51 protein-coding genes and 2 tRNA genes are annotated in these 56,998 nt (G+C 59.5%); 29 read left to right on the forward strand and 24 right to left on the reverse strand.

The annotated features are described in order from the left end of the window. Positions 1-7 precede the first annotated feature (7 nt). Genes FP2506_RS03490 through FP2506_RS03500 form a run of 3 tightly spaced genes read left to right on the forward strand, consistent with a single transcriptional unit; the run spans position 8 to position 2,482 of the window. Positions 8-640 carry a copper resistance D family protein gene (locus FP2506_RS03490; protein WP_007066006.1) on the forward strand — a complete coding sequence of 211 codons (633 nt, stop codon included), beginning with the start codon at positions 8-10 and terminating at the stop codon, positions 638-640. A gap of 13 nt (positions 641-653) precedes the next feature. After that, positions 654-2,057 (forward strand): multicopper oxidase family protein, encoded by a 1,404-nt coding sequence (locus tag FP2506_RS03495; protein ID WP_007066007.1) that lies wholly within the window; start codon positions 654-656, stop codon positions 2,055-2,057. A gap of 11 nt (positions 2,058-2,068) precedes the next feature. Beyond that, positions 2,069-2,482, forward strand: a complete 414-nt coding sequence (locus tag FP2506_RS03500; protein WP_007066008.1) for a c-type cytochrome — start codon at positions 2,069-2,071, stop codon at positions 2,480-2,482. A gap of 17 nt (positions 2,483-2,499) precedes the next feature. On the opposite strand, the gene FP2506_RS19340 is transcribed toward FP2506_RS03500, so the two are convergent. Genes FP2506_RS19340 through FP2506_RS03510 form a run of 3 tightly spaced genes read right to left on the reverse strand, consistent with a single transcriptional unit; the run spans position 2,500 to position 3,925 of the window. Continuing rightward, complete coding sequence (locus tag FP2506_RS19340; RefSeq protein ID WP_007066009.1) at positions 2,500-2,622, reverse strand: SHOCT domain-containing protein; 123 nt, start codon at positions 2,620-2,622, stop codon at positions 2,500-2,502. Continuing rightward, a complete protein-coding gene (locus FP2506_RS03505) occupies positions 2,622-3,008 on the reverse strand; it encodes a rhodanese-like domain-containing protein (protein ID WP_040489359.1) in 387 nt (128 codons plus the stop codon). Before FP2506_RS03505 ends, FP2506_RS19340 begins: the two co-directional genes overlap by 1 nt. A gap of 11 nt (positions 3,009-3,019) precedes the next feature. Next, complete coding sequence (locus FP2506_RS03510; protein WP_007066011.1) at positions 3,020-3,925, reverse strand: MBL fold metallo-hydrolase; 906 nt, start codon at positions 3,923-3,925, stop codon at positions 3,020-3,022. A gap of 42 nt (positions 3,926-3,967) precedes the next feature. Between FP2506_RS03510 and FP2506_RS03515 the strand changes: the two genes are divergently transcribed. Further along, positions 3,968-4,318, forward strand: a complete 351-nt coding sequence (locus tag FP2506_RS03515; protein ID WP_148227455.1) for an ArsR/SmtB family transcription factor — start codon at positions 3,968-3,970, stop codon at positions 4,316-4,318. A gap of 69 nt (positions 4,319-4,387) precedes the next feature. Here the strand turns inward: FP2506_RS03515 and FP2506_RS03520 are convergent, their stop codons facing one another. Further along, positions 4,388-5,164, reverse strand: coding sequence for a glutaredoxin family protein (locus FP2506_RS03520; protein WP_007066013.1), 777 nt, complete (start codon positions 5,162-5,164; stop codon positions 4,388-4,390). Positions 5,165-6,089: 925 nt separating this feature from the next. On the opposite strand from FP2506_RS03520, the gene FP2506_RS17865 reads away from it, so the two are divergent. Continuing rightward, complete coding sequence (locus FP2506_RS17865) at positions 6,090-6,683, forward strand: MerR family transcriptional regulator (RefSeq protein ID WP_148227640.1); 594 nt, start codon at positions 6,090-6,092, stop codon at positions 6,681-6,683. Between the two features lie 46 nt (positions 6,684-6,729). Here FP2506_RS17865 and FP2506_RS03530 read toward each other — a convergent pair whose 3' ends face one another. Together FP2506_RS03530 and dgcA are read right to left on the reverse strand one after the other, a co-directional pair. Then, the gene (locus FP2506_RS03530) at positions 6,730-7,365 is read right to left on the reverse strand and encodes a DedA family protein (protein WP_007066015.1); all 636 of its coding nucleotides are present in this window, start codon (positions 7,363-7,365) and stop codon (positions 6,730-6,732) included. 164 nt (positions 7,366-7,529) lie between these two features. Next, entirely contained in the window at positions 7,530-8,510 is a 981-nt protein-coding gene (gene dgcA, locus FP2506_RS03535) for an N-acetyl-D-Glu racemase DgcA (protein WP_040488883.1), read from the reverse strand. A gap of 233 nt (positions 8,511-8,743) precedes the next feature. Between dgcA and FP2506_RS03540 the strand changes: the two genes are divergently transcribed. From FP2506_RS03540 to cobO, 7 genes are all read left to right on the forward strand, one after another. Beyond that, on the forward strand, positions 8,744-9,928 hold the full coding sequence (locus tag FP2506_RS03540) for an ABC transporter permease (RefSeq protein ID WP_007066017.1): 1,185 nt from the start codon (positions 8,744-8,746) through the stop codon (positions 9,926-9,928). A gap of 3 nt (positions 9,929-9,931) precedes the next feature. Beyond that, positions 9,932-10,801 (forward strand): ABC transporter ATP-binding protein, encoded by an 870-nt coding sequence (locus FP2506_RS03545; protein WP_007066018.1) that lies wholly within the window; start codon positions 9,932-9,934, stop codon positions 10,799-10,801. Further along, positions 10,801-13,617, forward strand: a complete 2,817-nt coding sequence (locus FP2506_RS03550; RefSeq protein ID WP_007066019.1) for an MCE family protein — start codon at positions 10,801-10,803, stop codon at positions 13,615-13,617. Before FP2506_RS03545 ends, FP2506_RS03550 begins: the two co-directional genes overlap by 1 nt. A gap of 173 nt (positions 13,618-13,790) precedes the next feature. Then, on the forward strand, positions 13,791-14,372 hold the full coding sequence (locus FP2506_RS03555; RefSeq protein WP_007066020.1) for an ABC-type transport auxiliary lipoprotein family protein: 582 nt from the start codon (positions 13,791-13,793) through the stop codon (positions 14,370-14,372). 11 nt (positions 14,373-14,383) lie between these two features. After that, positions 14,384-14,920 carry a bifunctional adenosylcobinamide kinase/adenosylcobinamide-phosphate guanylyltransferase gene (gene cobU / locus FP2506_RS03560; RefSeq protein WP_007066021.1) on the forward strand — a complete coding sequence of 179 codons (537 nt, stop codon included), beginning with the start codon at positions 14,384-14,386 and terminating at the stop codon, positions 14,918-14,920. Positions 14,921-15,095: 175 nt separating this feature from the next. Further along, on the forward strand, positions 15,096-15,515 hold the full coding sequence (locus FP2506_RS03565) for a GNAT family N-acetyltransferase (RefSeq protein WP_244404120.1): 420 nt from the start codon (positions 15,096-15,098) through the stop codon (positions 15,513-15,515). A 31-nt stretch (positions 15,516-15,546) separates the two neighbouring features. Then, the gene (cobO, locus tag FP2506_RS03570) at positions 15,547-16,185 is read left to right on the forward strand and encodes a cob(I)yrinic acid a,c-diamide adenosyltransferase (RefSeq protein WP_007066023.1); all 639 of its coding nucleotides are present in this window, start codon (positions 15,547-15,549) and stop codon (positions 16,183-16,185) included. Positions 16,186-16,224: 39 nt separating this feature from the next. On the opposite strand, the gene FP2506_RS03575 is transcribed toward cobO, so the two are convergent. Further along, positions 16,225-17,193, reverse strand: a complete 969-nt coding sequence (locus tag FP2506_RS03575; RefSeq protein WP_007066024.1) for a cation transporter — start codon at positions 17,191-17,193, stop codon at positions 16,225-16,227. Between the two features lie 131 nt (positions 17,194-17,324). Here FP2506_RS03575 and FP2506_RS03580 point away from each other — a divergent pair, with 131 nt between their 5' ends. Beyond that, the gene (locus FP2506_RS03580) at positions 17,325-18,272 is read left to right on the forward strand and encodes a ring-cleaving dioxygenase (protein WP_007066025.1); all 948 of its coding nucleotides are present in this window, start codon (positions 17,325-17,327) and stop codon (positions 18,270-18,272) included. A gap of 25 nt (positions 18,273-18,297) precedes the next feature. On the opposite strand, the gene FP2506_RS03585 is transcribed toward FP2506_RS03580, so the two are convergent. Beyond that, positions 18,298-19,659, reverse strand: coding sequence for a DUF2252 family protein (locus tag FP2506_RS03585; RefSeq protein WP_007066026.1), 1,362 nt, complete (start codon positions 19,657-19,659; stop codon positions 18,298-18,300). Positions 19,660-19,935: 276 nt separating this feature from the next. Here FP2506_RS03585 and phbB point away from each other — a divergent pair, with 276 nt between their 5' ends. Further along, positions 19,936-20,661, forward strand: coding sequence for an acetoacetyl-CoA reductase (gene phbB / locus FP2506_RS03590; protein ID WP_007066027.1), 726 nt, complete (start codon positions 19,936-19,938; stop codon positions 20,659-20,661). An 81-nt stretch (positions 20,662-20,742) separates the two neighbouring features. Here phbB and ndk read toward each other — a convergent pair whose 3' ends face one another. Continuing rightward, a complete protein-coding gene (gene ndk / locus FP2506_RS03595) occupies positions 20,743-21,165 on the reverse strand; it encodes a nucleoside-diphosphate kinase (RefSeq protein ID WP_007066028.1) in 423 nt (140 codons plus the stop codon). A gap of 148 nt (positions 21,166-21,313) precedes the next feature. On the opposite strand from ndk, the gene FP2506_RS03600 reads away from it, so the two are divergent. Then, positions 21,314-22,456: an HWE histidine kinase domain-containing protein gene (locus FP2506_RS03600; RefSeq protein ID WP_040489361.1), complete on the forward strand. Its 1,143-nt coding sequence runs from the start codon at positions 21,314-21,316 to the stop codon at positions 22,454-22,456. A gap of 13 nt (positions 22,457-22,469) precedes the next feature. Here the strand turns inward: FP2506_RS03600 and FP2506_RS03605 are convergent, their stop codons facing one another. Both FP2506_RS03605 and FP2506_RS03610 read right to left on the reverse strand, forming a co-directional pair. Then, the gene (locus tag FP2506_RS03605) at positions 22,470-23,039 is read right to left on the reverse strand and encodes a DUF421 domain-containing protein (protein ID WP_007066030.1); all 570 of its coding nucleotides are present in this window, start codon (positions 23,037-23,039) and stop codon (positions 22,470-22,472) included. 111 nt (positions 23,040-23,150) lie between these two features. Further along, entirely contained in the window at positions 23,151-24,488 is a 1,338-nt protein-coding gene (locus FP2506_RS03610) for a dihydroorotase (protein ID WP_007066031.1), read from the reverse strand. Between the two features lie 110 nt (positions 24,489-24,598). On the opposite strand from FP2506_RS03610, the gene ygfZ reads away from it, so the two are divergent. The 3 genes from ygfZ to FP2506_RS03625 are packed head-to-tail and all read left to right on the forward strand — an operon-like array spanning position 24,599 to position 26,631. Then, positions 24,599-25,453 (forward strand): CAF17-like 4Fe-4S cluster assembly/insertion protein YgfZ, encoded by an 855-nt coding sequence (ygfZ, locus tag FP2506_RS03615; RefSeq protein WP_007066032.1) that lies wholly within the window; start codon positions 24,599-24,601, stop codon positions 25,451-25,453. A gap of 48 nt (positions 25,454-25,501) precedes the next feature. Next, entirely contained in the window at positions 25,502-26,119 is a 618-nt protein-coding gene (locus FP2506_RS03620) for a YfbR-like 5'-deoxynucleotidase (RefSeq protein ID WP_007066033.1), read from the forward strand. After that, the gene (locus tag FP2506_RS03625) at positions 26,116-26,631 is read left to right on the forward strand and encodes a tyrosine phosphatase family protein (RefSeq protein ID WP_007066034.1); all 516 of its coding nucleotides are present in this window, start codon (positions 26,116-26,118) and stop codon (positions 26,629-26,631) included. The genes FP2506_RS03620 and FP2506_RS03625 overlap by 4 nt, the downstream gene beginning before the upstream one ends. 20 nt (positions 26,632-26,651) lie before the next feature. Here the strand turns inward: FP2506_RS03625 and panB are convergent, their stop codons facing one another. Further along, on the reverse strand, positions 26,652-27,470 hold the full coding sequence (panB, locus tag FP2506_RS03630) for a 3-methyl-2-oxobutanoate hydroxymethyltransferase (protein ID WP_007066035.1): 819 nt from the start codon (positions 27,468-27,470) through the stop codon (positions 26,652-26,654). 2 nt (positions 27,471-27,472) lie between these two features. Further along, positions 27,473-28,345 (reverse strand): pantoate--beta-alanine ligase, encoded by an 873-nt coding sequence (gene panC / locus FP2506_RS03635; RefSeq protein ID WP_040488885.1) that lies wholly within the window; start codon positions 28,343-28,345, stop codon positions 27,473-27,475. 968 nt (positions 28,346-29,313) lie between these two features. On the opposite strand from panC, the gene FP2506_RS03640 reads away from it, so the two are divergent. Further along, positions 29,314-29,613: a hypothetical protein gene (locus FP2506_RS03640; RefSeq protein ID WP_156414004.1), complete on the forward strand. Its 300-nt coding sequence runs from the start codon at positions 29,314-29,316 to the stop codon at positions 29,611-29,613. A gap of 225 nt (positions 29,614-29,838) precedes the next feature. Here FP2506_RS03640 and infC read toward each other — a convergent pair whose 3' ends face one another. Further along, complete coding sequence (gene infC, locus FP2506_RS03645; RefSeq protein WP_040489363.1) at positions 29,839-30,378, reverse strand: translation initiation factor IF-3; 540 nt, start codon at positions 30,376-30,378, stop codon at positions 29,839-29,841. A gap of 395 nt (positions 30,379-30,773) precedes the next feature. On the opposite strand from infC, the gene FP2506_RS03650 reads away from it, so the two are divergent. Further along, positions 30,774-30,848: transfer RNA gene (locus FP2506_RS03650), tRNA-Thr, on the forward strand. 195 nt (positions 30,849-31,043) lie between these two features. On the opposite strand, the gene FP2506_RS17870 is transcribed toward FP2506_RS03650, so the two are convergent. From FP2506_RS17870 to FP2506_RS18285, 5 genes are all read right to left on the reverse strand, one after another. Then, positions 31,044-31,817, reverse strand: a complete 774-nt coding sequence (locus FP2506_RS17870; RefSeq protein ID WP_148227457.1) for a hypothetical protein — start codon at positions 31,815-31,817, stop codon at positions 31,044-31,046. Positions 31,818-32,067: 250 nt separating this feature from the next. Continuing rightward, entirely contained in the window at positions 32,068-33,354 is a 1,287-nt protein-coding gene (locus tag FP2506_RS03660) for a porin (RefSeq protein WP_007066042.1), read from the reverse strand. Between the two features lie 469 nt (positions 33,355-33,823). Continuing rightward, positions 33,824-34,318 carry a DUF3429 domain-containing protein gene (locus FP2506_RS03665; RefSeq protein WP_007066043.1) on the reverse strand — a complete coding sequence of 165 codons (495 nt, stop codon included), beginning with the start codon at positions 34,316-34,318 and terminating at the stop codon, positions 33,824-33,826. A 138-nt stretch (positions 34,319-34,456) separates the two neighbouring features. Next, on the reverse strand, positions 34,457-35,209 hold the full coding sequence (locus tag FP2506_RS03670) for an alpha/beta fold hydrolase (protein ID WP_007066044.1): 753 nt from the start codon (positions 35,207-35,209) through the stop codon (positions 34,457-34,459). Between the two features lie 87 nt (positions 35,210-35,296). Beyond that, complete coding sequence (locus FP2506_RS18285) at positions 35,297-35,455, reverse strand: YqaE/Pmp3 family membrane protein (protein ID WP_007066045.1); 159 nt, start codon at positions 35,453-35,455, stop codon at positions 35,297-35,299. A 50-nt stretch (positions 35,456-35,505) separates the two neighbouring features. Here FP2506_RS18285 and FP2506_RS17875 point away from each other — a divergent pair, with 50 nt between their 5' ends. Next, positions 35,506-36,144 carry a hypothetical protein gene (locus FP2506_RS17875; protein WP_148227459.1) on the forward strand — a complete coding sequence of 213 codons (639 nt, stop codon included), beginning with the start codon at positions 35,506-35,508 and terminating at the stop codon, positions 36,142-36,144. An 86-nt stretch (positions 36,145-36,230) separates the two neighbouring features. Here the strand turns inward: FP2506_RS17875 and FP2506_RS03685 are convergent, their stop codons facing one another. After that, complete coding sequence (locus tag FP2506_RS03685; protein ID WP_007066047.1) at positions 36,231-36,911, reverse strand: invasion associated locus B family protein; 681 nt, start codon at positions 36,909-36,911, stop codon at positions 36,231-36,233. A 200-nt stretch (positions 36,912-37,111) separates the two neighbouring features. Here FP2506_RS03685 and FP2506_RS03690 point away from each other — a divergent pair, with 200 nt between their 5' ends. The 8 genes from FP2506_RS03690 (at position 37,112) to FP2506_RS03730 (ending at position 50,266) form a co-directional block, all read left to right on the forward strand. Continuing rightward, complete coding sequence (locus FP2506_RS03690) at positions 37,112-38,938, forward strand: extracellular solute-binding protein (RefSeq protein WP_007066048.1); 1,827 nt, start codon at positions 37,112-37,114, stop codon at positions 38,936-38,938. Positions 38,939-39,226: 288 nt separating this feature from the next. After that, a tRNA-Met gene (locus FP2506_RS03695) sits at positions 39,227-39,303 on the forward strand. 891 nt (positions 39,304-40,194) lie between these two features. After that, positions 40,195-42,420, forward strand: coding sequence for a UDP-forming cellulose synthase catalytic subunit (bcsA, locus tag FP2506_RS03700; protein WP_007066049.1), 2,226 nt, complete (start codon positions 40,195-40,197; stop codon positions 42,418-42,420). 64 nt (positions 42,421-42,484) lie between these two features. Then, on the forward strand, positions 42,485-44,758 hold the full coding sequence (locus FP2506_RS03705; RefSeq protein WP_244404247.1) for a cellulose biosynthesis cyclic di-GMP-binding regulatory protein BcsB: 2,274 nt from the start codon (positions 42,485-42,487) through the stop codon (positions 44,756-44,758). Positions 44,759-44,796: 38 nt separating this feature from the next. Further along, positions 44,797-45,852, forward strand: a complete 1,056-nt coding sequence (locus FP2506_RS03710; RefSeq protein ID WP_148227460.1) for a family 8 glycosyl hydrolase — start codon at positions 44,797-44,799, stop codon at positions 45,850-45,852. Then, complete coding sequence (locus FP2506_RS03715) at positions 45,843-47,912, forward strand: tetratricopeptide repeat protein (RefSeq protein WP_007066052.1); 2,070 nt, start codon at positions 45,843-45,845, stop codon at positions 47,910-47,912. Before FP2506_RS03710 ends, FP2506_RS03715 begins: the two co-directional genes overlap by 10 nt. Before the next feature lie 54 nt (positions 47,913-47,966). Further along, entirely contained in the window at positions 47,967-48,869 is a 903-nt protein-coding gene (galU, locus tag FP2506_RS03720; RefSeq protein WP_007066053.1) for a UTP--glucose-1-phosphate uridylyltransferase GalU, read from the forward strand. A 572-nt stretch (positions 48,870-49,441) separates the two neighbouring features. Then, positions 49,442-50,266, forward strand: coding sequence for a cyclase family protein (locus FP2506_RS03730; protein WP_040489370.1), 825 nt, complete (start codon positions 49,442-49,444; stop codon positions 50,264-50,266). A 152-nt stretch (positions 50,267-50,418) separates the two neighbouring features. Here the strand turns inward: FP2506_RS03730 and ligD are convergent, their stop codons facing one another. From ligD to FP2506_RS03755, 4 genes are all read right to left on the reverse strand, one after another. Beyond that, positions 50,419-53,112 carry a DNA ligase D gene (gene ligD, locus FP2506_RS03735; RefSeq protein WP_007066056.1) on the reverse strand — a complete coding sequence of 898 codons (2,694 nt, stop codon included), beginning with the start codon at positions 53,110-53,112 and terminating at the stop codon, positions 50,419-50,421. A 7-nt stretch (positions 53,113-53,119) separates the two neighbouring features. After that, a complete protein-coding gene (gene ku, locus FP2506_RS03740) occupies positions 53,120-54,022 on the reverse strand; it encodes a non-homologous end joining protein Ku (RefSeq protein WP_040489372.1) in 903 nt (300 codons plus the stop codon). A gap of 687 nt (positions 54,023-54,709) precedes the next feature. Next, entirely contained in the window at positions 54,710-55,462 is a 753-nt protein-coding gene (locus FP2506_RS03750; RefSeq protein ID WP_040489373.1) for an ATP-binding cassette domain-containing protein, read from the reverse strand. An 83-nt stretch (positions 55,463-55,545) separates the two neighbouring features. Beyond that, positions 55,546-56,859, reverse strand: coding sequence for a sugar ABC transporter permease (locus FP2506_RS03755; protein WP_007066060.1), 1,314 nt, complete (start codon positions 56,857-56,859; stop codon positions 55,546-55,548). Positions 56,860-56,998: the final 139 nt, after the last annotated feature.

Consider the following 56,998-nt stretch of genomic DNA (forward strand, 5'->3'; position numbering starts at 1 on the left):
CTGAAGTATGATCGATCTGAGAATGGTGCAGATCGTCTGGGAAAGCCCGCTCGGCACGGCTGCTTCGTCGAGGCCCTGGTCTGATCCTCGTGCTCCTGTCCTCGTGCGCGGTACGGTGGCTGGTGCTGCGACACTTGTCGGCGCGACGCTGGTGGCCGTCGCCTTTACGGAGGTCGGCCACAGCCTTGGCGACAATCGTGCTTTTCTGGCCGCGCTTCTCACCCTGCACATCCTGACTGGAGCCTTTTGGGTTGGCAGCTTCTATCCTCTGTTCGAGGTCGCTGGCGAACCGGAAGGCCATCGCATTCTGTATCGGTTCGGGCAGGTCGCGATGGGAACGGTTGCGATCCTTGCGCTGGCGGGCCTCGGTTTCGCGTGGATTGCAGTCGGAACGATCACTGGTCTGACGCAGACCGCCTATGGCGTCACCCTTCTGGCGAAGATCGTCTTTGTCGCGATGCTTCTCGGTCTTGCAGCTCTCAACAAGCTTTTCTTCGTTCCGGCGCTCAGGACCGGCGAGCCAGGCGCGGCCAGACTCTTGAAGCGTTCGATCGCCTTCGAGGCCGCGCTGGTGCTTGTCATTTTCGTCGCAACGGCAACGCTTACAAGCGTCACCACACCCCCAATGAACCTTGATTAGGGAGGCCGAGCCCGTGTTCGATCGCCGCCATTTCCTGAAGGCCGGAGCCGCTCTGCCGCTTCTCGCCATGCTGCCTCATAGTGCCCGGGCGGACCCCAAGACTGAAGAAGGTATCGTCCTCAGGGCGCAACAGGGCTCGCAGCAGATGATGGCGACGGACCTCGCCGGCCCGACCCCGATCTGGGGTTTCGGCGGTAGCGCGCCAGGTCCAGTCCTGCGTGTCAAGGCAGGCGAGCGCTTGCGCGCCGTCGTCGAGAACGCCCTCGATCAGCCAACCAGCGTCCACTGGCACGGCATCCGCATCGACAACGCGATGGACGGCGTGCCTGGCCTCACCCAGGAAGCGATCGAACCCGGCAGTCGCTTCGTCTACGATTTCGTGGCGCCCGATCCCGGCACCTACTGGTATCATTCCCATGACCGCTCCTGGGAGCAGAACGCCCGCGGCCTCTACGGCGCGCTGATCGTCGAGGAGGCTGAACCCTGGGAGGGGGCGGACCGCGACCTCGTTCTTCTCGTCGACGACTGGCGTCTCGCGGAGGACGGCTCGATCGACGACAGCTTCGGCCAGATGATGGACTGGAGCCATGGCGGGCGTCTCGGCAACTTCGTCACCGTTAACGGCCGCTCCAAGCCGCGAATCGAGGTGCGACCGAACGAGCGCATCCGCGTGCGGTTGATCAATGTCGCCAATGCGCGCGTCATGGAGCTGGGATTGGCGGGAATGCGCGCCTTTCGCCTCGCCCTCGACGGCATGCCTGTCCCGCTCGTCGAAGAGAAGGAGCCGATCCTGCTCGCGCCTGCCCAGCGAACCGACCTCCTCGTCGACATCCCTGACGACGAAACGCCGAAATCGCTGGTTCTCCATACCAATGGCGGCCCGCTCGAGATCGCAGAATTCGCGGTCGCGGGCGAACCGGTGCGCACCTCGTTCCCCGCAGCCGTCGGCCTGCCGCATTCAGGCCCGTCCCTCCCGGACGACCTTTCCAATGCCATCCGCGCTGAACTCCTGATGGAAGGCGGTGCGATGGGCACGATGAAAGGCGCCATGCACCAGGGCCGCGCGATGGATATCCGCGAACTGGTCAGTATGGGCCGCGTCTGGGCGTTCAATGGCGTTGCTGGCGACATGGACGAGCCGATCGGACGGTTCGAGCGGGGTCGCGCGGTTGTCCTGTCGATCAAGAACGTAACGTCATGGCCTCACGCGATGCATTTGCACGGCCATCACTTCCGAGTGCTCTCGCGCAACGGAAAGCCGACGGATGAAGTGGCCATGCGCGACACCGCATTGACCGTGCCCGATGAAACGATCGAAATCGCCTTCGTCGCCGACAATCCGGGTAGATGGATGCTCCACTGTCACATGCTGGAGCATTCCGCGGGCGGCATGATGACCTGGTTCGAAGTGGCCTGAGGAAACCGTCGATGAAACTCGGCAAGACCGCATTGGCCTTCATCCTCGGCACTGTCGCAATCGGCGCGTTCCTGATCTGGCGAGGGATTTCTCCTGGCGGTTTCTCCACCGACCATATCGTCGATGTTACCGTGCCCGAACTCACCGCGCAGGCAGCCCATGGTGAGGCCCTCTTCGCCGAGAACTGCGCCGCCTGCCATGGCGAGAATGCCGGGGGAAGCAAGCAGGGCCCGCCGCTGATCCACCGGATCTACAAGCCGAACCACCATGGCGACCAGGCCTTTCTGATCGCCGCTTCGCAGGGCGTGCGCGCCCATCATTGGGCGTTCGGTAACATGCCACCGGTGGACGGCGTCAGCAGCCGCGAGATCGCAAACATCACCGCCTATGTGCGCGAGGTTCAGAAGGCAAACGGTATCTTTTAGGCCTCTCTCGGCGCCGATCAGCGGCGCAGGAACTTCACGAGCGCCGCGATCACGAGGATGAAAACCATGAGCCAGAGAAGGCCCCAAAGGCCCATGCCGAGGGGCATCCAGGACATCATGCCCGAACCGTCATGCATCATCACGCGCCATCCTTTCCGCCTACCAGGGCCCGGCCGGCTTCGCGCCAGCTCTTGAGGCCGCCTTCGATCGGCTTTGCCGCATAGCCCATTTCGACGAGGGTCGCGGCGGCAAGGCTTGCCCGCGCGCCGGAGGCGCAGAGGACGTGGACAGCGCGGCCCTCGGCGCGTGCGGCATGCAGGGCCTTATCACCACCCTCATTGGTGACATCTGCCTTGGCCTCCAGAAAACCGCGCGGCACGTGGACCGCACCCGGCACCCTGCCATCGGCGTCGAGTTCATGAGCCTCCCGGACGTCGAGAACGAGGCCGTCGGCCTTCGCGGCTTCGACGGAACCCTGGGTCTTCTGGCGTGACTCCGCTACGAAGTCCTTCATAGTCTTGTGCATCGAAGCCTCCTTCAAAGCCGGTTCACAGGGATCTTCATGTAGACATGGCCATCGGCTTCGGCCGGTGGAAGATGACCGGCCCGCAGATTGACCTGCAGGGCATGGAGCATCCGGTCGGGCAGGGTGAGTGATCGGTCGCGCTCGGTGCGCGTCTTGACGAACTGCTCCTGCGACGTACCGGCGCCTACATGCTTGTTGACGCGCTTGTGCTCAGCGACCGTCGCTTCCCATTGAATATCCTTGCGTTCGTCGGTTCCGTAGTCGTGGCCGACGAAGCATCGGGTCTCTGAGGGGAGGGCTAAAAGCGCCTGGATCGAATTCCAAAGCATCACGGCATCGCCGCCCGGGAAATCGGCGCGGCTCGACCCCAGGTCAGGATACATCAGCGTGTCGTGCACGAAGGCCGCATCGCCGATGACAAAGGTGATCGAGCCAAGCGTGTGACCGGGCGAGAGCATAACCTCCACGATAAGATTGCCGACCGCGAAGCAGTCGCCGTCCTTCAGTAAATGGTCGAAATCGCTCGCGGGATCGAAGGCGTTGGGTAGGTGGTAGAGTTCGCGCCACAGATCTGCGATTTCCAGAACCTTTTCGCCGATCGCATTCTCCACCCCGAGGTTGTCCTTCAGATAGGCGGAGGCCATAAGGTGATCGGCATGGGGATGGGTGTCGAGGATACGGACGATCTCGAACTCATGCTCGTTCACGAATTCGAGGATCTCGTCGGCGCTACCGAAGCTGGTTCGGGCTTCAGCGGGATCGAAATCCTGCACCACGTCAATCAGGACAGCCTTTTGCGTGGCCGGATCGGCGGCAAGGTACTGGATCGAGCCGGTATCCTCCTCGTAGAACCCCCAAACATCCGGAGAACCTGACCCTCTGGAAGGGCTATGGCGGGTGAGCATGGAGATCTCCATCGTCACGTTGTTTTCCGACAGGTCGTGCGCAAGATATGAGTTATGTCTAAATTAGCAACATCTGATATAGAAATGCTGGAAGACCGCTCTGAGGAGGTGGCCGCGATCCTCTCGCTGATCGCTAATCCGGCGCGGCTGCGCATCCTTTGCCTCCTAGCTGAGGGGGAAATGCAGGTCGGCGCGCTCGCCGAGCGGGTGGGTCTAAGCCAGTCGGCGCTCTCCCAGCATCTCGCCAAACTGCGGGCGGGCGGTGCTGTGGAGACGCGTCGCGACCGGCAGACGATCTATTACCGTCTCGCGCCTGGCGACGTCCGCTCCGTAATGGAGAGCCTCTACGAGATATTCTGCGAACCCGAGCGCGAACGCGCAGGGAAGGGAATGGCTCAGACATGAAACAGGCGGGCACGGAAATCGACGCCCAGCCTTTGACCTGGCTCTTTCTGAGTTCCTCCGCCTTGCCGATCAGGCGCTCCAAAAAAGCATCCGAATAGGCATCCACAGACCCATGCCGATCATTACGAGGTTTTCTGTCAGGGACACAAAACCTAGCGGCACATTCGAGCCGCCACCGACGCAGGCGCATTTCAGTTCGCGCTTTTGAACGTAGACAGCATAGAAGACCGAGATCGCGCCCACCGTGCCGATGAAGAGAGCGATCGGCGCAGAAATCCATGTCAGCGTGCCCGCGATCATCAGGACGCCTGAGAGGGTTTCACCGAACGGATAAATCTTGCCGTAAGGCACCCAGCGCTTTGCCAGAAGATCGTAGTTCAGGAACATGGTCGAGAAGCTCTCGACGTTCTGGAGCTTCTGGATGCCAAGCAGACACATCGAAACGGCAAAGAACCATTCGATCGCTCGCAGGGTGAAGATCGTATCGTAGGTCGCCCAAGAGATGGCGAGCGCCATCAGGAACGCCACCGAGAAAATCGCGATCACAGGCTGGTAGCTGGTCTCGTCCGCCTTCGTGACCGATTTACCGAAGTGTTCCCGAAGCTCGGTATACCCACCGATGCGCTCACCGCCGATGAACGTTTGAGGCGTCGTCTTGACCCCGTGCTTTTCTTTGAAGGCGTCCGTCTCAGCCCGTGTGGTCAGATGATGGTCTTCGACCTCGAAGCCCCGCCGCTCCAGTAGATCCTTCGATTTCAGGCCAAAGGGACAAATGTGCTCTTCCATAACCATTCGATAGAGGAGTGCCGTCTTCGTTTCTCCGCGGCCCTGCGTGATGCTGCTCATCGTTCGAGATCCTCTTCGCTACCTGATGACTTTTCATGCGATCTCACGCACTTGGTGTTTCCAGTCGCTGGAAGGTCAAGTGGATCGCGTCAAGTTCGGAAAAACCATAGCGATGCTGCGGTCGGCTTCGAGCTTTGGTGAAGCGTCGTCAGCTACAGTGTCGAGAAACCTCGACCCTCAGTGAACGCGTGGGCAGCCTCTTCCCATCAGCGCTCATGCGTATCAGGGGACCTCGGTGGTCCCTTGATAGTCTGCGCTGACTGGAAGGTGCCGCACCGAACTGAGGCCGCGAGTTGGTCGAGTGAACTCTCAGGCAGCACACAGGTGCGAACTTGAGCTGGCTGTCGCCTTCTCGCTCAGGAAACGCCAATTGCTTTACCGCACCGGACTCAAGGCGAGCCATATCTCGCTTGCTCAATGGCGAAGAAACAGGACAATCGCTCCCCTCCCGAAATCTCGTCCTGTTGCGTTGGAGACTCCGACATATGGTCCGCGAAGACGCAGGAAGGGTTTCCTTCGATGGCATTGCTTCGGAACTAAGCGACAAGCTTTTAGCCGCGCGATACGGCTTGGGATTGCGATTGTTGCACTCAAAACGGGCAATGACGACACGCAAGCGGTTCGGAACTGTGGGACTGCAGACTTCGCGGACGCGAAGCGCGATCGCCCGACCTAGAAAGCGTAGGTAGACGCCGAATTTTCACGCCAACGTGATGTCAGAACGCGATTAAACTTTGGTCCCATCTTCGCACTCAGATCTATCGGCGTAGGTGCGACAACCACTCCCTAAGCGGGGCTTTGCGGGGATTAGTCTGGCGTCCGTTTTCTCGTCCGATCGTGAAATTCTCTGACTTCGCGTCAACTTGATGTGAACAGTGTGGGCATCTACGGAGGTCAGGGGACTTAACGGTTTATAGTCATGACGATGGACGTAAGGCTCGCTCGCAAAAGCGGACTGCGGAAGATTGGCGAAGTCGCTGCGATGTTCCAGACGACGCCGCGCACTTTGCTCTACTACGAAGAACAGGGGATCCTGAACCCAATCAAGACTGCCAAGGGGACGCGTATGTATGGCGAAGCCGATTTGCAGCGGTTTGCCACGGCACACGAACTGGCGGCATTGGGCGTTTCTCTCCGAACGATACGCGACCTTGCCACCGTCGCGCGGGAGAACACTGACCCAGACATGGTGCTGAGAAAGCAGTCGGCGCTTCTCGCACGTCTGGCCGAAAAACTGCGCAGTCGCATCGATCGCATCGAACGGATCACCACTGATATCGACGTTGTTCGACGCCTGATTAGCGACACCTGTTTGGAACCCGCTGAAGTTGAGACTGAGGATGCCGAGTTCCAGACCGAATACCCTCCGAGTGTAGAAGAACTCTCAGGGGTTTCACCTCAGATCCTGTCTCTCTTGCGCGAGCGGGATCACGAAGGCTCAGCGTTGCCTCAAGCTGATCAGCTTTCGGAATATGAGGCCGGTCCGGACTACGTGCGTTCGTTCATGCGCATGCGTTGAAGATCGGACGACACTTAAGCTCAGTCGGCCCTTTCGCTTCCGAATGTCAGCCTTTTCGGTTTTGTGCCGACGGGTTTGCCTGTCGTGCCTTCTCCCGCCGGCGCGCAAGGCGAGCGCGAACGATCGGACCCCACTGCCGGTAGCCGAAGTAGACCGCAATCGTCACCGCGACGACACCTAGAACGACCGCTACCCCGGCTTCGACGATCTCCATGCGTGCGAAGAGCGTCTGGATGGAATAGCCGAAGACGTAGCCGAGCGTCGTAAAGAGGCTCGCCCATATGGCCGCTCCGATAAAGTTGAGAATCGTAAAGCGCACGAGGCCGATGCGCGACATGCCGAGTGCAATAAGCCCCGGCATACGAAGGCCGTATACGTAACGGTTCACGATGACGAAATAAGCCTGATAGCGCTCCACCAGTCGCAGCGCTTTCGCGAACCGCTCGTGATCGCGCCATGGCCGAACCCAGCGATGGTTTGATGCGTACCGCCCGAACAGGAAGACCGCCAGATCCCCGAAGAAGGATCCGATAAAGGCAAGCGTGATCATCAATTGGAACGGATAGGTTCCACGATAGGCGAGAAAGCCCCCGATGATCGCGAAGACTTCACCCTCGAAGAACGTGCCGGCCAGAACGATGAGCGGGCCGAACTGACTGATGAGGCTGAGGATTTCGTACAAGATGGATCCGGATGCTCACTCGCGGCAGAAGAGGGCAGTCTATCTGTGAAATGTTCAGTTTTGACGGCAGCGAGCCGCCGATCTGTTGGCGCACATAGGCCGTCCCGCGCTTCGTTGGAAGATGCCCTTGCGGCTCGGCGCAGGTTTCAGGCGCCGCCGTCGCCTCATCCCCAGAGTTCGGGCGAGGGCGGCGACATCATGGAATGGGTGTAGTGGATGCCGTGTTGCCGATCCTTGGCGAGAAGAAGCGGACCGTCGAGATCGACGATGTCAGCTTCCTGCGCTAGCAGCGAAGCTGGCGCCATCGACAGCGAGGTTCCAACCATGCAGCCGATCATGATGCCGAACCCGAGTTCGCGCGCCCGCCGCATCATCTTCACCGCTTCGGTAAGCCCGCCGGTCTTATCAAGCTTGAGGTTTACGAAGTCGTATCTACCGAGAAGACCTTCGAGATCGGCCGTCGTATGGACCGATTCGTCGGCGCAGAGCGGGACCGGATGCGGCATTTTCGCCAGGATGTCGTCTTTGCCCGCCGGCAGCGGCTGCTCGATGAGAACCGCCCCGCCACGGGAAGCCTCGAGTATGTGCGGGCTGAGACAGTCCGCATCCCAACCCTCGTTGGCGTCCAGAATCAGACGGGCGCCACGCGCTGCCGCGTGGACGGCTCGGATCCGCTCGACATCGTCCTTGGTGCCCATCTTGACCTTCAGGATGTGCCGATCCGCGGCGCGGGCGGCTGCGGCCATGATGCCGGGCTGATCGAGGCTGATGGTGAAGGCGGTCTCAATCGGACGCGGGAAATGACTGCAGACGTGCGCGCTCACCGGCGTTCCCGAAAGCTTGGCTTCGAGATCCCACAAGGCACAGTCGAGGGCATTGCGGGCGGCACCAGCCGGAAGTCTTTGCTGGAGTGCATGGCGGTCGAGCCCATTCTCGAGCTCAGTAGACAGCGACTCGATCGTCGCGCAGACGCTTTCGATAGTCTCGCCATATCGCCCATAGGGGACGCATTCGCCGCGCCCTTTATGGCCTTGGCTTTGAAGCTCGGCGACGACGACCACCGCCTCGCGCTTCGAGCCGCGCGCGATCCTGAACTCGTTCGCGAGTGGGAAGCGTTCGACTGTGACTGAAACACGACTTTCCATGCGAATTCGCTCCATATCTCGCGTGGGCTCCTGATTTTGCCTTAACAGCCGGTAAACAAAGGAGACTGCGTCCTATAACCTAGGCGTCCGGATCGAGAGCGCGAGCCTCGGTTGCCGATCGCGGCTCGAACGGCAAGCTTCCTTCAAAGCTCGCGAGTTAAACCGGGCCGAAGCGTCCTATCGAAAGGATCGCGAGAAGGGATAGGCGGGCCGAGGGGTTCGCTCGAAGGGGAATGGCGACAGCAACGAGTTCTGAGACAGCTGGCAGGCGGTCATCGGGCGTAACGGCGCCGAGCCTGCGCGGCGAGCGCCGGGGTGGAACCCTTGTCCTCGAGGCCGCCGGCGATTGGCTCGCCCGCACTATCGGATCGATCGAATCTGATTTGGAGCGCACGGCCCGCGCCGATCTTGGCGCCGACGTCGCGATGGATCTGTCGCGCGTCGGCCAGATCGATACGGCCGGAGCCTTCGTCCTCGAACGGCTGAAGCGCGATCTACGTGCAAAGCGCGAACATGTCGAAGTCGAGGGCTTGGCCGAGCGGAACACTGCGCTCTTCGCCGCAGTGGGAAGCGCGATGGATCGAGAGCGCCCGGTCCGCCAACGCGAGCGCTCAAAGATTTTGACCAATGCCGTCATTGCTGTCGGGTCATTCGTGATCGGTATCAAGGACGAACTCGTCAACGGTCTGAACCTGATCGGCGGCGCCATGTACGGGGCTGGAAGCCGAATTTCCGGTCGCACTCAGAGCCGGCCAGCCGCCATCTTCAACCAGATCGATCAGATGGGCGTGAAGGCGATCCCTATCATCGTCCTCATCACCTTCCTGGTCGGCGGGATCATCGCGCAACAGGGCGCGTTTCAGCTACGGCGCTATGGCGGCGAGGTCTATGCGGTCAATCTGATCAGCATTCTCGTCCTGCGCGAGATAGGAGTTCTGCTCGCCGCGATCATGATCGCTGGTCGCTCTGGCAGTGCGATCTGCGCCGAAATCGGCTCAATGAAGATGCGCGAGGAGGTGGATGCCCTCCATGTGATTGGCCTCAACCCGATCGGCGTGCTTGTCTTTCCGCGCTTGGTCGCGCTGTCGATCGCGCTGCCGCTTCTCACCGTCATCGCCAATCTTGCCGCGCTCGTAGGCGGTGCGATCACGCTGCGCATCTATTCCGATATCTCGTTTCTGAACTTCCTTCAGGGGCTGCAGCAGTCGATCGATTTGTTTACAGTGTTTTCGGGGCTTTTGAAGGCGCCGTTCATGGCGATCCTCATCGGTCTGGTGGCCGCGAACGAAGGCATGAAGGTCGGAGGGAGCGCGGAGAGTCTGGGCCTGCGCGTAACCGCTGCAGTGGTCAAATCGATCTTTCTGGTGATCGTAATGGACGGCCTGTTCGCAATTTTTTACGCCTCGATCGGACTTTAAGCGATGCATGCGGAGGGAACCATTCCGGTGGAAAATGCCCGCCTTTCCAGCGCCGCAACGCGCGACGAGAGCGGCAAGGAAGTGTTCATCCGAGCCCGCGGCGTCACGGTCCGCTTCGGCGCAAAGACGATCCTCGAAAATCTCGATCTCGACGTCAGGCGCGGCGAAATCATGGGGTTTGTCGGCCCGTCCGGCACCGGTAAGTCCGTGCTGCTGCGCACCATCCTCGGCCTTAATCAGAAGCAGGCCGGCACGATCGAGGTGTTCGGCGTCGACTACGAGAATGCAAACGACCGCGACCGTCTCGCCGTCGAGCGGCGGTGGGGTGTGCTCTTCCAGCACGGCGCGCTGTTTTCGTCTCTGACGGTGCTCGAGAACATCCAGGTACCGATGCGCGAATATCTTCGGCTTTCGCCCAAGCTGATGGACGAACTCGCACGCCTGAAGATCGACCTCGTGGGGCTCGCACAGGATGCGGCCGACAAGTATCCGTCCGAACTCTCCGGCGGCATGATCAAGCGCGCGGCCCTCGCGCGCGCCCTATCGCTCGATCCAGACATCGTTTTTCTCGACGAGCCGACCTCCGGCCTCGACCCCATCGGTGCGGCCGACTTCGACGAACTCATCATGACCCTGCGGGATACTCTGGGTCTCAGCGTCTATATGGTCACGCACGACCTCGACAGCCTTTTCCAGGCCTGCGACCGCATTGCTGTGTTAGGTGACAGGAAGGTTCTGGTCGAAGGTCCGCTCTCGACCATGCTCGAATACGACCATCCTTGGGTCAAATCCTACTTTCACGGCAAGCGCGCCCGGACTGTCGTACACAACGGCAAGAGCGTCGTGCAATCCAAGCCGAACGGAGCCGGTTGATGGAAACGAAAGCCAACTATGTCCGCGTCGGGATCTTCACGATCACCGTTCTCGCCCTCGCATTCGGCTTCGTCTACTGGTCGGTGCTTGCAACGCAGAGCACGACGCGCGTGCCGCTTCTGGTGCGTATTACCGGTTCGGTGACGGGTCTCCAGCAGGGAAGTCAGGTCCAGTTCAACGGTCTTCCCGTCGGCTCGGTCCAGAGTCTCGAGCTCGATCCCAACAATCCGAGGGTGGTGATCGCGTCGACTACGGTCGAGCCGGGCCTGCCTATTTCGGAGTCTACCGATGCGAACCTCGTCGCGAACCCGCTGACCGGCTACAGCTATATCGAGCTTCGCGGTGGTCAGATCGATCAGGAGAGCTTGCTCGAGCAGGCCCAGGAACAGGGAACGATCGCGGTCATCACAGCATCGCCTTCTGAGGTGACCGACATCCTGCAGACAGCACGCGACATTGCCGAGCGCGCCAACAACATCATGACTCAATTCGAGAACGTGGTCGGTACGGTCGGGCCCTCAGTCGAAGCCAGCGCCCAGAATATCACCGATATCACCGGCAACGTCTCGGCCTTTACCGACTCTTTGGCCGATAACACCGACGACATCGACCTCTTCATCGCCCGCCTGACCGATCTCGCCGAAAGTGCGAACACGGTTGCTCAGCGTCTTCCCGACGCGATCGGAAACGTTCAAGCGATTTTGGACGCGGTGGATCCGGCACAGATCAGCACGATCATCGACAATGTCAGCGCTACTTCGGTGTCCATCCGGGATGGCGCGGAGAACCTCACCGCAGTGACCGAAGCGGTCCAGTCCGCGGCGGCCGGGGTCAGCCAGATTGGCGAGACGATCCAGCGCAATGCCGACGGCATCGACGCCTTCATCGGCAATCTCGGCCCGCTCTCACAGACCGCGACTTCCGTTGCGCGACAGCTGGATACGACCGTTTCCTCCGCAAACGAGATTTTCGCGGCCGTCGATCCGCAGCAGGTCTCCGACACCCTGTCAGGCGTATCCGCTACCGCCAGCAATCTTGCCGCAGTTTCCGAAACGGTCAGCAATCAGCGCGAATCCATCGAGTCGGCCATTACCAGCGCTTCGAACACGATGCAGAATATCGATACCGTGACCGGAACCATCGCCAACCGCACCGAACAGATAGACGCTCTCCTGTCCCGCCTCGACCCGATCTCGGAAAGCATCGGCACGCTGTCGACGCAGCTCACCGACACGGCCTCGCGCATTGGCGAAGTCGTCTCTTCCGTCGAACCGGACACCGTCTCTGATACGCTCGTTGGCCTTTCTTCTACCGCGTCGAATCTCTCAGCGATCACCGACACTATCTCGAATGCACGGGACGCTATCACCGAATTCCTTTCACGCGCTTCGAACGCGGCGGCGGACGTAAATCGGGTGACGACGACGATCGCGTCCCGCTCCGAGGCGCTCGGAAAAGCTCTCGATCGAATCGATCCCATTACCGCCTCGGCGGTGACGGCCGCGGACAATCTCAGCCAGACTGGCGAGCGGGCAAACCAGCTTCTCGCGGGTATCGACCCTCAGCAGGTTTCCGAAACGGTCGACGGCCTCTCGTCGACGGCCCAGAACCTGTCGGCGGTTAGCGAAACGGTTGTCGCCGAGCGCGAGGCTATTCAGAGCGCGATCACCGGCGCATCGAACACGCTCCAAAACGTCAGCGCGGTCAGCGACACGATCGCCGCCCGGCGCGATCAGATCGATACGCTACTGTCCCGCCTCGATCCAATCTCGCAATCGGTCCAGAATGCCAGCGGCGCCATCGAAACGACGGCGAACCAAGCCCGCGAGGTCATCGCTGCAGTCGATCCAGAGGCGGTTTCGAACACGGTCGACAGCCTCTCCTCGACGGCCGAGAACCTTTCGGCGGTGAGCGATACGGTCGCCCAACAGCGGGAGCAGATATCGACGGCGATTTCGGGCGCGTCGAACCTCATCCAGAACGTCAACCGGATCTCGACTACGATCGCCAATCGTGGTGAGGAGATCGACGCAGCGCTCGCCAATATCCGGCCGATAACCGACTCGCTTCGCGACGCAAGCGCACGTCTTTCGGGCACGGTGGATAAGGCGGGCAATTTCATCGATCGGATCGATACCGACCAACTGAACCGTTCGATCGATCAGGTCGGTAATCTCGCCGAAACGATCGGGTCCAAATCGGATACGATCGATTCCATCATTGATGGCGTCGATACGGCCGTTGGCTCCCTGACCACGGCCCTCAACGGTTTCGACCAGACCCGGCGGCAGATCGACAGCATCCTGAACGAGGTCGAGCCGCAACTCGTCAACAATGCGGTTAGCAATGTCTCCAGCGCAACGAACAACATCGCGAGGGCAGCCGACAGCATCGGTCGGGTGGGCGACATCATCAACAAACGCCAGGACGAGATCGACGAGATCCTGACCAATGCCAACATCACCAGCAGGCAGGTGGCGGCCGCTTCCGGCAAGCTCGACACGGTGATCACGTCCGTCAACGGGCTGCTCAGCGGCAGCGATGCTGGTCGGCCGCTCGGCGTCGAGGTGACGGAGGCGTTGCGAGCTATCCGCGATACCGCGCAATCGGTTCAGGGTCAGGTCGGGCCGCTTTCGGCAAATCTTCAGAATTTCTCCGATTCGACGCGGCGCGAGGTTCAGTCGCTTGCCCGGCAGCTGAATCAGACAGTCGAGCGCATCGGCCGTGCGGTGGACGACATCGCCGACGATCCGAGCCAGGTCATCTTTGGAGGCGAGTCGAACGTTCGAACTTACGACGGTCGCAGGCGTCGCTGATCGGCAACACTGTGGCATAGCTCTCGCGGTAGGGCGTGAAAGCCGATCGCGACTGCCTTAAGACTGTGTGTGCGTGGACCGGCTTAGCGAAGAGGTGAGGCCCATGTACCGTTCAGGTCGCACGGATTGAAGCCGACCCGGAATTTCAATCGGGTTGTTTCGAGGGAAACGGCATGATGCGCGTTTCGCGACTGATCGTTCTGGCGGCGACGCTTCTTGGGATTGGGGCATGCACGCCGCCTCTCGAAACTTTCGAGATCTCGGCTCCGCCGCTGGGACGTCCTGCGCCAGGAGCGACCCGTGCACAGCTGCTGATACCTGAGCCTACGGCGATCAAGACGATCGATTCGGAACGGATCGTCGTGAAGCCGACGCCCTATTCGGTCGAATATCTCGCCGACAGCCAGTGGAGCGACCGTCTTCCACGGATGGTGCAACTGCGGCTCCTACAAGCCTTTGAGAACACCGGACAGGTCGGTGCAGTAGGTGTGCCGGGCCAGGGCCTCGCGATCGACTACCAGATCATCCTCGAGATCCGCCGTTTCGAGGTGGATGTGGTCAACGAACGACAAGCCGTCATCGAGATTTCGGTGAAGGCGCTCGACGACCGGAACGGGACGGTCCGTCGCACGCAGATATTCACTGGACGTGCACCCGTTGCCGGAAGCGGGAATTCCGCTTTCGTCGCAGCGATTGATCGTGCCTTCGACCAGGTCTCCTCCGAAATCGTCGCCTGGACGCTCGCATTGGTCTGAGGCCGTTCTTAATGGCCTCCGACAGGTTCGACATTCTCTTCGTTCTGGGTGGTGCCCGCTCCGGCAAGAGCGCCTATGCCGAAATGCGCGCCCGGCAGACTGGTCTCGACCCCATCTATCTCGCAACCGCGCAGGCCCTCGACGAAGAAATGCGCGATCGGGTGGCGCGGCATCGGGAGGATCGCGCCTCGGACGGGTGGAAGACGATCGAAGAACCGCTGGCGCTCACCGAAGCGATCGGCGCCGAGACTGATCGGAGCCGCGTTCTCCTCGTCGACTGCCTGACCCTCTGGGTGAGCAACCTGATGTTGGCGGAACGCGACATTCCGAACGAGATCGAACGCCTTATCAGCCGCCTACGCAAAGGGCCACCCGGGCCGATCGTGTTCGTCTCCAACGAGACCGGCCTCGGCATCGTGCCGGACAATGCGATGGCGCGCGCTTTTCGCGATCATGCCGGCCGGCTCAACCAACGCATCGCGGCGATGGCCGACGAAGTGGTTTTCGTCGCCGCGGGTCTGCCGCTCGTGCTCAAGACAGCGCGCTAGGACAGTTCCTTCGCTTCCAATACGCCCGCGGATGCTGCACCGCAGCGCCGTTTTACACTTACCTTCAAGCCGACCCGCGAAATATAAACGGGAATCATACCGTCCCGTTGCTTGGTTCTACGGGGTCGTCGGTGGGCCGGCTCCGCCTGCTGCAAACTGCAACGTAAAGGCCCCGATGCCGATCAGGATCGAACCCGTAGACATGAATGATCTGGAGACGCGTACCAATCTGGTACGTCCCTTCACCGAGCCATCGGTCGCGAAGCGGTTCGCCTATTCGCCGGTTTATTTCGGTTTCGCGCTGATCGACGCCGACGGCGCGGATGGCGGGATCGCCGGCCAGCTCTACTGGGACTGGATGGTCATCGAGAACATAAGCGTGCCCGCGCGCTGGCGTGGCCTCGGACTTGGGAAAGCGTTGATCGAGACGGCGGAAACTCAAGCCCGCGAAGCTGAATGCGTCGGGGCCTGGGTGTCCACCTATTCGTTCCAGTCGCCCGGTTTCTATCTCTCAATGGGCTATTCGATCTTCGGTCGCCTGCCGTCTTATCCCGGCAATCAGGAGCGGTTATTCCTCTCCAAGCTTTTCGGTTAGTCTCGAGCGCCAAGAAGGAAGGGGCGAATCGATGGCCGAAAAATCCAAGATTACCGATGGTATGAGCGATGACGAGCTCAACGCCCGGCATGCCGAGAAAATGAAGAAAAAGAAGGCGGCCCGCGACAAGATCGTTGCGACGAAGACCGTCGAAAAAGGCCTCGTCATCGTTCACACCGGCAAGGGCAAGGGAAAGTCGACGGCCGGCTTCGGCCTCGTCTTCCGCGCCCTCGGCAACGGCATGAAGGTCGGTATCGTCCAGTTCGTGAAGGGTAAGTGGGAAACCGGCGAGCGCGTCGCCCTGGAGAAGTTCTCCGACCAGATCACCATCACCGCCATGGGCGACGGCTTCACCTGGGAGACCCAGGATCGCCAGCGCGACATCGAGGCCGCGCGCCAGGCTTGGGAGCGGGCGAAAGAGATGATCATGGACGAGGAGCACGATCTCGTCCTTCTCGACGAACTCAACATCGTCCTCCGATACGACTATCTCGACCTGAATGAGATCATCGAGGTTTTGAAGGCCAAGCCCGAGATGAAGCACGTCGTCGTCACTGGCCGGAACGCGAAGGACGAACTCGTCGATTTCGCCGACCTCGTCACCGAAATGACCATGATCAAGCACCCCTTCCGCTCTGGCGTGAAGGCGCAGAAGGGCATCGAGTTCTGAGGCTTCGCTACTTGGCCTTCGATCGTGCGGAGTCCTCGATCATGCGTTCGCGCCATGGGGGTTGATATGCTCCGGCCACCGGCGCGGGTAACGCGAAACGCAGACCAGGACCTCTGCATGAGCGAGCTCGGCCGAGACGTCGCGGATCATGCGCAGGTTGAGGCTGTCGACCGTTTCGGCGGCGATCGGGCGGAGCGGATCGTAATAGACTGTCACGAAGTGATCGCGGCCGATCTTCATCACCGACATGTCGATGATCCGGCCGCCATCCTCGCGAACGGCGCCGCGTAGAGAGCGGCGGACCTTCGCGACGATCGCCGGTCGAGCCGTCACGCCGGCGAGCTCGCCGACCGAGGCGAAGAGATCGCGCCCGTACTGTCCGACGATGACCAGGCAGAGGACGAGCACGACGAGCGAGTCGCCGATCGCCGCGATAGGCGCAAGTACCCCGTCGCGAAGGAAATAGACTGCCGCCATGCCGATGCCGGCCGCAATCGTCAGAATGCCGTCGGACAGTGCGGCTCGTGCTTCCAGCCGCAAAATCTGGCTCGTCCGTCCGGTCGCCCGATAAGTCAGCCAGTGGACGAGCCAAAGGCTGAAACAGATCAGCGAGATGACGACGAAATAGACGAGAACCGGCCCGAAATCGACGGTCGGGACCGGCTTGCCAAGAGCAAAATCGACGATCCGCAGCCCGGCTGAGACGGCTGCGAAGAGGATGAGGCCGAGGAGTGACAGGGCCCGAAACGTCGAGAAGATCGCCTCGTCGGCAGCATAGCCGTAGGGCCTGATCCGATCGGGGCCGGCATCGACGCGCCGGATGATCCGCCTTGCAAGCAGTGCCGAGGCGAAGCCGATCAGCGAGAAAAGCCCATCGAGGAGAACCGCCGACGAGTTCGACAGAATGGCCGCAGCCACGCCGAGCACGCCCATGACGAGATTGCCCCACATCGCCGCGAGAAGGGCTCTGCCTTCGAGCGTCTTCGTTCGCGAATGCTTATGGGTCATGACGCTCCTTCGTGCGAATCGGCGCCCGTTCGTGCAGGCATGAGATAGTATCCTTGACAGCCCGTCACCGTCAGGGGCGATGACCGGCCGCTTCGATCGGTGCATCTTGAAGGCGAAAAGGAGGTACTCTCATGGATCTCAAGCTGCTCGGCTTCCACCATTTGACGGCGATTACCGCGGATGCGGCCGGAAATCTGCGGTTCTACCGCGACGTTATGGGTCTGCGGCTGGTGAAGAAGACGGTGAATCAGGACGATACAAGCGCTTATCACCTCTTTTATGCCGACGAGAAAGGCTCAGCCGGAACCGACATCACCTTTTTCGACTGGCCGGCCGCGCCGGAAAAGCGCGGCAGCGGGTCAGTCTCGCGAACCGGTTTCAGGATCTTGAACGCGGAATCGATCCCGTTCTGGCAGGAGCGGCTGTCGGGTGCCGGCGTCCTGGTGGCCGAGCCGCGTGAGGTCGACGGCCGCACGGTTATGGATTTCGAGGATCCCGAAGGTCAGCGTCTTCGTCTCGTTGTGGACAGCGAGGGCCCGAATGGAGCTGCGCGCCCGACAAGCGACATTCCCGTCGAACACCAGATCCATGGCCTTGGTTCAATCTCGCTTTCCGTCGCCGAGCTCGCTCCCACCGAAGCGGTTCTGACGCGCGTGATGAACATGGGGAAAGTGCGCAACTACGAGGATGACGGGCGAACCATCCATGTTTTCGTGATGAGCAGCGGCGGTTCGGAGACCGAGCTCCACGTTGCAGTGGAGCCAGAACTGCCAACGGTGCGGCCGGGGCGCGGCGGAGTCCATCACGTCGCCTTCCGCACGTCCGATCAAGCCAATCTTACGGCCTGGACCGAGCGGCTTCGCGAGTATCGCGTGCCCTCGAGCGGGGAGGTCGAACGCTTTTATTTCCGATCGCTCTATTTCCGTATTCCTGCGGGCATACTCTTCGAGATCGCGACTGATGGGCCCGGTTTCGAGGCCGATGAACCGCTGGAAACCATGGGCGAGAGCCTCGCCCTGCCGCCGTTCCTGGAGCCTCGTCGCGCAGAGATCGAAGCCGGGCTCAAGCCGCTGGAGTGATGAAGCTTAAAGAGACGCGCTTGTCTCAATGCTTCGGGCTCGGATCGATCCCCGTCATCTCTTTCATAATGGCCCAGTCCTCGATCACCTGCCGCGAATAGGCTTCGGCGGTCTCCACCAGGGCATCGCCCGCTTCCTCGATTGCAGAAGCGAGCATGGTCTCGAACCGGATGGAGCGATGGTCGGTGCGTGAATGGGCATGGGCGAGCGCCTTGGCACAGGCCTTGGCATACTGTTTTAGCCGCTTACCCGGATCGTCCTCGTCGAGACAAACCTCCTCGGGATCAAGGCTCACAGAGGCGTGGTGGCGTGAGCGGATCAGCCAGTGTTCGGTGAACCATTCGGCGTCGTCCAGTAGAAGATCGGGCTCGCGCTGCATGAGCCGCTGGACAGCCACGGTCAGATGGGCGGGATCGAGTTCATTGCGCGGATCGATGTCCGGGAAGAAGTGCAGCGGCGCTGCATGGCGCTGCTGCTTGATCTCGACCAGATGACAAAGCGGCAGTTCCGATGTCGTCGAGGCGCCTTGCGGACCAATGAGCAGGTAGTAGCGTTTGACGTTGAGAGAGCCGGTGCCTTGGCCGATTCGTTCGACCACGTCCAGTATCTCGTCACCCACAAATTTGCGAAAATGGCTTCGTACTTCCGCTTCTTCGGTCTCACTGAGCCTTTGGAGCCGCCCGGGTTTGTCTCGAAACTTCAGTTCGGCGCCGTCCGCGACAACCGCCTTCCCAAGCTTCGACTTCGTTTCGAACTTCTTGCCCCCGATCGAGCGCTTTTCGGCTTTCTTGAGCGCTTTGCGCAGGACGTGTCCCTTCTTGAAATGGCTCAGGACCTTCCGCCGATGTAACGGATCGTCGATGATCTTCGTCAGCTTTTTGCGATAAGCTTTGAGGAAGGCTTTGACTGCTACACGGGTCTCTTCCTCGTCGGGCGCCTTGAGGCCTTCCAGATCGTCATAGTCGCCAGTCTTGTAACGTCGATCGAGAATGCCTTGGGCTAGATCGACGGATAGATAGAGGCTGACGAGAAAGCGGCAGATGTCCCAGCCCGCATGGCCCATGCAGGCGTCGTCGAAATCGTCCGGCGCGAAGATGATCAATCCGCCGCCTGAACCCTTTTCCGTCACGAACCCGAAATTCGATGCATGGCAGTCGCCCATGACGCCGGTAAGCTTGACGGTCTCGGTAAAAGGAGCCGGGAGCGTGAGGAGGCCGGTCGAGAGATCGTTGTAGAAAAGCTGAACCGAGCCTCTCAGGAAACGATAGGGGTTGGCCGACATCTTGGCGTGCTTGCTCGACGGATCTTCCGACGAGGGCGGATGACCGTCAATCCGGTTGATCTCGTTTGCTATCAGTTGTTTGCGATCGGACGTGTCACCATCCATAGCTTTCCTCTCCAGCTTTGAGGACCGTTCGGTTATTTCAAACCTAGACCTCCTTGCGCTGACAGCTACCGGAGGCGGCTAAACGATTGGGATCTGTCCATTCGCCAAGAAGGTCTACACAATTTTAGCAGCAGTAGCTGGCCAGCTCGGCGGATGTCGATTGGCCCTTGCTGAGGGGTAGCCAGCAAACGAAGCCTCGCTAGGTTGATAATCGGGGTCGGAGACTGCGCTCACGGTGCGTCCGGCGGCAAACGAAGACTATCGGGAGGAAATGACATGGGTCGAGTTGCTATCGTGACCGGTGGAACGCGGGGCATTGGGGCCGCGATCGCCAAGGCGTTGAAGGAAGCCGGTAACAAGGTCGCGGCGACCTATGGGGGAGACGACGAAAAGGCCAAGGCTTTCAAGGACGAGACCGGCATCGAGGTCTACAAATGGAACGTCGGCTCGTATGAAGAATGCGCCGAAGGCATTAAGAAGGTCGAGTCCGATCTCGGCCCGATCGAAATCCTCGTCAACAATGCCGGCATCACGCGCGACGCGCCGTTCCACAAAATGAAGCCTGAGCAGTGGCAGCAGGTGATCGAAACCAATCTTTCCGGCGTCTTCAACATGACCCATCCGGTCTGGCCGGGCATGCGTGACCGCGGCTTCGGCCGCATCATCACGATCTCTTCGGTGAATGGTCAGAAAGGTCAGTTCGCCCAGGCAAACTATTCGGCCGCCAAGGCCGGCGATATCGGCTTCACCAAGGCACTGGCGCAGGAAGGCGCCAAGAAGGGCATCACCGTCAACGTCGTAGCGCCGGGCTACATCAATACGCAGATGATGGCGACGATTCCGGAAAAGGTCATGAACGAGCAGATTCTGCCGCAGATTCCGGTCGGCCGTCTCGGCGAACCGGACGAGATCGCGCGCTGCGTTGCCTTCCTCGCCTCCGACGACGCCGGCTTCATCACCGGTTCGACGATCACCGCGAACGGCGGGCAGTATCTCGACTGATCGACGAAGTTTCGCGCGACACGAAAAAGGCAGTGCGGTCGTCGCACTGCCTTTTTTCGTTTTCTGCCGAAGTCCTCGATATCAGCCGACGATTTCGGTCTCGGAGAACCAGTAGGCGATTTCTTCCGACGCGGTGTCGGGCGCATCCGAGCCGTGAACCGAGTTCTCGCCGATCGACTGGGCGAATTCCTTGCGGATCGTGCCCTCGGCCGCGTCGGCCGGATTTGTCGCGCCCATGATCTCGCGGTTGCGTGCGATCGCGTTCTCGCCCTGGAGCACCTGAACGACTGTCGGACCTGACGACATGAACTCAACGAGTTCGCCGAAGAACGGACGCTCCTTGTGGACCGCATAGAAGCCTTCGGCCTCGCGACGGCTCATCCAGACGCGTTTAGAGGCGATTACGGTAAGCCCGCCATCCTCAAGCATCTTGACGATCGCCCCGGTCAGGTTCCGGCGGGTTGCATCTGGTTTGATCATCGAAAAGGTGCGTTCGATCGCCATCGTTCATTCCTTGCTGATTAAGGGAGGGAGGTGGCCGGTCCTATATCGGGCAGGAAACCGTCCGGCAAGGCGTTTGGAAGCTGTTGCAACCTCTAACGAGCTGTTATTGAGCGAGGGTTTCTTCCCTGTGACGATGTGAGTGTCGCTCGTGATCTATAGAACCGCGTTCGAATCGGCCCGAGCCGCCGCGCTCGCGCGCTATCACATCCTAGACACCCCCAGGGAGGACGAGTTCGACGATCTCGCGCAGATTGCCTCGGAGGTGTGCGAGGCGCCCATTGCGCTTGTCAGTTTTCTCGACGAGCATCGCGATTTCTTCAAGGCCGAGGTAGGCGCTGGCCGCCGGGAAGCGCCGCGCGAGACTTCGTTTTGCCGCCACGCGGTCCTGCAGGAGCACCTGACGATCATTCCGGACGCCAGCAAGGACCCTCGCTTCCAACACAATCCGCTCGTCGTCGACGATCCGAAACTGCGCTTCTACGCCGGTGCGGCGATCGAGACGCCGGACGGCATTCCCATCGGCACCGTGTGCGTCTTCGACTTGAAGCCAAGGACCCTTAATGAGAATCAGGGCCGGACGCTTAAGCTGCTGGCGAGGCAGGCGCGAACGCAACTTGAACTGCGCCGGTCGCTCGCCGAACGCGAGGAGGCGCTTTCGGATGCATTGAAGCTTGAGGAGAAGCACCGGCTCGCCGTGGAGCGGCAGAGCGAGATCGCGCGCGAGATGGCCCATCGCATGAAGAATTCGCTCGCAATGGTGCAGGCGATCGTCTCGCAGACGATTCGTCAGTCGCGCGATGTCGAGACGTTGCAGGAAGCGATAACGACTCGGGTTTCTGCGCTCGCCCGGGCACAGGAAGTGCTTCTTTCGCAGGGCACGGAATGCGTCGATATCCGCGATGCCGTCGAGATAGCCCTCGGGCCGCATAGGCCAGGAGAGGGACGGTTCGACATCTCGGGCCCCCCGATCATGCTGGACTCGCAGGAGACCCTCGGCTTGTCGCTGGGTCTGCACGAACTGGCGACGAATGCCGCGAAATATGGTGCGCTTTCGACTACGGAAGGTCATGTAGTCGTTGCGTGGACGCAGGAAGCCGGGCGCTTCGCGTTAGATTGGCGAGAAAGCGGTGGTCCCGCGGTCGAATCGCCGACAAGGGTTGGCTTTGGTTCGAAGTTGATGAAGCGGGTGGTCGCATCCTATTTCGGCGGGAAGGCGCAACTCGATTTCGCGCCCTCGGGCGTCGTCTTTCGCCTCGAAAGTGAAAGGAAGTCGCGCGACCCGGTCGCATGACGTTCGCCCACTCTTACGACACGGGGGTTCGCTCTGAGCGATCCCCGTCAAAGGTCTCGAAATGCCTGCGTCCAACAACGTCATCGAGGAGGCGCGGGTCGACTTTCGAAGCGCCGTGGAGGACGCTGATATCGCCGGTCGTTTCCATGATGACCGCCTTCACGGAGTCGAAATCGGTCACGTTTGCCTGACGCAGCTTGCCGAGAACGTCGTCCCGCGACACGCGCCGACTGTTCATCACGTCGTCGAAGAATTCGCCGTCTTTCATCAGCAGAACCGGATCGTTCATCAGATAGCGACTGATCCGATTGCTGCGATCTCGTGTCGCCGCGATCAGCACCTGAAGCGCCATCAGCACGATGATGGCGAAGCATCCCTGCAGGAAGCTTCCCCAGGACGAGACGGTCGCGACGGTCGCGAGAAGCGAGCCTAGGGCGAGGGTTATGACGAAATCGAAGGACGTCATTTTGGAGAAGGACCGGAGCCCAACGAACCGCACGATGACGATGACGAGGGCGAGACCGAGAGCGGCGAGGACGGTGCCTTTCAGGACGCCGTCCAGCAGATCGGGCGAGACGAACATGGATCTTTCTCCGCTTCGAGTTTTGGGTGAGCCTGTCGCGCGTTCCGCTTCGTCGTGGCGGCGCAAGTCAGGGTAGGATGCCACCGGCCGCGTTCCGGATCGAAAGCATCTTTAAGAAAGCGGTCTTAGTGTTTCGACGAACTCGGCCGGCTCGCCGGTCGACGGAATGGTGATCTCGCCTTCCCACATGACGCGCTTGCCGCGAACGACTGTGCCCACGGGCCAGCCTGTGACCCGGCGTTGATCATAGGGCGTCCACTGCGACTTCGAGCCGATCCAGCCATCGGTGATCGTCTGACGCCGATTAAGGTCGACGACTGTGAAGTCGGCATCGTAGCCAAGTGCGATCCGACCCTTCCGAGCGAGGCCGAAAATGCGCTGCGGGCCGGCCGAGGTCAGGTCGACGAAGCGTTGGATGGAAAGGCGCCCATTGGCGACGTGGTCGAGCATGATCGGCACCAGCGTCTGGACTCCTGTCATTCCCGAGGGTGATCCCGGATAAGCCATCGCCTTTTCATCGAGGGTGTGGGGGGCGTGGTCCGAGCCGAGTACGTCGATAACTCCGGACTGGATACCGCCCCAAATCGCCTCGCGGTGGCGGGTTTCGCGCACCGGCGGGTTCATCTGTATCTTGGTGCCGAGAGTTGCGTAGTCGTCCGCCGTCAGGGTGAGATGGTGCGGGGTCGCCTCGCAGGTGACGTTGCGCTTGCGGTTCGAGAGATAGGCAATCTCCTCGCCAGTCGAAATATGCAGGACGTGAATGCGCGCCCCGGTCTCCTCGGCGATGCCGACCAGACGGTCCGTGCACTGGACTGCTGCGTGGACGTCGCGCCAGATCGGATGGGAGGAGGGGTCGTTGTCGACCCTCATGCTCATCCGTTCGCGCAGACGATACTCGTCTTCGGAATGGAACGCGGCGCGGCGCCGGGTGTTCTTCAGGATCCGGCGCACACCCTCATCGTCCTCGACAAGTAGCTTTCCAGTGGAGGAGCCCATGAAGACCTTGATGCCAGCCGCGCCAGGAAGCCGTTCGAGTTCGGCGACGTCGGCCGCATTCTCGTGCGTGCCGCCCACCCAGAACGCGAAATCGCAATGCATGCGATGGCGGCCACGGCGGACCTTGTCCGCGAGCGCCTCCTCGCTGGTGGTCAGCGGATTGGTGTTCGGCATCTCGAAGACGCAGGTGACGCCGCCGAGGACAGCCGCCCGCGACCCGCTTTCGAGATCTTCCTTGTGCTCGTTGCCGGGCTCGCGGAAATGAACCTGGCTGTCGATGACGCCGGGAAGGACCGTCAGCCCAGTGCAGTCGATCACCTCGTCCGCCGTCGTCTCGTCAACGCTGCCGATAGCGGCGATCGTCCCGTCGAGAATACCGATGTCGCGTACGCCGATGCCGTCCTGATTTACGACAGTGCCGCTCTTCAGGATCATGTCGTAGATCGCGGTCATCGGCGTGCCCTCGCTTGTTTCCAGCCATTGTCGGGGATACCTAGGTGCCAGTTCGCAAACAAGAACCGGCATCGAAGCCCGGTCGCGACTTAGAAGATTTGAGACACAAAATGCCCTATGCTCAGCTCGAAGACAGAGCTGTCCTCCGCCTGAGCGGCAGCGATGCGGGGACGTTTCTCCAAAACCTCGTGACCGCCGAAACCGCCACGCTGCCGAAGGGCGTCGCCAGGCCCTCAGCACTCCTCACGCCTCAAGGCAAGATCCTGTTCGATTTTCTCGTCTCGAAGACCGAGGATGGATACCGCATCGAATGTGCTGCGGCGATTCGCGATGCGCTCGCCAAGCGCCTGACGCTCTACAAGCTTCGTGCTAAAGTCTTGGTCGAGCCCGCTGACGAGCCGGTCTTCGCGCTCTGGGAGGCGGGCGAGACGCCGAGCGGGGCCGTTCGCGACGAGCGCTTTGGCGGAGGCCCAGTCTACCGACTGTATGGCGAACCGACGGACGCGGGCGAGGCGGCAGATGCCGCGACGTTCCGAACCCTGCGCCTCCGATCGGGCGTCGCGGAAGCCGAGACTGATTTCCCGCAGGCCGACATGTTCCCGCATGACGTGCTGCTCGACCAAAACGGCGGCGTTTCTTTCAAAAAAGGCTGCTATGTCGGCCAGGAGGTCGTCTCGCGCATGCAGCATCGCGGGACCGCGCGCCGGCGACTGATGCTGGCAAGTGGCGAGCGCCACCTGACGGAGGGCGCGAACGTGACCAGCGGCGAAGCCAAGATCGGCACTCTGCTCGCTGCGAGCGAGCGCTTCGGCATCGCCGTCGTTAGGACTGACAAGCTGGCATCCATCCTCAAAAGCGGCGCAGCGCTTGCTATCGACGGGGTGCCGATCGAACTGACGATCCCCTCATGGGCGGGATATTCGCTGCCCACCTCGACGGCGGATGACGTTGCAGGCGAGGCTTAGGGCGTGGCGACACCTAAATCTCACCGTCCGACGCGTGTCTGGCAGCGCATGCTGTCGGGGCGCCGGCTCGATCTTCTCGATCCTTCGCCGCTCGATGTCGAGATCGCCGATATCGCCCATGGCCTTGCGCGTGTCGCACGCTGGAACGGCCAGACACTCGGCGATCATGCATTTTCCGTTGCTCAGCATTCCCTCATAGTCGAGGAAATCGTTGCGGCGAGCATCTCCGACCCGCGCTGGCGGCTTGCCGCGCTTCTGCACGATGCGCCCGAATACGTAATCGGCGACATGATTTCACCCTTCAAGGCGGTGCTCGGAATCGACTACAAAGCGGTGGAGCATCGGCTGCAGGCTGCGATTCATATTCGGTTCGGGTTGCCCCCCGAATTGCCATCGGCGATCGAGAAGCAAATCAAGGCGGCGGATAAAGTTTCGGCACGTGAGGAGGCTGTACGCCTCGCCGGCTTTTCCGTCGCCGAGGCGAACATGTTTTTCGGAGGCGTGACGGTCGACGCGGAGTTTGGGGAACGGTTCGAACCCAGCCCCGCGAAGGAGATGGAACTGGCATTTCTCGGTCGCTTCGAAACCCTCGATCTAGAACTGCGTGCCGGTAATTCCGAGCGTTTCTCAAATCATCGCCGCAGGTCAGGAGCTACTCCATCTTGAGTTATCTCGTCGTCTCCTCACTCGCCGAAATGGGTACGACCGTTGACACACACAGCGCGAGCGATCTCGTCACGCTGATCAACGCCGATACGCCAGTCTCGCGGCCCATGACGATCCCTGTCGAACGCCATCTCTTTCTTGGTTTCAATGACATCGTCGAGCCGGTCGAAGGCATGCTGCCACCGCAGGAAAGCCACGTGCGCGATCTCATTGGCTTCGGCAGTCGTTGGAGCCGGGAAAAACCGCTGGTCGTACATTGCTTTGCAGGGATCAGCCGCTCGACCGCCGCTGCCTACATCCTCGCTATGTCGATCAATCCAGATCTCGACGAACTCGCGCTCGCTAATGAGTTGCGGGCTCGCGCGCCGACCGCCACGCCTAATGCGCGCCTCGTGGGTTTCGCCGACACGATTCTCGAGCGAGAGGGCCGCATGGTGGAAGCGATCAAGTCAATCGGACGAGGTGCCGACGCGTTTTCCGGCACCCCGTTCATCTTGCCGCTCAAGCTCTGAAAAGAGCCGACCATTTCACTTCAGTCTCGTGGCTTGTAGACGTTGGCAGGGCCTGGGAATGCACGGCTGCGCACCTCCCGCGCATAGCTCGCGACGGCTTCGTCTACCGCCGCCCCGACCTCGCCGAAGCGCTTGACGAAGCGCGGCACCCGCGGCGTCAATCCGAGCATGTCCTCAAGGACGAGAATCTGGCCGTCGCAGGCATTGGACGCCCCGATACCGATGGTAGGGATCGCCAGCGCATCGGTAATTTCGACGGCTAGCGGTTCGATCACGCCTTCGACGACGACTGCGAAGGCGCCGGCTTCCTCGACCGCCTTCGCATCGCTCAAGATTTTTTTTCGGCTCTCCTCGTCGTGGCCTTGGCTTCGGAATCCGCCGAGGATGTTTACCGCCTGCGGCGTGAGTCCGATATGGGCGCAGACGGGAATGCCGCGCTCAGTCAGATGCCGGATGGTCGGGGCCATCGCGACTCCGCCTTCCAGCTTCACTGCCCCGCATCCGGTCTCGCCCAAAATGCGCGCCGCGCTTTCAAAGGCCATCTCTTCGCTGGCTTCGTAAGAGCCGAACGGCATGTCGACAATGACCAGTGCCTCCTTCGTGCCGCGAACGACAGAGGCGCCATGCATGATCATCATATCTAGGGAGACGGAGAGGGTCGATGCCATACCGTGCTCGACCATCCCTAGACTGTCCCCCACAAGCACGAAATCGGCATGGGGTTCGACGAGACGGGCGGTTACTGCGCTGTAGGCGGTGAGGCTCACGATAGGCTCGCCGCCCTTCATTGCACGGATGTCCGGTGCGGTCCGGCGTTTCGTTCTCGTTTCGGCGCTCATCCTCAAGTCTCCGACCGTGTCTTCCCCGAAGGAGGTTGCGCCTCGAACTGGTCGATCAAGAGCACCGGACCGAATTGCGCCGTGACGAGCATGACGACGCTCTCTTCACCGAATCGTTCGACGGGATGGAGAAGGCGGGCCGTGCGGATGTCCAGCGATCGAAGCGAAGCAAGTGGTTCACCCTCGATGATGGATCGCATAGCCGAGAGCACCGTCTCGGGTTCTCTTTCTCCCGCTTCGATCATCTTGCCGCCGTGCTTCAGGGCGCGATGGAGGACGAGCGAGGCTCGGCGGTTATCCGGATCGAGCCGGCTGTTTCGGGAGGAGAGGGCAAGTCCGTCCGCCTCTCGCACCGTAGGTACGCCGACGATCGTGATCGGGAAGGACAGATCGGCCACCATTCGGCGGATCAGGGCGAGCTGCTGAAAATCCTTCCGGCCGAAATAGGCACGATCGGGCTGAACGATGTTGAAGAGCTTGCAGACGACTGTCGCGACGCCCCGGAAATGGCCCGGGCGAACCGCGCCGATCAAATCGTCTCCGAGGGGTTCGACTGCGACATGGGTCTGAAGCGGCTCGGGATACATCTCGTCAGCGCTCGGCATGAAGACAACGTCGACGCCGCCTATTCTGCAAAGCTCCAGGTCTGCGTCTAACGTGCGCGGATAGCGTTCGAAGTCTTCGCCCTCACCAAACTGGGTCGGATTGACGAAGATTGAGACGACGAGGGTGTGGTCGGTAGCCCTAGCGTGGCGAATAAGCGCTTCGTGGCCAGCATGAAGAGCTCCCATCGTCGGCACAAGCCCAATCGATCGGCCAGAGCGCCTGCTGGTGAGAATGGACCTGAGGTCGTTGATACGTTCGCATATCTGCACGGCTTACCTGATCGTCAGTGCTCGCCGAGCTACGCCCCAACCGTTGAGATGGAAAGACCACTCTCATCCGACGCTGGCGTCGCTCGCTCGGCTTCTCTGCTCCTATAGCCTAATCGCACGGAGATACCACGGGGCCCTGGAAACTGCGTTCCAGCAGCAGGCGTTCAACTTCGCCTTGACCGACAATTGTCAGACTATCAAACTGAAATCCGGCTGTCCGGAATGTGAGTTTGTTGCCGATCGACTGACCAGTTTGCCACATTGTTTCGGCAGATCGTTCAGCGAGATATAAATAAACAACTAAAAATTGCGTAGAGTCGTTATTTAAGGTTGCATAATCATTATTTTTTGGAGTTCACTGGTCAGAAGCGCCTTGTCGGTTTTGGTGGATTATGGTTCTATGCCGATGGGGCGGATAGTGGTGAATTCTCATGCGAGTACCATTTCCGGGGTCCCCCGATCTTTACAGGCGTTTATTAGCATATTCTTCGATAGACCGATCGGGGTGGCAAACATTAATAGATAACCTGGAGTCCCGCTTCGACGGGCTCTCGGTAACGATCGACTCCGTACCGATGCCGACTGTCTACCGGTCGACATCGAAGTTCGCCGCTATGGGTGTTGTAGTACCCGGCGCTGGTCCCACTGTAGAACGGTCGGAAGAGGGGCTAACGCTTTTCTATTTCCGCGACAATGATCCTGCCGGCTGCATGTTCGAGCTCGCATGCGAGGGCGCTAGTGGACGGCTCCACCGTCTCCATCTCAGGTTCGAACATCGGAGCCGGGAAGCGTACCGGCCAGTTTTAGCCGCTTTTCTAGTCCGCATTCGAGTTGATGCGGAGAATGCTCTGCGTGCGGAAGATGATCAGGCAGCAATGCCTGTTGGCGCAAGAAAGCGTTTGGAGGGCCTCTGGAATCATCTGCCCTGCGGCGTCGCCCTCGTAGATGATCGCGCGAAGGTCCTCGTGATGAACACTGCGATGGAGCAGGTGCTCAGCCAACGGGACACGTTTTTTCCTCTCTGCTACGGCGACCTGGCGTCAGCTTTTGGTCGCCGCTCGCGCCGAAAGATCGACGATGTGATCGAACGCTTGTCAGGCAACGGGCATAACGCACTCTTCGGTCCCTACACCTTCAAGATCGGTTCTGTTGGCTTCGAAGCCAGGCGTGTCAGAGCCCAATCCGACTTCGACCCTGCTGTGTCACGACCGCATTTTATCGTAACGACACAGGGCAGCATTCAAGACAGCTGGAGTGCGATGCGCTAGTTCACCGACGGAATTTCGTATCTGACGTTTCTCATCAAGTCTTCCCTTTGAGGTGCATCAAGGTGCTACCGAACTTTCGTTCGCAGTCGGTCGTAGAAAAAGCGCATGGTGAACGGCCACCATGCGCTTTTCCGTGGAATTCGATTGGCCTTCGCTTTGTAACAGCCTCGACAACTCGTTCGAGGGCGAAGACAGTGGAGCCAGTCGCAGATTCCGAGCATCTCCTCAACTACGAGGCGCGAGTACCATCATCATTTGCCGCCCCTCGAGTTTAGGCTCGGCTTCCACTTTCGAAATCTCGTTGGTTTCCTCGCGAACACGATTGAGCAGCCGCATACCAAGTTCTTGGTGCGCCATTTCCCGTCCACGAAAACGAAGCGTGACCTTGACTTTGTCGCCGTCGTCGAAGAACCGCCGGACGGCCTTCATCTTCGTCTCGTAGTCGTGGTCGTCGATGTTGGGCCGCATCTTCACTTCCTTGACCTCGATGGTCTTCTGGCGCTTGCGCGCCTCTGCGGCCTTCTTCTGGTTCTCGTATTTCAGCTTGCCCAGATCGAGGATCTTACATACCGGAGGATTTGCGTTGGGCACGATCTCGACAAGATCGAGGCCAGCGTCTTCGGCAAGTGTTAGAGCCTCGCTCGTCGCAACTTGTCCGCGGTTCTCTCCCTCGGAATCGATGAGCTGTACCGTCGGAACGCGAATTTCGCGATTCGAGCGTGGCCCCTCCTTCTGGGCCGGCGGTGCACGGAATGGTCTGCGAATGGTCGTTGTCTCCGTATAATGGTCGAAAAAGGCGGTCTGGATGCCAAGGCATAGGTTAACGCGAAGGTTCCCGTCAAACACAGCAATGCATCCGGCATGATCGATACCGATCACACAGCTACGCTCATCTACTTAGCATGAAAACACGTCGTTTACACCCATAACCAGCCTGCAAACTCCCGCAGGTGTGGCCATTCCTGTCGCCAAAACGGCCTGAACGGCCGCTTGCTGTATGGCTATCCCTGTTTGAGAAATTTAGCTCTTGACTGCGAAGCCCAAAATGCCGAGACACACGCCAGCGGTCTCCTGCCAGATATTCGGTAATTGTAGACTCGGAAATGGCCTGTCTGAAACCTCTTCCGGATAGGCTTCATCGTATCGCCCACGAGGCCCATGCTGCCGTAGCTCAGGGGTAGAGCACTCCCTTGGTAAGGGAGAGGCCGAGAGTTCAAATCTCTCCGGCAGCACCATTTTCAAGGCTTTTGGAACTGATCGGCAGTTGCTTCGCCTAGACGCTCCTCTATAACGCGTCGCCGGAGATCTTTGCGTTGCTCGGCGGCCGGCAGCCCGTTGCAGTTATATCGGCAGATAAGAGACGTTGAGAACGGAACGGCGTCGGAAAAGCCGACAATTGCGACCGCCCTCTAATCGCCTCGAATGAGCGTCTATCGCGTGAGGAGGCCGATTGCTTGGCGAACCCAGCCTTCCTTCTCAATACGTCCTGGCTCGCAGCCGAGTGCGTTTTCGATCCAGGCAACCTGTGATCCCGTCCAACCTGCAATCTGTTCGATGTGGAAGACGCCGATATCGTAGAGCAGACGTTCAAGGGATGGGCCAATTCCATCGATATTGGTGAGTGAGTCCGGAGCCTTCCCTTCGCGCGGCGCCGCTAGGAGCTGAGGCTCGGCCCCAACAGGAACGCTCCCGCTGAGCTGTGCGTCGTCCAACTGCGCTTTTGCGGTTGTATTCCCTCCGTCTCCGGTCATCGTCATGGACGGTGTCGCTTGAACCGGGTCGTTGTCGAGCGGACGCCCGTTCGAGGAACGCTGGCCTTTCTCCAGCCGTATCACGTCCACGGAAATCGTGCTGCCTCCGAAGCTGGCGAATTTAGCCCTGCTGAGGGGCGGAGCGCTCTTGCCCAGCTTGATCTTCGGCGTCCAGGTCGAGTGCATCGCTTTGATACGCTTGCGTTCGGCTTCGCGTTCGGCCTCGGTCCTGGAGAGATGCTTGTAGTCTAGAGTGCGAAAATCGTGACGATATGCTTGCCCTTTATGCTTGTTCTCAAGAGGGTCGTCGTCGGCGGCTTCGCGGGCCGGAACACGCGACTTCAGTGAATTGAACAGTTTCTGGTCAGCCACCGGGCCGGGATCCCAATCATTCGCCGCAGGTGAGGCGCCAATCCGGCCCTTTCTGGAAACGTCGTCGTCGGAGTTCGTCATATGGACCTCGCCAATCGTGACATCTAGAGCCACCGCCCATTGTAATGAGCGAGTACGTCTCGCGTGCACTGCACAATTTTCGAATTCGCTTATAGCTTCCGGAGCCGCCTTCGGCAAATGCGAGCATTCTCGGGCTCTGAATCTCTCTTAAGACACGAGCAGGCAAATAGAATTGCGAAAGAGATAGGGACGACAAAAAAAGGGCCCGGCCGAAGCCGAGCCCTTCCTAAATGCTGTTCTAATCGAAGGATTAGAAGTTCCGCTGGAAGCGAAGGAAGCCAGCGGTCTGATCGATCTCGTTGTCGACGAAGCCGTTGCGGCCGTCGATGTCGAGGTTGGTGTAGGAAACTTCCGCAAGCATGTCGAAGTTGTTGGTGATTTCATAACCAACGTTACCAACGAGCTTGTAGAAGTCCGATTCGCCAGTCCGGATACGATCGAACGGAGCAACGGTCTGGACGGAGAAGGTGTCGAACACCTCACCGTACACACCAGCAACGGCGACGCCGAGCTTACCGAAGCTCTGGGAGTAGCCAGCGCCGATCTGCCATTCGACCGGCACGTTACCGAAGGCGGTGTTGAGGTTGTTGACCGGAGCGATCGAAGTGCTGAACAAGCCGATCGTCGAGTAGGTCGAAGGATCGAAAGCGTAGGAACCTTCGAACTTCAGCTCGGAGTCGTCGGCGATCAGGTTTTCAAGCGACAGGTTCGCTTTCAGAACGAACGCATCTTCGCTGACGTTCGGACCGAAGGTGGCAACGCCAGGAACGGCCGGAACCGCAGGGAGAGCACCGATTGCCGGAATCGCGGGAATGAACGGCGAAACCAGGACGGGTCCAGCCAGACCACCGGCACCGAACGGGACCGACTCTTCGTAGACACCGTAAAGATTGAAGCCGCCGAAGCCGCCCGAATAGCCGAGCTTACCGACTACGTTCGGAGCGAAATCGCCGCTGACGTCGTCTTCGAGCGAGATGGACGCAGCAAGGCCACCAGCAGCGAAGGTGTAGGAAACGCGGTTGACTTCGAAGTCGCCGACCGGAAGGTCGGTATCGGTTGCGAAGCCGTCGCCTTCCGTCCACAGCGAATCGAGGTAGCCCATGGTGAGGCCGCCGAGCTGGATGTAGGCGTTGTCGGCATCGAAGTTGCCGTCGAAGCCGTAGGAGCTCATCGAGTTGTTCTCGAGAGTCATGTAGGCGCGGAGCGTGCCGAGCTCGGTTTCTTCGCGAACGTCGAAGTTGAGGTGGATTTCGGTACCGAAACCGGCCGTGTAGTCATCCCCTTCGTTGTTGACGAGGAAGTCGTTCCCGAAGCTATCTTCGATCGGGCCGTTCACCGTGTACTGGAAACGGAGGAAGCCGCTGATCGACATGCACGTTTCCGTGCCTGGGATGTAGTGGAAGCCGGTGCCGTAAACGTCGCAGACGCGGACGTATTCAACAGGCTCGGCCATCGGTACGATGACGTCCGCTGCGCGGGCGCCGGTGACTGCGACGAGGGCCGCAGCGGAGCCGAGAAGAAGGCTCTTAATGTTCATGTCCTGACCTCCAGTCATATTTTAGATGGGTTGGGGCATATCCTTGAGGTTTCCCCTCTCTACCCGTCCCTACGAAAGCCAGCGCGATTTGTCCCCGCGGTCTTTCTGGGGTCGACAATATCCATCCATCCTCTCCGCGCAATTACAGAAATGCCACACCGAACCCAAACAGGCCGTACGGACACACCCTGTTGCATAGAGAGCACAATTTTGGAAACCACTCGTTAACGGTTGTGGCGGGAATGGGCTGAAACCACGTCTTAACCGCGGTATTGAGGGCTGAAGCGATCGTCGCTGCGCTTCCGCGGAAGCATTTTGGTATGCGGCTGGCGCGGCAACGGCTGTCGGCTTCGCTTCGTTGGTAGAATTCGAAGCATAAAGCGCTTGAAGAGATGCCAGCTTACGGCTCGCTCTGGCCGAGGCCTCAAATCTTCGTCGAGATCTGTTCTGTCCGTTCCAAAATTCGAAGTCAGAATGTTCGGAGGAAGACGCCGGTATGGCAGATCACGACGACGAGCGTCAGGACGAGCCGGAGCCGGCCGAACCACGAAGGTAGCTTGCCACGTCGCACGGAAATGAGGTCCCACGCGCCTTGGGCGGCGAAGCTGAGAGCAAAGCCGGCGAAAGCATAAGGCGCTGACACCATGACTAGAACCCAGCCGGCCAGCGAGGGTAGGACAGAGAGGATTAACTCATGCCGTTGGTGGCCCGTTGGCCTTAGACCGAACCCCCATCTAATTCCGCCCAGAAAGGCTAAGATTGTCGCCGAATAGGCGTTTAGCGCAAGGACGATCGTCGCATACGCGATTGTCGAGTTTCCACCGTAGATGAGGACGCCCGACAGGAGCACGAAAGGCAGCAATCCACCGAGACCGAGCACCCAGGCCGTTCGAATCGGGGTCGTTTGCTTCTCGCCACCTCGTTCCGCAATGGCTTCATCGGATCTGCTGTGCGCGCTCGACATGTTAGTGCAAGATCGGTTGCCGATTGGAGGTTTCAAGGCGTTGAAGAACGAAGAAGCGCGGCGAATCATCCGCCCATTGGCGCTCCGTGTGCCCTGTAAGGCCGATTGGTCGTGCCAACTGCCGCTCGGTGCGGTAAGTCAGGTTAAAAGAAACTCCAGCACCGCTGACTTGAACGCCTTATCGCCGACCGCCAACATGTGGTCGCGGTTCGGTATTGTCAGCGCTTGAGCTTTGGGCATCAGTGCGGCCAGTCGATCGGGAGATCCTGCGATCTCGTCCTTCGAACCGACGCCGATCAGTGTCTGCGCTTCGATCCTGCCGACATCTTCTTCGGTCAGTTCTTGGCGCGAATGCGCGATGCAGGCCGCAAGCGCTTCGCGGTCGCTCTTCGTCCTGTCCGCGAACGCCCTGAACATCTGGCCTCGTGGATCGTCGACGTCGTCGATAGACGGCGCGCGGAGAGCCTTTGCGATCGGGTCCCAATCTCCAACGCCCGAGACGAGCCCATAGCCGAGGCCACCGAGGATAAGTTTGTCGATTGTCTCGGGGCGGGCGAGGGCGGCAAAGGCACAGACCCGCGCGCCCATCGAGTAGCCGAAGAAGACGGTAGACTTCACGTCGAGATGGTCCAGAAGACCAAATGCATCCTCAGCCATTTTGGTCGGCGTATAAGCGGCTTCGTCGGTAGGCTTGTCGCTGGCGCCGTGACCGCGATGATCAAAGGCGATAGTCCGGTAGCCAGCGCCCGTGAGTGTTTCGATCCAACCCGGATCGATCCAGTTGAACTTGATCGAGGATGCAAACCCGTGAACAAGCAGGACAGCCTGACCAGAGACCGGTCCCTCATCGATGTAATTCAGATTCAGATGCTCGCGCTCGAAGCTCGGCAATTGAGAACCCTTTCAACGAAAAACCCGGCTTGGTGAGCCGGGCTCATCACGTTATCGAAGCGGACTGCGGCCCGCATGTTCGCTGGCTTAGTATCTCCCAATCACCCAGATCGCGTGAATCACGCCAGGAATGAAGCCGAGGAGGGTCAGAAGGATATTGATCCAGAAATGCTTGCCCAGCCCGACCTGCAGAAATACGCCTAGTGGGGGAAGTATGATAGCGCAGATGATCCTGATGATGTCCATGCCCGTAATGCTCCTGTTGAAAATGTGACTATCGGTCGAGGCAACGTGGCTTGGTCTGGGTCGTTCCGGATCTGGAATGGGAAGTGCGGAGGAAGCCATTAACTTCAGAGAACTTTCTCGTGCAGTCCATTCAAGGCGCATCTGTTAACGAACGACAGGGATTACGAATGAGGTCTTTTAACCCCGCCGCCGCCGGTGCAATTCTTTTCGCCCTGGCAATGCCCAGCCACGGACACGCCCAGGATCAAGCCTATCTCAAGCGTTATGGCGGTGATTGGGAAGGAGGCGGCCGTGTTCAAATCGAGCAGCTCCCGAAACCCGTTGACGTCTCCTGTGAGACGGCTGGAACGGTCGAGACAGCGAACGAGTTCAAGCTCGCCGGTGAATGCTCGGCCATGCTCGTTCTCAGCAATGATATAGGCGCTGAATTGAAGGTCGATCCGAAAACCGGCGAATACAGCGGCGTCTACACGGGTTCCAAAAGCGGTCCAGCGACATTGCTAGGCACTCGAAATGGCGACCGCCTTGAGCTGGAAGTCACCTGGAACAAGGTGATCTATGACGACGACACTGCACGGATGACAATCGAGAACGAAGGTGAAGGCCAATTCCTGATGACCGTTACCGAAAGGATCGACGGCGAAGACGTCGTCGTTTCCGACCTCACGTTCGAGCGGCAGGGCGGTTAGCGGGGGGCGGGCAACAATCCGCCCCACTATAGGAACAATACGCCGCTGTCGTACGATCTTGGGTCGCCTCGAGCAACATTCAGGTATTACTGAGAGGCGGCTTCACCACCTTCGCCATCGGCATTCTTCGCAGCGTTCTGAGCCGCCTCGAACCTTTTGCGGCGATCCTCGGCCTGCTTCTGAAGGGCTTCGTTGAGCTCGCGTTGACGCGAAGCAATTTCCGAAGCGTCCTTCGGGTCTCCGTCGTAAGCGGCCGTAAAGCCGGAGAGTGTGATCGGCACGGGGTTCGGCTGGCGCTGGAAGTTGATCGAAGTGACATTCATCTGTTGACCGCGCTTCATCTTGCTGACGAGGTCGCCAGTCAACTCGGCCTCGGCGATGCACCGGTCCTGGAAGCAGACCGAATAGTTCAATGTCACCGGGGTGGAATCATCGATTTTTACCTGAACGCCGGCTGGTATGACCCGGCCCGTCGGCACCACGGCCTGGACGACCTTTTGGTTGACCTGGCCCGACACCTCGATGAGGTTCAATGCGGTGATCAATTGGCGAGTATCGGCGACCAGCGTGAACTGGGTGTTGCAGATGTCGTTTTCACCCTGCTTAGAGCAGACTTTGAACCATTCGCCCGGAACCGTCTGAAGTTGCTGGCCTGAACCCGCACCGGCGCCGGGTGCGCGCTGTTGTTGTGCCTGTGCTTCGCCGGCAAAGGCTGCTGCGCCGATAAAAGCAGCGGCAATCGTGAGTGACGAGTAATGGCGTTGCATCAATAAGGAGCCTCTATTCCTTCAAGCCTGAACAGATCGGCCTACGATCGGATCATGTTGACCGGATTTTTAACGGGCCGTCCCGTCTGACGCAAATAAGGCCAATTGAAGACTTACTGGCGCCTCTGGACGTACCGAGGGCTATGCAGATCTGAGGCTCATTCTGACGCATCGCCCGCCAGTTGACGGAGACTGACTGAATGCGCATGCCCTTTGCCGTTGGCACCATCGCTGCTATCGCGCTCATCACTTCCAGCATTACGCCAATTGCCGCCTGGGCCGAGCCTTCCCACGCGATCGCGATGCAGGGCGAGCCGGCGCTTCCGGCCGATTTTCAGCATCTACCCTTCGTCAATCCGGACGCACGCCAGGGCGGAACGATGCGCTACGGGGTCTACGGCAGCTTCGACAACCTCAATCCGGTGATCGTGCGCGGCGCGCTCACGACGGCCCGCGGTATCTGGTTCGACCGGCAGTTCGGAAATCTCGTCTTCGAGCCTCTCATGCAGCGCTCTCCCGACGAGCCTTTCACCATGTACGGGCTTCTTGCCGAAACGGTGGAGACGGATCCGGAGCGCAGCTTCGTCGAGTTTCGGCTTAATCCGGACGCCAAATTCTCCGATGGCAAGCCAGTTCGCCCCGAAGACGTCCTATTCACCATCGATATGCTACGCGAGCACGGTCGGCCCTTCTATGCAAACTGGCTGCGCCCGGCGACGACGATCGAGAAGGTCGGCGACCACGGCATCCGCTTCACCTTCGACGAGACTGCAGATCGCGAGACGCCGCTTTTGATCTCCGGCCTGCCCGTGTTGCCGGAGCATGCCTTTGACCGCGAGACCTTCGAGCGCACGACGCTCAAGCCCGTCATCGGATCGGGTCCCTATGTCATCGACGACGTGCGTCCCGGCCAGCAGATCACCTATAGGAAGAATCCGGACTATTGGGGCGCAGATCTGCCCATCAAGCAGGGCTACGACAACTACGAGACCATCGTCATCGACTACTACCGAGACTCCAACGCGCAATTCGAGGCTTTCAAGAAGGGCAACAGCTTCGTCTACTTAGAGGGCGATCCGGCTCATTGGCGCACCGCCTACGATTTTCCGGCCGTTGCCGACGGCCGCGTCGTTAAGGAGACCTTCGAGACCGGCGCTCCATCCAACATGCTCGGCTTCGTTTTCAACACCCGCCGCGACAAGTTTGCAGATCGCAACGTGCGGCGGGCGCTCGCGATGCTGTTCGATTTCGAATGGGCTAACGAGAACCTTTACTACGGCGCCTACCAACGCACCGCGTCCTTCTTCCAGAATTCAGAACTGTCGTCCGCCGGTATCCCGGCGAGCGAAGCCGAAAAAGCGCTGCTCGAGCCCTATCCGGACGCGGTCTCGTCCGACGTAATGGACGGTAGCTACGAGCCGACGGTCTCGGACGGATCGGGCGCGGACCGCACGGTCCTGCGGGAAGCGCTTCGGCTTCTGAAGGAGGCCGGCTACGATTTTCAGGGCCGCACCTTGGTGGGAGAGGGTGGCAGGCCGCTGTCTTTTGAGATTCTAACGCAGTCGCCTGAACAGGAGCGCATGGCCCTCGCTTTTCAACGCACCCTGTCGCGCCTCGGCATCGAGGTGTCCATCCGCACGGTCGACGATTCGCAGTATCAGGCGCGCAAAAACGCCTACGACTTCGATCTGATCATCACCACCTACAGCGCCTCGCTCTCACCCGGCGCCGAACAGGTAAACCGCTGGGGCTCCGATTCCCGAGACATCGAAGGTTTCTACAACTTCGCAGGAACGGCCGATCCGGCGATCGACGCGCTCATCAAGGCCATGGTCTCGGCACGCTCACGCGAGGATTTCGTCACCGCAGTCAGAGCCTATGACCGGGTTCTCGTCTCCGGTCATTACGTCATCCCGCTGTTCCATCTGCCGGAGCAGAGGCTCGCCCGTTGGAGCTTCATCAAACATCCGGAGACGACACCGCTCTACGGCTATCAGCTTCCTAGTTTCTGGCGCGAAGAAAACTGATTTTGGCTGAATTTGTCCTGAGCAACAGCCGGTGAGGATCGTTCGGGAAGTTTGGCAAAACTGTCGAGTTCGAAGCTTATGCGCCGTAGGTCTGACTTGCAGCGAGGCACGCCGGGGTCACAGCAAGGCTTTCGGTTCTTATTCGTTGCAATGGCGCGATTGATGCGGGGCCGGAGCGTCGCTCGAAGCACATGTCGAGAGCCGCTCAGACCGTTGACAGGCAAACACGTCCAAGCTTATAGCACCGATGCGCAGGCGGCGTCCGGACACGCCCGCGGCCCCTGGTTTGGCGGGGTAGCTCAGTTGGTTAGAGCAGCGGAATCATAATCCGCGTGTCGGGGGTTCAAGTCCCTCTCCCGCTACCATTCATTCCACGCAATGTGAGCTTCTTGCGCGGTTCGCGGCGAAGCGCAACTTTCAGCGTCTGACATGGTATCGGGTTGGTTGTAAGAATTCGCTGGCGCGTCGTTAAGGCATTCTATGGATTTCCATCGCCTGCGGAATAGACAGAATTAGCCTTCCGCTATGCCGTCTCGTAGCAAACAGCGAAATTCTTCCCGCCCCTAGTCAACAACACCGACAAGACGCGACCCTTGGCTGTCATGCTTTCCGAAGAGGTGTCTTGACGGCGAGCACTCGTTTCCGTCGAGCATAGGCCTCTCGACGAGGAGCACTGCCAGAAGTTGCATTGGCCCAAAGCGACGAAGGCTTTCCCGTTCGCACGTCATCCATGGCGACTCGAAGGTCGAACTTCAGATTATCGTGGTCTCGCCTCAACATCGAGCTGCGCGGATGCACCGCCTTTGCCCTGCCGCCTCGTGGGCTGAATGGAGAATGTCGCAGGGACGTCCAGATCCTCGTTCTCGGACGATGTCTGGACTTCGCCGGAGAACCAGTGATGGCGTGGTCGAAGGGACGGAGGCCCGAGGTGCGGGAGAAGGCCTTACCAGCGGGCAAACCTCAACAATATCCATTCGGTCCGGATCCAAAAATCCAAAAACAATCTGCAACCAATTCTCTTTCGTGAAAACGAATAAAAATAAATGGAGCGTCTGCAAAACACAATTCATTACAGTAATAATTTTATTCAAATTGAAAATGATTATCATACAGGCATTTGTACTGAATATAACCATTAACGATAGGTTATTTTTAAGTAATCGGCTCTTGCTTCTACTGAAGAGTTCGGGATTCATGGCGGACGAAATTTATCTCCACCGCCTTACCGAATGCACGCCTTTTCGAAAGGAGCCGCCATGCGCGTTTTATTTTATGCAGCGTTTTGGTTTATCTCTGCAGCCGCCTTCCTCATTATGGTCCAGCAACCCATCAGCGTTGATGCGCAATGGTTGATTGCCCTGACCGCTCTGGGCATCGCTGGGTTAATTTATATTCTAAAGCTCGATGGCGCCTGGCGGTATGTCTTCATGGCGGCCGTATCGATCGTCGTCCTCCGGTATGCTTACTGGCGTACGACCGAAACACTGCCACCGGCAGATGAGCTCGCGAGTTTTATAACTGCGATCTGCCTCTACGGCGCAGAGATGTACTGTCTCTTCATGCTGGCCATCTCGCTGTTTGTCGTGTCCGACCCCCTCGAGCGGCGCAGAGCTCCCCAATTCGACGACGAGTCTCTGCCGACCGTGGACGTCTTTGTCCCGTCGTTCAACGAGGCGAGCGACATTCTGAGTCTGACGCTCTCGGCAGCGAAGGCGATGGATTACCCTCATGAGAAGTTGAAGGTTTATCTCCTCGACGACGGCGGGACTGACGAAAAGCGCCTCTCGAGCGATCCCCGGATCTCGACAGCCGCGAAGCGGCGACAAAGCGAATTGCAGGAGGTTTGCCGCAAACTGGGCGTGATTTACCTCACGCGGCCCGCCAACATCCACGCAAAAGCCGGTAACCTGAACAATGGGCTGGCCCACTCACAGGGCGAACTCGTCGTTGTTCTCGACGCCGATCATGCGCCGGCACGGGAATTCCTTCGCGAAACCGTTGGTCACTTCAAGACGGATCCGAAGCTCTTCCTTGTGCAAACCCCACACTTCTTCGCCAATCCGGATCCGTTGGAGAAGAACCTCAATACGTTCGAGCGTATGCCGTCCGAAAACGAAATGTTCTACGGGCAGATACAAAAGGGCCTGGACAAATGGAACGCAGCGTTTTTCTGCGGATCCGCTGCTGTCTTGCGACGTCAAGCGCTTCTAGAGGTCGAGGGTTTCTCGGGCGTCTCGATCACTGAAGACTGCGAGACAGCTCTCGAACTCCACGCGAATGGTTGGAACAGCCTTTATGTCGATCGACCAATGGTCGTCGGTCTTCAGCCGGAGACTGTGGCGAGCTTCATCGGGCAACGGTCGCGGTGGTGTCGAGGCATGATCCAAATCATGCTTCTGAAGAACCCGATGTTTCGGTCTGGCCTGACTCTCGCACAACGGCTGTGCTATCTGTCGAGCATGATGTTCTGGTTCTTTCCGTTCATCAGAACAGTTTTCCTCGTCGCACCGCTGCTCTTCATCTTGTTCGACATGAAGATCTTCGTAGCATCTGTGGATGAGTTCGTCGCATATTCGCTTACTTATCTTGTCGCGGGTGAGCTCCTCAGAAACTATTTGTACGGGCGTGTTCGCTGGCCCTGGGTCTCCGATCTCTACGAATACGTTCAATCGGTCTACCTGCTTCGGGCGATCGTCTCAGTGCTGATCAATCCTCGTCGACCGACTTTCAACGTCACGGCTAAAGGCGAGACTCTTGATCGCGATCAACTCTCGCAGCTCGCTTGGCCGTATTTTGCAATCTTCGGTACGCTGCTCGTCGCCGCAGGTATCTGTCTCTATCGCTACCAGACAGAACCCGAAATCAGCGGAATGCTCCTGGTTGTCGGTGCTTGGAACTTGCTCAATCTCTGCGTTGCGGGTGCTGCACTCGGGGTTGTAACCGAGAGAAGAGAACGCCGCCGTTCACCACGCTTGTCCAGCATGCGTCGTGGAGAGCTTGTGTTCTCGAACGGAGCAGAGATCGCCCCTGTCGCGATCGATGATGCGTCCCTTGTCGGAGCTCACGTCACCATCCTGGACCGGGCACCGGAAACGCTCGGGGATCGCGGTGCGGAACTGCATGTCTACGCGTTGGACACAGATCATAAGATTGGGTCCATGCCAGTGGAAATCCGCAGTCTCGCGAGCGGGAGAGACGGATTGGGCGTCGGCCTCGATTATCGAGCCAGCGTTTCAGACTATCGCCTAATCGCTGATCTCATGCTCGCTGATCTGCAGCCCATACGGGAGATCCGCGCCAAGCGACGGCGCTTGCGCGGTATTGTTAAAGGTTCGCTCGGCTTCGCTCAATGGAGCCTCAGCTATCCGCTCAACGCATTGCATCACCTCGTCTTCGATCGGGACCGCAGCGAAAGGCAGGCCTCGCAGGCCAGCGCGCAAGCGATCCCGGCCATCGCGTCGTCTCGTTCTTCCGAACTGTGAAGAGGTCGTCATGATCAAGAAACTGAACACACTCTTCTTTGCCTCCGCCGCCGTAGCGTTGACGATGGCGCCCTGTACCGCATCCGCTCAGTCAGAGGGGGCAAATCCGTTCATCTCGACCGCCGAGGCATTCGACGGAACGACCGAGGCTTCCGTTGAGCGTCGGACTTCGGAGACGTTGCGCCTCTTCCCCGCTGGTAAAGAGGACCTGTTCCTCTCCGGAGAACGTGCATCTCGAAACATCGCGTACTACGTGACGGCTGCGGAAACGGCACTTCCGGCACGTCTCGTACTAGAGCTCGAGACTGCCGTTTCGGTCATGCCGGAACTGTCGAGCATGAATATCAACGTGAACGATCAACCGGTCGCTTCCACTAAGCTGGGGACCGGAACCGACTCGCGTATCGTCGTCGATCTTCCAGCCGGACTGCTGCAGCCGGGCTTCAATGCCATCGAGCTTGTCGCGAACCATCGTCATCGTGTCGATTGCTCCATTCCTGCAACTTACGAGCTCTGGACCCAGATCGACTCAGGTCGAAGCGGCATCGATTTTGGTTCGCGCTCTGTGAATGTGGAGCAGTTGAGTGACTTTCCTGCGCTCGCGCGGACTGGGCAGCAACTGACGCCGATCAATCTTGTATTGCCTCACAACGCTTCGAACGACCTTCTTGAAGAGGGCATGCAAGCGGCTCAAGCCGTTGCGATCCTCGCCCAATTCGAGAACCCTTCGATCCGGATCTTACACGAACGCGACAGTAATTCGGGGCTCAACATCGTCATCGGCGAGACGCCGATGCCTGCAAATGCTCAAGTAAACATACTCGCGCCTGGTATCTCGCTATACTCTTCTGCTACCGGATCAGATGTGATCGTAGGCGCCGGCTCTGGCGGAAAGATCTCCAGCGCTCTGGATACCTTGACCACAGCCGCGCTCGAAATGGTCCCCATCGGTTCGGACGAGGGGCTGGAAGCCCTCCGGGGGAGCGCTAGACGTTCTGCGCTGACAGATCGGTCGACGAAACTTGCTGATCTCGGACTCGATACTGCAGAATTTTCTGGTCGGCACTACCAGTCTGGCTTCCAGGTCGTTCTCCCACCTGATTTTTATGCTGCCGATTACGCTGCGGCCAGACTCACAATAAACGCGGCATATGCTGCAGGCCTATCGAGCGATGCCGAACTCGTGGTTCGGGCGAACGGCAAACAGGTGACGTCGCTGTCCTTGAGTTCGACCTCTGCTGGCGAACTCGATGAACAGCACCTGGACATCAACCTCGGAATGCTGAAGCCCGGTTTGAATGTTATAGCTTTCGAAGCGTTTCTGCCCCGCAATGATGATGAAGCCTGTGAGCCTGCTACACTCGGTGATCAGGCAACTCGTTTCGTGTTGCGGCCGTCGTCAAAGATAGATTTGCCCGCGGTCGCGCGCATCGGGCATCTGCCTGAGCTAGCGATGCTCTCAGATGCAACTATGATGAGCGTCACTGATGATGGGGACCAGCCAAGAGTTGATGTTCTCACGGGTGAGCGGACTGTTGCAGAGCTCGAAGCCGTCGGTTCGATCCTGACGAACATGGCGATCACAGCTGGCGTGGTATTCCAGGCTGACCTCATTGCCGATCTTCCGGAGGAGCAAGAGGGTGCTCTCATCGCAGTAGGAACGCTCGATGGTCTTCCCTCTCAGCTTCTCTCTCATGTCGGCTTGGTCACAGACGACAGCTCGATATCCGGCGCAGAATCCAAAAATGCCGAAGTAGGGCTCGCCTCGATTGCGACTTTCGATTTTCGCAACGCGTCCTTTGCGGCAAGTTTCTCTGAGCCGATCGACCTCGCCGCGCGTCTCGGCGAGGCGGGAAGATTGTTCAACGAAAAGGTTCAGCGTGTCCTTGGCGGGTTCGCAAGCCTTCCAGGACTTTCCAGGATCATCGAACCAGAAGGATTTGTAGCTGTACGCAATCTGTCGCGGCCGGCCGATGAAGCACTCGTAGTTGCGCAGGCGGCGACACCGACTGGACGTCCCTATCCGTGGACGGTTTTCGCCGCCGAGAATGTCGATCTACTGACAAGTGGCATCCAGGAAGTGACGAAGCCAAACAATTGGTCTCGCGTGGCGGGCGCAGCGGGTTCGATCTCCAAGAGCGGTCGTCTCGACCTGTACTCGACAGATATGGAACGGCTTTATGAGACGCAGCCGCGCTCTTACGAGAATCTGCGGCTCGTTTTCGCAGGATGGCTATCGCGGCATCTCTACGAATACTTAGCAATCCTTCTGGTCCTTGCGCTCGCACTCGGCGTGTCTACCCGCTTCTTGCTGAAAAATCTCGGAGCAAAGGCATGAAGAAGTATTTGCTCTTCTTTTGCGCGGCAGCCTTTCTGATGTCCGGCACGATCAACTCCCGTGCTGTGGAGCCACATACGGAAAATACAGAATCGCCAAACATCGAAGCAGCGTCGGGAGATCTGGCACTCGGTGCATGGCAGTTCTACCGCAGCGTCTTCATGTCCGCCGACGGTCGTATCATCGATCGCGAGAACGGCTCGATCAGTCACAGCGAAGGGCAGGGCTACGGCATGCTCATTGCCGCAATGGTTGGCGACCGTGCAAGCTTCGATAAGCTATGGGACTGGACAGAGCGTGAACTTCAGATTCGCGACGACAACCTGTCCGCTTGGAAGTGGGACCCTTCCGCGACGCCTCATGTCACCGATCGAAACAACGCGACCGACGGCGACATCCTCATCGCTTGGGCGTTACTGCGGGCTTTCGAGCGGTGGGGCGTGCCGGATCACGAGCGCGAAGCTGAGGCGATCATTGCTGATATCGTTCGATTGGCAATCATCGACGACCGGCAGGGCAAGATCATTCTGCCCGGAGTAGAAGGCTTCGATGCGGATAGCCAGCCAGACGGACCCGTGGTGAATTTATCCTACTGGGTGTTTCCCGCACTCGCGGAAATAGGGCAGCACATGCCGGACTTCGGCGCTCTGAATCTGGAAGCTAAGGGGCTCGAGCTTCTCAAAGAGGCGACCGCTTCCTCACCCCATCTTCCAACCGAATGGAGCGGGCTCGGAAGTGGTACAGTAAAGCCGGCTGCGCAGTTCGATCCATTTTTTGGCTACAATGCACTTCGCATCCCGCTCTATCTGGCCTGGAGCGAGATTGAAGCTCCGGAAATTCTGAAGCGCATCGACAAAGCCTGGGAAGGCAAGACGGAAACTGGGCTTGCGGTCATCGACGTTGCAAGAGACGCTCCTGTCGAACCAATCTCTGGCGCTGGCTATCAGGCAATTCGCGAACTGGTCCAATGCAGTTTGAACTCGATTGCAGCAGGTCGTGAGCGGGCTCTGTTCGACGGTTCTACCTACTACAGCAGCACTCTCCATCTCCTATCACTGCTCGCCATCTCAGAGAGGTACCCCCGATGCTTCTGACCCGCGCCCATGCCCTAACCACCGCCGCGCTTCTTTCGACGAGCCTTGCGATCGCCAGTCCTGTGAGCACTGCACAAAGTGGCTCAAATCCCGTCACAAGCGGAGTGAATGACCTGAGTGGCCCCGAGACGCAGTCGCGTAATTCGGGAGAAAACAGGCTGGATGCCGCAAGTGATAGCCTCGACGTCCTGACAAAGTACTATCCGGGCTTGTCACCACAGAAGAACGACCCGGCATACGACATCGCCGTAAAAGACAATCCGTTTCAGATAGAGCCGAGCATGGACGCCGGCTCGGTATCGAAGGAAGGGGCTGTCACGAACCCGTTCAATATGCCTGAAGAAGACTCCAGTAGTTCACCTACAAGCGCCGCAAAGCCCTTTGCCATCAACGGTGTGCGGGGCAGTCTCAGTGAGCCCTCTGATGGCATCGACGAACGTGCTCTTCGGTACTACGCCGACCAGCGGAACCTTGAACGCGTCGGCGCCGAGATACGGCGCTTGAAAGCATTGAACCCTTCCTGGACACCGCCGACCGATCTCTTCACGCCTCGAAGCAACGTCGACGAGCAGCCAGCCTGGGATCTCTTTGCGGAAGGAAAGTTCAAAGAGGCACGCCAGAAGCTCGATGATTGGAAGAAAGCCGACGCCAACTACCAACCTTCCGCCGACCTCCAGACGAAGCTGGATGATGGAGAGGCGCGCAACGAGATAAAGTCTGCGACAGAGCAAAAGGACTGGTCGCGAGCTCTTAAATTGGCGAGAGATCGGCCCAGCCTACTCGTTTGCGGCGAGATGGATGTTCTTTGGCGTATTGGAGAAGCATTCGCCCGCACAGAAGATCATGCCGGGGCATTCGATCTATATGCATACATCCTACGGAGTTGCTCCAGCAAGGAAGAGCAAATCGCGACATTGCAAAAGGCCGCTTTGCTTCTGCCGCAAAAAGGGATCGATGCGCTCGTAGACTCTTTCGATGTTGACGTGGCGGGCAGCGATGTATCGGGGTTTCGCTTCGCGGAGCTTCGCGCAGAGATCGCGAAATCGATGACGTCGACGATCGGGCGCATGCGCGTTGCTCGCGACGGTCTATCCGAGTTCGAAAATCATGTTCGAGAAGCCAAAACACCCAAAGACGCGAACCTCCTGGGTTGGTTCTCCTACAATACGGGGGAATACGAAGCCGCTCGAGAATGGTTCGATCTGGCACTCGCTGCGGAAGACGACGACGACGAGGCTTTGAAGGGTTACGTCCTTTCGCTCCGCAATCTCGAAAAGCTGGCAGAGGCCGAAGAAATCGCTTTTGAGAGCATGGAACGGTCTTCGGATTTGGGCAAGATCTACATCGAGCTTGTCGCCGAGCGAATTAATGCTCTTGAAGATGACGAGGCTCTCACTCGCTCGGAAATCAGTCGTGTCGAAACAGCCATTGACGACATGAGGTCAGCTCTCGGCGCACAGACCCTCGGCTGGTACCTCCTAGACCAAGGAGAAGCAGAGGAGGCCGGGGACTGGTTCGCCAAATCCGTCGAATGGGAAGAAAGCGAGGAAGCGGTCGTCGGCCTAGCCGTCGTCGCGAGCCGCACCAAGGACAGTGGCGCCTTGAAGGGCATCAAGGCTGACTACGGCGAACGTTATGCCGCTCTCTCAGAATTTGAAGAGTATCGTCCTCCAGCACGCGTGGTCAGCCGCGCAACGACGAAGCCGAGGCATCAAACGGCGAAGTCAACACGGTCCAAGAAGCGGGTAGCCAAGCGTTCGGGAGGCGATAGTCTGATGCGTCAAGCGAACCGGCAGTTCGAAGCGGGACAGTATCAAGCAGCCCTCCAGACGCTCGATCGGCGCGAGGCTCGTAACGGCAAATCTTACGGCGCCGAAGTTCTTCGAGGTTGGACCAACTACAAGCTCAAACGATGGGATGAGGCCGAACGGGTATTCAAAGCACAAGATCGCGTTCGTTCGACAAAAGGAACCCGTTTCGGCATCGGAGCCATACGGAACTCCAAGTACGGGATGTGGCCCGAAAATCAGAACAAGTGCACCGAGCGATGGCGCTGCTAGGGCGCATGCGCTCAACGACCCATCAAACAAACTTTAAGCTTAACGGAGAACGTTATGCAACCGGTACGTAAGGCTGTCTTCCCGGTGGCCGGTCTCGGAACCCGTTTCCTTCCGGCGACAAAATCCATACCAAAGGAAATGCTGACTGTCGTCGATCGCCCGGTCATTCAATATGTGGTCGACGAGGCGATCGAAGCGGGGATAGAGCATCTCATATTCGTCACTGGGCGGAACAAGGGTGTTATCGAAGACTATTTCGATGTTCAGGTCGAGCTTGCAAATACGCTTGCCGAGCGCGGGAAAGTCGAACAGCTTACGCTTTTGGAGCAATTACAGCCCAAACCTGGGACGACGAGCTTCACACGACAGCAGTCACCGCTTGGCCTCGGTCATGCAGTATGGTGCGCTCGTGAATTGGTCGGCGACGAGCCCTTCGCCGTCCTTCTCCCTGATATGATCATGCAGTCAACGAAAGGTTGCCTTTCATCCATGATCGATCTCTATCGGAAGACGGGCGGCAATGTGATCTCTGTGGAACGCTGCGCACCTCTCGAAACACAAAAGTATGGCATCGTGGCCAAGGGCCGAAATGTCGGAGAAGGGTTCGAAATCACCGACATGGTCGAGAAGCCGGAGCCAGCCAAGGCTCCATCGAATTTCTCGATATCCGGCCGGTATATCCTGCAGCCCGATATCTTCGATGTCCTGGTAGAGCAGGAGAAGGGAGCCGGCGGCGAAGTTCAGCTGACGGATGCGATGAGAAGATTGGTTCGCCGTCTGCCATTTCATGCGTTCCCGTTCGAGGGCAGAACATTCGACTGCGGTTCCAAAGAGGGCTTCGTCGAAGCGAACATGGCCTTCGCGCTGTGGCGTTCGGATATACGAGGCAATGTCTTCAACAACCTTGCTCACTACATGGAGACCATAGAGCCACCCAAGAAAGCAAATGCGGCTTGATGACTTAGCAGTGGTGGACGGCAGTATTTCGGAGTGAGGTTGATGCCAGGCGAAGCCTGGTTAGCTTACTGTCAAATAAATCGATCCTGAAAGGACCTCCATTAGCGCAATCGCGGTCTGCTGATCCGGCGATCGTTTCTTCTGAAACTTTAGCTAAACCTCTCATGAGGGATGACGCCTCGAAAAGCTCACCCTAAGATAACCGATTTCAATGATTGGGATCCGCGCTTTGTGGCAAACCATCGGTGGGAAGCGTCGCTTCCCACCGAGGCCTCGCCTAAGATCGCGCCTGCCGTCCGCCCTTCGCCTGAGCAAACGTACGTTCAACTGCATGGCATCTCTGGCGCGGCTACGCTGGAAATGATCGGGGGAGTCCGTGGCGCAGCGCTTCGAGGCGAGTTCCGATTGGCGCTCCCCCTCGAGTAACACATCGTCTTCACCGGCTGTGATCGACAACGCCAGCCCGTGCCGTTCATCTTCTGCTTTTCAGGCTCGTGACGGATCGCCGGACGCTTGACAATCGGGGTCTTGCGTCGTGCAATTCCATGTCCGGCCACGAGGAGAATTTGTTCATGTGCAACGCTTGTGTCATCGAAAGCGTGAAGTCGCGGATGCTGTCTCGACGCAACCTCCTCAAGGGAAGCGTGACAGCTGCAGCAGGTGCAATTGTCGCATCCTCGATCACAAGGCCGAGACCTGCTGCTGCGCAGGCAAAAACGGGCGGGGTCATGGACCTGACCCACGAACTCCATGAGCAATTCCCCACTTTCTTTGGCGATCAGCAGTTCTTCCGCGATCAGAAATTCAACTACGCGGAGCACAAGTTTAATCTATTCGAACTGCGGGTGAACGAGCATACGGGCACCCATGTGGACGCGCCACTTCACTTCTCAGAAGACGGCCAGTCGGTCGCCGAGATCCCGGTCGAGAAGCTGGTCGGTCCTCTCTGTGTCGTGGACATCCGCGAGAAAGCCGCTTCCAATCCGGACGCCCAACTGACGCCGGACGACCTTGAGGCGTGGGTTGCCAAGAACGGCGAGATACCGGACGGTGCCTGCGTCGCCATGAATTCCGGCTGGGCCGCCCTTCTTGACAATACGAAGTACCGGAACGCGGATAGCGAGGGGGTGATGCATTTCCCGGGCTTCCACGTCGAGGCGGCGCAAATGCTCTTGGAGACCGGTGCCGCAGGCATTGCGGTCGACACGCTGTCGCTCGACTACGGGATGTCGCCCGACTTCGCGACCCATTACGGATGGTTGCCGGAAGGGCGTTGGGGTCTCGAATGTATCGCCAATCTCGATGCTGTACCCGCGTCGGGTGCAACCCTGATCGTCGGCGCGCCGAAGCATCGGGGAGGTTCAGGAGGCCCGGCGCGCGTTTTCGCGATGACCTGACGCCTGCGGCTCTCCGAAGCGGCCGACCATCCTGACAGGGTCGAACGAACTGACAATGCGACAATTGCGGGTAAAGACGGGAGTTTCCCGAGGGGAGTGTTTTTTTCAGCGGTTGGATTCGATCTGTGTTGGAGACTACGACGCTTGTTGCGTTACAGCTTCTCCAGCATTGCCTTCGTGATCGATTGCCGCTGATTGCCATACTCGGCCCAGGGATCGGCCTGGTTCAGCCGCCTCAGTGCGGTCGCCGGATCGAATGTGTTGGCAGCCGATAGTGTCTCCAGTTCCTCCCACGAGACCGGCATTGCGACTGGCGCGCCCTTGCGCGAGCGCGTGGAATAGGGGGCGATCGCAGTCGAGCCGCGTTCATTTCGCAGCCAGTCGATGAAGATGCGGCCCTTGCGCTTGGCTTTCGACATGTTGGCGGTGAAGCGTTTTGGTTGTTTTCGCGAGAACCGGTTTGAAAAGCTGCTGGCGAAGGCCTTCAATTCGTCCCATGTCTGTCGGCGTTCCAGCGGCGCGACGACATGAATGCCCTTGCCGCCCGTCACCAGAGCGAAGGTGACGAGGCCAATCTCGTCCAGAGCGTCTCGCAGATCGTAGGCGGCGCGCTTCACCTCGGCAAAGCCTAACCCTTCGTCCGGATCGAGGTCGAAGACGAGGCGATCCGGTTTTTCCAGACGATCGTTACGGGAACCCCAGATATGAAATTCGAGGGTATTCATCTGCACCGCTCCGACGAGACCGGCCCCATCCGACACGGTCAGATAGTCGGCCTTGCTGCCGTCCTTCTCCCTCAGCGAGACTGAGCCGACGGCATCCGGAAAGCCTTTAGAAGCATGCTTCTGGAAGAAGCAGTGCTTCGTCGGCCCTTCAGGGCAGCGCACCAGGGAGAGCGGGCGGTCGCCAGTATGGGCGAGCATTCGGTCCGCCACCTTCTCGTAATAGGCAGCGAGTTCGCCCTTGGTGAGGCCATGCTCGGTGAAGACGACACGGTCCGGATGGGTGATGCGGATGCCGGCGACCTGTGCCGTGTCGCGCGTCCGGCCCTCTTCTGTCTCGTTCTTCTCCGTCATCGCTTTTCGCCTTCCAGCGCCTCGCGAGACCGCGCCGGACGTCGGCCTGCCACCGGATGCCGTTCCCTCTCCGGTCACCTCCTCGGGCTCCTTGTCCTCACGCAGTCCCTTGAAGACGCCGTGCCGAATCTGGCCGTCGGCGGTCAGTTCGGCGAATTCGATCTCGGCGACGAGCTTCGGCGTGACGAACCGGGCGCCGCGGGCGACCGACCTCGGCAGGTCGGCGAACGGCGACGTCTTGCGCGAGAGACTTTTGAAGGTTCCGGCAAGATCGTGCAGCGTATCGCCGGTAAATCCTGAGCCGACCCTTCCGCGATAGACGAAGCGCTCGCCGTCCTGGACGCCGACAAGGATGGAGGAGAAAGGCCGGCCCGCCTTCTCGGACGGCGAGAAGCCGCCGATGACGAATTCCTGTCGCCGAGTGCATTTCACCTTCAGCCATGACTTCGAACGCCCCGAGCGATAGGGCGCGTCGGCGCGCTTGGCGACGATGCCTTCATAGCCCTTGCCGCAGAGATGATCAAAGACCGCTAGGCCGTTCCCCTCCACATGCTCGCTGTAGAGTAGCGTTGCGTCCTTCACGTCCGGCACGAGGTCGCGCAGGATGGTCTTGCGCTCGATCAGCGGCCTTTCCCGCAAGTCCTTGCCGTCGAGCTCCAGGATATCGAAGCAGAAGCAGGAGAGGGGCGCGCCGTCGGAGAGGGCGGCTTGCAGCGCCGAGAAGTCCGTGCGGCCGGCATCGTCGAAGGCGACGACCTCGCCGTCAATCAGCGCGCTCTCGCAATCGAGGGCGAGGGCGGCTTTTGCGATACCGGTGAATGTCACGGTCCAGTCCTTCTCGTTGCGCGTGAAGAGCCTCGCTTTGCCGCCGCCCACCGCTATGAGAACGCGGTAGCCGTCGTATTTCATCTCCGACAGCCAATCTTCGCCCTCGGGTGCCGCCTCGACCAGGGTCGCCAGCTGCGGTTTGACGAAGGCTGGCAGCACGCTGCCCCGCTTGTCTGCGCCGGCGCTTCGGGCGCCTTTCGCTTTGCGGTCTTCGCTCTGCGAAAAATGTTCCCGCATGGCGTCGGTCGCCTCCTGGCTCTCCGCTTTGGCAGCATTGCGAATCTTCGCCGTCTCGCTGGGCCGCGCGTCCTCTAGCGTTTCGTCGGCGGCCGCGATTTCCTCCATCGCCCGACCCGTCTTGACGCTCCTGTCCAGCTTCAGAAGGTTGCGGCGGCGGTCGACCTCCTCGTCCTTCTCCTTGATCAGCAGCCAGTTCTCGCGCTTCTCGCCTTTGCGCGGCTTCATACGAACGAGCGCCCAGTCGCCCTTCATCTTCTCGCCGGCAAGACGCAGCTTGAGGCTTCCCTTCTCGAAGCCTTGATCCGGATCCTCGCGCGCCTCCCAGGATCCGCGGTCCCAAAGCATAACCGTGCCGCCGCCATACTCTTTTTTCGGTATGACGCCTTCGAAATCGCCATAGGCGAGGGGATGGTCTTCGGTCCTCACGGCGAGCCGCTTGTCGGCGGGATCGAGGCTCGGACCCTTCGTGACGGCCCAGCTCTTGAGGACCCCGTCCCATTCGATGCGGAAATCGTAATGCAGCCGGGTCGCGTCATGCTTCTGGACGCAGAAGGAGAGGCGGGTACGGCTTTCGTCGCGCTGAGCGTCCTCGCCGGAGGGCTCGTGGGTCTTCGAGAAATCGCGCTTCTCGCGATAGGCCGTTAGGAGATCGCCCGCGTTCCTGGCCGTCTTCCTTTTGGTTCGGGTGGAGCCTTTCGCCATCCCCGCCTCAGGCCGATTTCTTCTGCTTCGAGCCAGATGTTTTTCTCGTACCGCCCTTCGAAGAACTCGACTTCGAGGAGGATTTTGCGCCGGACTTCGCCTTGCCGCCGCCGTCCTTCTCCAGGCTCTTCTTCAGGGTCGACATCAGGTCGACGACGTTGTCTCCGCTCGTCTTCGGGCGGTGGTCCTCGTCCTCATCGATCGTCACCTTCGCCTTGCCGCCGCTCTTGCGTTTTTTGGCGATCAGCTCCTTCAGCGCCGCGACGTAGTGGTTCTTGAAGGCGCTTGCATCGAACGGGGCGGTCTTCTTCTCGATAAGCGCTTCGGCGACTTCGAGAAGCTCGTCGCCGCTTTCTTCCTCGGAGATGTCGTCGAAAATCGCATCGGTCTGGCGCACCTCGTCCTCGTAACGCAGCGTTTCCATCAGCAACCCCCTGCCGCAGGGACGTAGAGCGACGAGATATTCCTTGCCGCGCATCGTCAGCTGTCCAAGTCCGGTTTTGTGGGCCTTGCGCAGCGCATCGCGCACGACACGGAAGGCATCCTCGGCAAGATCGTCCTGCGGCACGACATAATAGGGCTTGTCGAAGTAGAGGGGCGGAATCGACGTGGTCTCGACGAACTGAACGAGCTCGAGCGTCTTCTTGGTTTCGAGCTTGACGTCGTCGATCTCTTCGTCGGTGAGCAATACGTACTCGCCTTCGCCGATTTCGTAGCCTTTGACGATCTCGTCCTTGTCGATTGGGCCGATACCTTCGACGACCTTGTCGTAGTGGATGCGTTTGCCGCTCTCGCGATGGATCTGCCGGAAGCTGACCGAGGCGCCGGACTTCGTCGCGGAATAAATTTCGACGGGAATGGAAACGAGCGAAAGGCGTATCTGGCCTTTCCAGACGGCGCGTGCTGCCACAGCGGACTCCTCAAAGTTCACGCGAATGTCGTCGGTTGTCCTCGTACCCGGCGAACGTCTCAAGCCGCACTCCAAAACGGCAGGCAGGCGGCAGGGTTCCTGCGTCGATCTGGTTTGCGAACTGATTGTTCGTCCGGAAGCGAACACAGAAGTTTGCCACGTTGAATTCGTACCGCGGCCATGAGGCTCTGAACTTGATCAGGCAGCATGGCCTCTGAAAGGTTCAGACGGGTGATCTGAAATATCCTTGCCCAGCCGGATGTTCACGCAGTCGATTCAGCTCGGCAACGGCTCGACCCGATCGGTCATCGTTTCCGCCGCTTCTTCGCTCGTTTTCTCTCCATGGCGATCGCTCTCATTTCCTCGAAGACGATCTAACCGAGTAGAGGGCAAGCGACTCGCGATCCTTCGGTGTCGAAGGCAATTTCCGTACGCGCCTCATTCTTAGCGCAAGGCCATCTGTGACGAAGATTTTTGAGCGCGTTCATTGCGAACCGACGCGGCACTGGTCAGCCCGCGACGTGGCATTCTGGTCGTCCTTCATTGGAAGTTGAGAAGGAGTCGATCATACTCGCCGGCAGCGGCCGGGCTGACATATTGTGGGATCAGGTCGCAGACATCGTGAAGCGTTACCGCCGCTTTGAGCCGACCGGACTCTTTCAGATGAGCTTTAAGCTCTGACGATGTTCAATCTTTCATCGCGCCCGGTCCCGGCTGCGCACCCGGTGGACACTTGCCAAGGATGATCATCCCGAGGACCTCGTCCTTCGTAACATCTGTCGTCTTGGCGCTACCGACAACTTGGCCGTTCTTCATCACAACCACCCGATCGGACAAATCGAAGACGTCGTGGATGTCGTGGCTGATCAGGAAAATGCCGATCTGCTCCTTCTTCAGTTCCTTGATGAGGTCGGCGACCTGCGCCGTTTCCTGAGGCCCGAGTGCAGCTGTAGGCTCATCCATGATCAGGATCTTGGCGTCGAAGAGGATCGCTCGCGCGATCGCCACCGACTGACGCTGACCGCCCGAAAGCGCCTTCACCGGCTCCTTGAAGCGGCGGAAGTTGGGATTGAGACGACCCATCACCTTGCGCGCCTCGGCTTCCATTGCGGCGTCGTCGAGGGTGCCGAGTGAGGTCATGATCTCGCGGCCGAGGAAGAGGTTCGCGGCGGCGTCGACATTGTCGGCCAAAGCCAGCGTCTGATAGATCGTCTCGATGCCGTAGGTCTTTGCGTCGCGCGGGTTGGAGATTGACGCTGCTTCGCCGCGAACCCTGATCTCGCCCGAGTCGCGCTTGTAGGCACCGGACAGAATCTTGATTAGCGTCGACTTGCCCGCCCCATTGTGGCCGAGTAGTGCAACGACCTCGCCCGAATAGAGATCGATCGAGGCGCCGTCGACCGCATGAATGCCGCCGAAGGAGATCGAGATGTCCTCCATCTCGACGAGCGGTGGGCCCGAGCGGTCCACATCATCGATGTGATGCGAGGATCCGTGGTCGCTGATGGCGTCCATCGTGGTGCTCATGCGGCCCTCCTGCGGTAGATCGTGTCGAGCCAGACGGCGACGACGAGGACGGCGCCGACGACGATATTCTGAAGAGGCGTGTCCATCCCGAGGAGGACCATGCCCGACTGAAGGCTCTGCATGACGAGGGCGCCGAGCATCGCGCCAGCAATGGTGCCGGCGCCACCCGCAAGGGACGTCCCGCCGATGACGGCTGCAGCGATGGTGTAGAGCTCATCGAGCGTGCCCTGAGCATTGGTCGCAGATGTGAGGCGGGCGGTGGATATCGCCGCGCCTACTGCCGCCAGCATGCCCATGAGCGCGAACACCATCATGGTCACGCGCTTTGTGTTGATGCCCGCGAGTTCCGCAGCTTCCGGGTTGCCGCCGATGGCAAAGACGTAACGGCCGAACCGTGTACGGCGTGCGATGAAGGTCATCACGATGCCGACTCCGATGAAGAGGAGCACCGGCACGGCGTAACCGAACGAGATGGCGAGCCCGGCCTCTGGCACCTCTATGCCGCTGGCTTCGGCGTAGCGCCGGGCAAGCGGCCCCGGCAGGTAGTAGGAATTGACGACGAGGGTCGCGACGACGACGGCCAAGGCACCGAGGCCGAAAGTGAGGACCTCGGCCCAGATCGGCTTCACGGGAAAGTGGAAGCGGTGTCTTTGGCGTCGGGCGTTGACGGCTGCGAGCGCGAGGAAGGCGATCGCGACGAGGGCGATCAACCAGCTCCAAGTGGACCCGATCGAACCGTCTGATCCCCCACCGATGATCTTGAAATTGTTGTCGGTAATCGGGATCGTCCGGCCCGAGGCGACCCACCATGCCGCACCGCGCCAGATGAGAAGGCCGCCAAGCGTCACGATGAAAGCCGGAACCCCCATGTAGGCTATGACGAAGCCTTGCAAAGCGCCGATTGTCAGGCCAGCCGCGAGGCCGACGGCCAGCGTCAGGATCCAAACGAGTTGGCTGTCGAAACCCAGCATCGGCGTCAGCCAGGTGGTCTGTGCGATCGCCATGATCATCCCCGTGACGCCGAGGATCGAGCCGACCGAGAGGTCGATGTTTCGGGTCACGATCACAAGCACCATGCCGGTGGCCATCACGCCGACCGAGGCCGTCTGGACGGACAGGTTCCAGAGGTTTCGGGCCGTCAGAAAGGTCCCTCCTGACAGGATGTGAAAGCCGATCCAGATGACGAAGAGAGCGCCGATCATCCCGAGCATACGGGTGTCGATTTCGGTCGCCTTCAGGAAATGCTTGAAACCGCCAGTGCTTGACGCCGTCTTCGGTTTCGAAGGCGTTTGCGATACCGCCTCACTCATGGTCGCCTCCCAGCGATGTCATTCGATTGCGCCGGATCGGCGTCATACGTGCTCGAACGCTCGTTGGCGCGAGCCGTCCTCGAATTCGAAAGCTTCGCCTTCGCGCAGACGACCGCGAGCACGCGTCTCGTGCTCCTTC

Source organism: Fulvimarina pelagi HTCC2506 (assembly GCF_000153705.1).
GTDB lineage: Bacteria > Pseudomonadota > Alphaproteobacteria > Rhizobiales > Rhizobiaceae > Fulvimarina > Fulvimarina pelagi.

What these genes read in the sequence shown, in the direction of transcription:
- FP2506_RS03490 (WP_007066006.1), top strand. Translation starts at nt 8, where the DNA reads ATGATCGATCTGAGAATGGTGCAGATCGTCTGGGAAAGCCCGCTCGGC.
- FP2506_RS03500 (WP_007066008.1), top strand. Translation starts at nt 2,069, where the DNA reads ATGAAACTCGGCAAGACCGCATTGGCCTTCATCCTCGGCACTGTCGCA.
- FP2506_RS19340 (WP_007066009.1), bottom strand. Translation starts at nt 2,622, where the DNA reads ATGATGCATGACGGTTCGGGCATGATGTCCTGGATGCCCCTCGGCATG.
- FP2506_RS03505 (WP_040489359.1), bottom strand. Translation starts at nt 3,008, where the DNA reads ATGCACAAGACTATGAAGGACTTCGTAGCGGAGTCACGCCAGAAGACC.
- FP2506_RS03510 (WP_007066011.1), bottom strand. Translation starts at nt 3,925, where the DNA reads ATGGAGATCTCCATGCTCACCCGCCATAGCCCTTCCAGAGGGTCAGGT.
- FP2506_RS03515 (WP_148227455.1), top strand. Translation starts at nt 3,968, where the DNA reads ATGTCTAAATTAGCAACATCTGATATAGAAATGCTGGAAGACCGCTCT.
- FP2506_RS03520 (WP_007066013.1), bottom strand. Translation starts at nt 5,164, where the DNA reads ATGAGCAGCATCACGCAGGGCCGCGGAGAAACGAAGACGGCACTCCTC.
- FP2506_RS17865 (WP_148227640.1), top strand. Translation starts at nt 6,090, where the DNA reads ATGGACGTAAGGCTCGCTCGCAAAAGCGGACTGCGGAAGATTGGCGAA.
- dgcA (WP_040488883.1), bottom strand. Translation starts at nt 8,510, where the DNA reads ATGGAAAGTCGTGTTTCAGTCACAGTCGAACGCTTCCCACTCGCGAAC.
- FP2506_RS03540 (WP_007066017.1), top strand. Translation starts at nt 8,744, where the DNA reads ATGGCGACAGCAACGAGTTCTGAGACAGCTGGCAGGCGGTCATCGGGC.
- FP2506_RS03545 (WP_007066018.1), top strand. Translation starts at nt 9,932, where the DNA reads ATGCATGCGGAGGGAACCATTCCGGTGGAAAATGCCCGCCTTTCCAGC.
- FP2506_RS03550 (WP_007066019.1), top strand. Translation starts at nt 10,801, where the DNA reads ATGGAAACGAAAGCCAACTATGTCCGCGTCGGGATCTTCACGATCACC.
- FP2506_RS03555 (WP_007066020.1), top strand. Translation starts at nt 13,791, where the DNA reads ATGATGCGCGTTTCGCGACTGATCGTTCTGGCGGCGACGCTTCTTGGG.
- cobU (WP_007066021.1), top strand. Translation starts at nt 14,384, where the DNA reads ATGGCCTCCGACAGGTTCGACATTCTCTTCGTTCTGGGTGGTGCCCGC.
- FP2506_RS03565 (WP_244404120.1), top strand. Translation starts at nt 15,096, where the DNA reads ATGCCGATCAGGATCGAACCCGTAGACATGAATGATCTGGAGACGCGT.
- cobO (WP_007066023.1), top strand. Translation starts at nt 15,547, where the DNA reads ATGGCCGAAAAATCCAAGATTACCGATGGTATGAGCGATGACGAGCTC.
- FP2506_RS03575 (WP_007066024.1), bottom strand. Translation starts at nt 17,193, where the DNA reads ATGACCCATAAGCATTCGCGAACGAAGACGCTCGAAGGCAGAGCCCTT.
- FP2506_RS03580 (WP_007066025.1), top strand. Translation starts at nt 17,325, where the DNA reads ATGGATCTCAAGCTGCTCGGCTTCCACCATTTGACGGCGATTACCGCG.
- FP2506_RS03585 (WP_007066026.1), bottom strand. Translation starts at nt 19,659, where the DNA reads ATGGATGGTGACACGTCCGATCGCAAACAACTGATAGCAAACGAGATC.
- phbB (WP_007066027.1), top strand. Translation starts at nt 19,936, where the DNA reads ATGGGTCGAGTTGCTATCGTGACCGGTGGAACGCGGGGCATTGGGGCC.
- ndk (WP_007066028.1), bottom strand. Translation starts at nt 21,165, where the DNA reads ATGGCGATCGAACGCACCTTTTCGATGATCAAACCAGATGCAACCCGC.
- FP2506_RS03605 (WP_007066030.1), bottom strand. Translation starts at nt 23,039, where the DNA reads ATGTTCGTCTCGCCCGATCTGCTGGACGGCGTCCTGAAAGGCACCGTC.
- FP2506_RS03610 (WP_007066031.1), bottom strand. Translation starts at nt 24,488, where the DNA reads ATGACCGCGATCTACGACATGATCCTGAAGAGCGGCACTGTCGTAAAT.
- ygfZ (WP_007066032.1), top strand. Translation starts at nt 24,599, where the DNA reads ATGCCCTATGCTCAGCTCGAAGACAGAGCTGTCCTCCGCCTGAGCGGC.
- FP2506_RS03620 (WP_007066033.1), top strand. Translation starts at nt 25,502, where the DNA reads ATGCTGTCGGGGCGCCGGCTCGATCTTCTCGATCCTTCGCCGCTCGAT.
- panB (WP_007066035.1), bottom strand. Translation starts at nt 27,470, where the DNA reads ATGAGCGCCGAAACGAGAACGAAACGCCGGACCGCACCGGACATCCGT.
- FP2506_RS03640 (WP_156414004.1), top strand. Translation starts at nt 29,314, where the DNA reads ATGAACACTGCGATGGAGCAGGTGCTCAGCCAACGGGACACGTTTTTT.
- FP2506_RS17870 (WP_148227457.1), bottom strand. Translation starts at nt 31,817, where the DNA reads ATGACGAACTCCGACGACGACGTTTCCAGAAAGGGCCGGATTGGCGCC.
- FP2506_RS03660 (WP_007066042.1), bottom strand. Translation starts at nt 33,354, where the DNA reads ATGAACATTAAGAGCCTTCTTCTCGGCTCCGCTGCGGCCCTCGTCGCA.
- FP2506_RS03665 (WP_007066043.1), bottom strand. Translation starts at nt 34,318, where the DNA reads ATGTCGAGCGCGCACAGCAGATCCGATGAAGCCATTGCGGAACGAGGT.
- FP2506_RS18285 (WP_007066045.1), bottom strand. Translation starts at nt 35,455, where the DNA reads ATGGACATCATCAGGATCATCTGCGCTATCATACTTCCCCCACTAGGC.
- FP2506_RS03685 (WP_007066047.1), bottom strand. Translation starts at nt 36,911, where the DNA reads ATGCAACGCCATTACTCGTCACTCACGATTGCCGCTGCTTTTATCGGC.
- FP2506_RS03690 (WP_007066048.1), top strand. Translation starts at nt 37,112, where the DNA reads ATGCGCATGCCCTTTGCCGTTGGCACCATCGCTGCTATCGCGCTCATC.
- bcsA (WP_007066049.1), top strand. Translation starts at nt 40,195, where the DNA reads ATGCGCGTTTTATTTTATGCAGCGTTTTGGTTTATCTCTGCAGCCGCC.
- FP2506_RS03705 (WP_244404247.1), top strand. Translation starts at nt 42,485, where the DNA reads ATGGCGCCCTGTACCGCATCCGCTCAGTCAGAGGGGGCAAATCCGTTC.
- FP2506_RS03710 (WP_148227460.1), top strand. Translation starts at nt 44,797, where the DNA reads ATGTCCGGCACGATCAACTCCCGTGCTGTGGAGCCACATACGGAAAAT.
- FP2506_RS03715 (WP_007066052.1), top strand. Translation starts at nt 45,843, where the DNA reads ATGCTTCTGACCCGCGCCCATGCCCTAACCACCGCCGCGCTTCTTTCG.
- galU (WP_007066053.1), top strand. Translation starts at nt 47,967, where the DNA reads ATGCAACCGGTACGTAAGGCTGTCTTCCCGGTGGCCGGTCTCGGAACC.
- FP2506_RS03730 (WP_040489370.1), top strand. Translation starts at nt 49,442, where the DNA reads ATGTGCAACGCTTGTGTCATCGAAAGCGTGAAGTCGCGGATGCTGTCT.
- ligD (WP_007066056.1), bottom strand. Translation starts at nt 53,112, where the DNA reads ATGGCGAAAGGCTCCACCCGAACCAAAAGGAAGACGGCCAGGAACGCG.
- FP2506_RS03750 (WP_040489373.1), bottom strand. Translation starts at nt 55,462, where the DNA reads ATGGAGGACATCTCGATCTCCTTCGGCGGCATTCATGCGGTCGACGGC.
- FP2506_RS03755 (WP_007066060.1), bottom strand. Translation starts at nt 56,859, where the DNA reads ATGAGTGAGGCGGTATCGCAAACGCCTTCGAAACCGAAGACGGCGTCA.